General features: G+C 63.0%; 45 protein-coding genes and 2 pseudogenes (1 of these 47 only partly in view). 20 read left to right on the top strand and 27 right to left on the bottom strand.

The genetic code is table 11. The features are described from left to right. The first annotated feature begins 570 nt into the window (after positions 1–570). Genes HMPREF1224_RS42070 through HMPREF1224_RS42060 form a run of 4 tightly spaced genes read left to right on the top strand, consistent with a single transcriptional unit; the run spans position 571 to position 3,763 of the window. The gene (locus HMPREF1224_RS42070; RefSeq protein ID WP_003113715.1) at positions 571–1,782 is read left to right on the top strand and encodes a serine hydrolase domain-containing protein; all 1,212 of its coding nucleotides are present in this window, start codon (positions 571–573) and stop codon (positions 1,780–1,782) included. A gap of 8 nt (positions 1,783–1,790) precedes the next feature. Beyond that, positions 1,791–2,768 carry an HTH-type transcriptional regulator VqsM gene (gene vqsM / locus HMPREF1224_RS42065; protein WP_003113714.1) on the top strand — a complete coding sequence of 326 codons (978 nt, stop codon included), beginning with the start codon at positions 1,791–1,793 and terminating at the stop codon, positions 2,766–2,768. Positions 2,769–2,802: 34 nt separating this feature from the next. Then, positions 2,803–3,303, top strand: coding sequence for a hypothetical protein (locus HMPREF1224_RS0112535; RefSeq protein WP_003124674.1), 501 nt, complete (start codon positions 2,803–2,805; stop codon positions 3,301–3,303). A 43-nt stretch (positions 3,304–3,346) separates the two neighbouring features. Continuing rightward, entirely contained in the window at positions 3,347–3,763 is a 417-nt protein-coding gene (locus tag HMPREF1224_RS42060) for a hypothetical protein (RefSeq protein ID WP_003115932.1), read from the top strand. 824 nt (positions 3,764–4,587) lie between these two features. On the opposite strand, the pseudogene HMPREF1224_RS42055 reads toward HMPREF1224_RS42060, so the two are convergent. Next, positions 4,588–5,827 (bottom strand): annotated as a pseudogene (locus HMPREF1224_RS42055) (helix-turn-helix domain-containing protein). A gap of 681 nt (positions 5,828–6,508) precedes the next feature. Here HMPREF1224_RS42055 and HMPREF1224_RS42050 point away from each other — a divergent pair. Further along, positions 6,509–7,051, top strand: a complete 543-nt coding sequence (locus tag HMPREF1224_RS42050) for a hypothetical protein (protein WP_003122765.1) — start codon at positions 6,509–6,511, stop codon at positions 7,049–7,051. Positions 7,052–7,073: 22 nt separating this feature from the next. Here HMPREF1224_RS42050 and HMPREF1224_RS42045 read toward each other — a convergent pair whose 3' ends face one another. Then, entirely contained in the window at positions 7,074–8,273 is a 1,200-nt protein-coding gene (locus HMPREF1224_RS42045; protein WP_003160255.1) for a PucR family transcriptional regulator, read from the bottom strand. Positions 8,274–8,567: 294 nt separating this feature from the next. Between HMPREF1224_RS42045 and HMPREF1224_RS42040 the strand changes: the two genes are divergently transcribed. Then, positions 8,568–9,434, top strand: a complete 867-nt coding sequence (locus tag HMPREF1224_RS42040) for a phytanoyl-CoA dioxygenase family protein (protein WP_003089190.1) — start codon at positions 8,568–8,570, stop codon at positions 9,432–9,434. An 84-nt stretch (positions 9,435–9,518) separates the two neighbouring features. Here HMPREF1224_RS42040 and HMPREF1224_RS42035 read toward each other — a convergent pair whose 3' ends face one another. From HMPREF1224_RS42035 to HMPREF1224_RS42005, 7 genes are all read right to left on the bottom strand, one after another. Beyond that, on the bottom strand, positions 9,519–10,481 hold the full coding sequence (locus tag HMPREF1224_RS42035) for a WD40/YVTN/BNR-like repeat-containing protein (RefSeq protein WP_003144176.1): 963 nt from the start codon (positions 10,479–10,481) through the stop codon (positions 9,519–9,521). Between the two features lie 10 nt (positions 10,482–10,491). Further along, entirely contained in the window at positions 10,492–12,894 is a 2,403-nt protein-coding gene (locus HMPREF1224_RS42030) for an efflux RND transporter permease subunit (RefSeq protein ID WP_004349754.1), read from the bottom strand. An 8-nt stretch (positions 12,895–12,902) separates the two neighbouring features. After that, complete coding sequence (locus HMPREF1224_RS42025) at positions 12,903–14,549, bottom strand: DUF1302 domain-containing protein (RefSeq protein WP_003089183.1); 1,647 nt, start codon at positions 14,547–14,549, stop codon at positions 12,903–12,905. 23 nt (positions 14,550–14,572) lie between these two features. Beyond that, the gene (locus HMPREF1224_RS42020; protein ID WP_003089182.1) at positions 14,573–15,997 is read right to left on the bottom strand and encodes a DUF1329 domain-containing protein; all 1,425 of its coding nucleotides are present in this window, start codon (positions 15,995–15,997) and stop codon (positions 14,573–14,575) included. A gap of 553 nt (positions 15,998–16,550) precedes the next feature. Continuing rightward, a complete protein-coding gene (locus HMPREF1224_RS42015) occupies positions 16,551–17,198 on the bottom strand; it encodes a hypothetical protein (RefSeq protein WP_012614182.1) in 648 nt (215 codons plus the stop codon). Positions 17,199–17,308: 110 nt separating this feature from the next. Then, the gene (locus tag HMPREF1224_RS42010) at positions 17,309–18,676 is read right to left on the bottom strand and encodes an NAD(P)/FAD-dependent oxidoreductase (RefSeq protein WP_010794178.1); all 1,368 of its coding nucleotides are present in this window, start codon (positions 18,674–18,676) and stop codon (positions 17,309–17,311) included. 61 nt (positions 18,677–18,737) lie between these two features. Further along, on the bottom strand, positions 18,738–19,625 hold the full coding sequence (locus HMPREF1224_RS42005; RefSeq protein ID WP_003158799.1) for a phytanoyl-CoA dioxygenase family protein: 888 nt from the start codon (positions 19,623–19,625) through the stop codon (positions 18,738–18,740). A gap of 448 nt (positions 19,626–20,073) precedes the next feature. Here HMPREF1224_RS42005 and HMPREF1224_RS42000 point away from each other — a divergent pair, with 448 nt between their 5' ends. From HMPREF1224_RS42000 to HMPREF1224_RS41965, 8 genes are all read left to right on the top strand, one after another. Continuing rightward, complete coding sequence (locus HMPREF1224_RS42000) at positions 20,074–20,655, top strand: TetR/AcrR family transcriptional regulator (RefSeq protein WP_004349750.1); 582 nt, start codon at positions 20,074–20,076, stop codon at positions 20,653–20,655. 383 nt (positions 20,656–21,038) lie between these two features. Beyond that, on the top strand, positions 21,039–22,565 hold the full coding sequence (locus tag HMPREF1224_RS41995) for a flavin-containing monooxygenase (protein WP_010794177.1): 1,527 nt from the start codon (positions 21,039–21,041) through the stop codon (positions 22,563–22,565). Further along, complete coding sequence (locus tag HMPREF1224_RS41990) at positions 22,562–23,437, top strand: alpha/beta fold hydrolase (protein ID WP_004349746.1); 876 nt, start codon at positions 22,562–22,564, stop codon at positions 23,435–23,437. The genes HMPREF1224_RS41995 and HMPREF1224_RS41990 overlap by 4 nt, the downstream gene beginning before the upstream one ends. A gap of 230 nt (positions 23,438–23,667) precedes the next feature. Beyond that, complete coding sequence (locus HMPREF1224_RS41985; protein WP_003158800.1) at positions 23,668–24,825, top strand: iron-containing alcohol dehydrogenase; 1,158 nt, start codon at positions 23,668–23,670, stop codon at positions 24,823–24,825. A 12-nt stretch (positions 24,826–24,837) separates the two neighbouring features. After that, the gene (locus HMPREF1224_RS41980) at positions 24,838–26,169 is read left to right on the top strand and encodes an APC family permease (RefSeq protein ID WP_003122776.1); all 1,332 of its coding nucleotides are present in this window, start codon (positions 24,838–24,840) and stop codon (positions 26,167–26,169) included. 78 nt (positions 26,170–26,247) lie between these two features. After that, positions 26,248–27,672 carry a gamma-aminobutyraldehyde dehydrogenase gene (locus HMPREF1224_RS41975; protein ID WP_003144189.1) on the top strand — a complete coding sequence of 475 codons (1,425 nt, stop codon included), beginning with the start codon at positions 26,248–26,250 and terminating at the stop codon, positions 27,670–27,672. Positions 27,673–27,717: 45 nt separating this feature from the next. Continuing rightward, positions 27,718–28,971, top strand: a complete 1,254-nt coding sequence (locus HMPREF1224_RS41970; RefSeq protein ID WP_003089166.1) for an aspartate aminotransferase family protein — start codon at positions 27,718–27,720, stop codon at positions 28,969–28,971. 88 nt (positions 28,972–29,059) lie between these two features. Continuing rightward, positions 29,060–29,980 (top strand): NAD(P)-dependent oxidoreductase, encoded by a 921-nt coding sequence (locus HMPREF1224_RS41965; protein ID WP_003122778.1) that lies wholly within the window; start codon positions 29,060–29,062, stop codon positions 29,978–29,980. A gap of 146 nt (positions 29,981–30,126) precedes the next feature. Here the strand turns inward: HMPREF1224_RS41965 and HMPREF1224_RS41960 are convergent. The 7 genes and pseudogenes from HMPREF1224_RS41960 to HMPREF1224_RS41930 all read right to left on the bottom strand — a co-directional run. Continuing rightward, positions 30,127–31,032 (bottom strand): annotated as a pseudogene (locus HMPREF1224_RS41960) (cation/acetate symporter ActP); the annotation flags it as partial. Beyond that, positions 31,029–31,352 (bottom strand): DUF485 domain-containing protein, encoded by a 324-nt coding sequence (locus HMPREF1224_RS41955; protein WP_003089157.1) that lies wholly within the window; start codon positions 31,350–31,352, stop codon positions 31,029–31,031. The pseudogene HMPREF1224_RS41960 and the gene HMPREF1224_RS41955, both read right to left, overlap by 4 nt. A 56-nt stretch (positions 31,353–31,408) precedes the next feature. Next, positions 31,409–33,055 carry an acyl-CoA synthetase gene (locus HMPREF1224_RS41950; protein WP_073650786.1) on the bottom strand — a complete coding sequence of 549 codons (1,647 nt, stop codon included), beginning with the start codon at positions 33,053–33,055 and terminating at the stop codon, positions 31,409–31,411. Positions 33,056–33,141: 86 nt separating this feature from the next. Beyond that, on the bottom strand, positions 33,142–33,909 hold the full coding sequence (locus HMPREF1224_RS41945) for an SDR family NAD(P)-dependent oxidoreductase (protein WP_010794174.1): 768 nt from the start codon (positions 33,907–33,909) through the stop codon (positions 33,142–33,144). Beyond that, on the bottom strand, positions 33,909–35,081 hold the full coding sequence (locus HMPREF1224_RS41940; protein WP_010794173.1) for an acyl-CoA dehydrogenase family protein: 1,173 nt from the start codon (positions 35,079–35,081) through the stop codon (positions 33,909–33,911). Before HMPREF1224_RS41940 ends, HMPREF1224_RS41945 begins: the two co-directional genes overlap by 1 nt. Positions 35,082–35,131: 50 nt before the next feature. Next, positions 35,132–35,488: a DUF6285 domain-containing protein gene (locus HMPREF1224_RS41935; RefSeq protein WP_010794172.1), complete on the bottom strand. Its 357-nt coding sequence runs from the start codon at positions 35,486–35,488 to the stop codon at positions 35,132–35,134. Continuing rightward, on the bottom strand, positions 35,485–36,540 hold the full coding sequence (locus HMPREF1224_RS41930; RefSeq protein ID WP_010794171.1) for a phosphotransferase family protein: 1,056 nt from the start codon (positions 36,538–36,540) through the stop codon (positions 35,485–35,487). The genes HMPREF1224_RS41935 and HMPREF1224_RS41930 overlap by 4 nt, the downstream gene beginning before the upstream one ends. A 196-nt stretch (positions 36,541–36,736) precedes the next feature. On the opposite strand from HMPREF1224_RS41930, the gene HMPREF1224_RS41925 reads away from it, so the two are divergent. After that, positions 36,737–38,689 (top strand): sigma-54-dependent Fis family transcriptional regulator, encoded by a 1,953-nt coding sequence (locus HMPREF1224_RS41925; RefSeq protein WP_003144202.1) that lies wholly within the window; start codon positions 36,737–36,739, stop codon positions 38,687–38,689. Positions 38,690–38,754: 65 nt separating this feature from the next. Here the strand turns inward: HMPREF1224_RS41925 and HMPREF1224_RS41920 are convergent, their stop codons facing one another. From HMPREF1224_RS41920 to HMPREF1224_RS41870, 11 genes are all read right to left on the bottom strand, one after another. Continuing rightward, entirely contained in the window at positions 38,755–39,237 is a 483-nt protein-coding gene (locus tag HMPREF1224_RS41920) for a transcriptional regulator (RefSeq protein WP_223309047.1), read from the bottom strand. Positions 39,238–39,316: 79 nt separating this feature from the next. Continuing rightward, positions 39,317–41,620 carry a PqiB family protein gene (locus tag HMPREF1224_RS41915; RefSeq protein WP_010794170.1) on the bottom strand — a complete coding sequence of 768 codons (2,304 nt, stop codon included), beginning with the start codon at positions 41,618–41,620 and terminating at the stop codon, positions 39,317–39,319. Further along, positions 41,613–42,233: a paraquat-inducible protein A gene (locus HMPREF1224_RS41910; protein WP_003089139.1), complete on the bottom strand. Its 621-nt coding sequence runs from the start codon at positions 42,231–42,233 to the stop codon at positions 41,613–41,615. Before HMPREF1224_RS41910 ends, HMPREF1224_RS41915 begins: the two co-directional genes overlap by 8 nt. A gap of 648 nt (positions 42,234–42,881) precedes the next feature. Further along, the gene (locus tag HMPREF1224_RS41905) at positions 42,882–44,465 is read right to left on the bottom strand and encodes an aldehyde dehydrogenase (NADP(+)) (protein ID WP_010794169.1); all 1,584 of its coding nucleotides are present in this window, start codon (positions 44,463–44,465) and stop codon (positions 42,882–42,884) included. Between the two features lie 128 nt (positions 44,466–44,593). Beyond that, positions 44,594–45,589 (bottom strand): AraD1 family protein, encoded by a 996-nt coding sequence (gene araD1 / locus HMPREF1224_RS41900; protein ID WP_003111007.1) that lies wholly within the window; start codon positions 45,587–45,589, stop codon positions 44,594–44,596. A gap of 27 nt (positions 45,590–45,616) precedes the next feature. Continuing rightward, positions 45,617–46,792: an L-lyxonate dehydratase gene (locus tag HMPREF1224_RS41895; RefSeq protein WP_003113703.1), complete on the bottom strand. Its 1,176-nt coding sequence runs from the start codon at positions 46,790–46,792 to the stop codon at positions 45,617–45,619. Between the two features lie 30 nt (positions 46,793–46,822). Further along, positions 46,823–48,145: an MFS transporter gene (locus tag HMPREF1224_RS41890; protein ID WP_010794168.1), complete on the bottom strand. Its 1,323-nt coding sequence runs from the start codon at positions 48,143–48,145 to the stop codon at positions 46,823–46,825. A 185-nt stretch (positions 48,146–48,330) separates the two neighbouring features. Continuing rightward, positions 48,331–49,581: an OprD family porin gene (locus HMPREF1224_RS41885; protein ID WP_010794167.1), complete on the bottom strand. Its 1,251-nt coding sequence runs from the start codon at positions 49,579–49,581 to the stop codon at positions 48,331–48,333. Between the two features lie 172 nt (positions 49,582–49,753). After that, positions 49,754–50,767 (bottom strand): 4-hydroxythreonine-4-phosphate dehydrogenase PdxA, encoded by a 1,014-nt coding sequence (locus HMPREF1224_RS41880; RefSeq protein ID WP_010794166.1) that lies wholly within the window; start codon positions 50,765–50,767, stop codon positions 49,754–49,756. Beyond that, the gene (locus tag HMPREF1224_RS41875; protein WP_010794165.1) at positions 50,764–51,723 is read right to left on the bottom strand and encodes an amidohydrolase family protein; all 960 of its coding nucleotides are present in this window, start codon (positions 51,721–51,723) and stop codon (positions 50,764–50,766) included. Before HMPREF1224_RS41875 ends, HMPREF1224_RS41880 begins: the two co-directional genes overlap by 4 nt. Then, complete coding sequence (locus HMPREF1224_RS41870; RefSeq protein WP_010794164.1) at positions 51,716–53,041, bottom strand: MFS transporter; 1,326 nt, start codon at positions 53,039–53,041, stop codon at positions 51,716–51,718. The genes HMPREF1224_RS41875 and HMPREF1224_RS41870 overlap by 8 nt, the downstream gene beginning before the upstream one ends. Positions 53,042–53,307: 266 nt before the next feature. On the opposite strand from HMPREF1224_RS41870, the gene HMPREF1224_RS41865 reads away from it, so the two are divergent. The 5 genes from HMPREF1224_RS41865 to HMPREF1224_RS41845 form a co-directional block, all read left to right on the top strand. After that, positions 53,308–54,321, top strand: coding sequence for a Bug family tripartite tricarboxylate transporter substrate binding protein (locus HMPREF1224_RS41865; RefSeq protein ID WP_010794163.1), 1,014 nt, complete (start codon positions 53,308–53,310; stop codon positions 54,319–54,321). Positions 54,322–54,348: 27 nt separating this feature from the next. Further along, positions 54,349–54,879 (top strand): tripartite tricarboxylate transporter TctB family protein, encoded by a 531-nt coding sequence (locus tag HMPREF1224_RS41860; RefSeq protein ID WP_010794162.1) that lies wholly within the window; start codon positions 54,349–54,351, stop codon positions 54,877–54,879. Further along, positions 54,876–56,396 (top strand): tripartite tricarboxylate transporter permease, encoded by a 1,521-nt coding sequence (locus HMPREF1224_RS41855; RefSeq protein ID WP_003089051.1) that lies wholly within the window; start codon positions 54,876–54,878, stop codon positions 56,394–56,396. The genes HMPREF1224_RS41860 and HMPREF1224_RS41855 overlap by 4 nt, the downstream gene beginning before the upstream one ends. A gap of 67 nt (positions 56,397–56,463) precedes the next feature. Then, on the top strand, positions 56,464–57,411 hold the full coding sequence (locus HMPREF1224_RS41850; RefSeq protein ID WP_003089050.1) for a LysR family transcriptional regulator: 948 nt from the start codon (positions 56,464–56,466) through the stop codon (positions 57,409–57,411). 81 nt (positions 57,412–57,492) lie between these two features. Then, positions 57,493–57,671: the 5' end (the start) of a hypothetical protein gene (locus tag HMPREF1224_RS41845; protein ID WP_003089049.1), read on the top strand. 298 nt of this gene lie beyond the right edge of the window; the window shows 179 of its 477 coding nt (coding positions 1–179); it begins with the start codon at positions 57,493–57,495; the stop codon falls past the right edge of the window.

Here is a 57,671-nt window from a genome sequence, read left to right as displayed (position 1 = left end):
TTAGTACTCTCTATGGGGTGTTTAATGAAATAAAAGCGCAGATAAGACATGGTGCCGCTAAGGACCTGCCGAAGAGGGTGTCCGAAAATATCCGGCATTTGTCCGAAGATACTCTAGCAAAAAGATGCTTCATGCTGGTTTTATCAGCTTTCGGGCTAGTAGTACGCATGAGGCGGCGGATGGAAATAATGAAAAAGACTGAATCTATCCTGTTGCTGATCCTCCGGGATATGCGGTGATGTTGGGTCTTGTTTATTGCGGGCGCCTATTGATGAGTCTGCCGATTCATCCAAGGGCGATATCGATCATGCTGCAGTGTTTCGTGTTGCTAAATTGAAAGCATAGTCCAAGGGAGGCGGATACCTTCGCGACTCAGATAATAGTAGTGCATGGCATGCGTGCGGAGTAGTGTTAAGCGAGTTAAAATTAAATATCAGTAGATGGTGAAATGCCTTGATCTTCACCTTTAAGAGAAAAGTCCTTAAGGACTTAACCTTGCTCCACTACCGGATAGTCACTGGCTGTTAGCTGGGTCGAGACGAGCTAGCACAAACTGAGAGATCGACAAGAATGATAAATAAGAGAAATGCTATTTTCCTCTCAATGATTCTCATCTTTTTTAGCATCGCCTGCATTGGTAGTGCAGGTGTGAGAGTGTGGAATTTTTACACTTTGTTTGACTCGGGGAAAATTGCTGAAAATTTTCGAGCAATGCCGAGACTGTTTAACTCGGTCCCAATAAAGAAGAGCGGAGCGGCTCATTTTTTTGAAAAAAACCTCAGGGATATGCCTGGCTCATTTAGCTTTCAAGGTCACGAGATTGGCTTTAAAGACTGGTTGGCGAGCAGCAATACCACCGGCCTTATAGTTCTCAGTGACGATCGCATTGCCTTTGAGGAATACTACCTGGGCAATAGTGCGAAAAGCCTTGCTATTGGCTGGTCGCTAAGCAAATCACTAATGTCCCTCTTGATTGGAATGGCAGTTGATGAAGGATCAATACACAGTCTGCTAGATCCTGTGAACCTGTACGCCCCACAGCTTTCTGCTGGCGGATATGCGGGTGTTTCTTTGAGAGATGTGCTTGAGATGTCATCAGGAATAGCTTTCAGTGAGGACTACGGGAATTCGGACTCCGATATCAACCAGCTAGGTAGGACTATAGCGCTTGGCGGATCAGTAAATGAAAAAGTGAGTTCATTGAGAAGAGAAGATGCCCCGGGGAGAGTGCACCACTACGTTAGCGTAGATACCCAGGTGCTTGGTATGGTCTTATTGGGCGCGACTGGTATGGGCCCCTCACAGTTTATGAATCAAAGACTTTGGCCCCAACTGGGTGCCGAATGTGAAGGTGCTTGGTTAACAGACGATCGGGGCACAGAGCTAGCATTCGGTGGGGTGAACCTTTGCCTAAGAGACTTTGCACGCATTGGTCTATTATTTCTTCATGGCGGTCGCAGCCTGACTGGAAGTCAAATTGTAAGTGCTGAGTGGGTCAAGGCATCAACCAAACCTCGGAGTGCTCACTTGCGTCCTGGACGTTACATAGAGGATGGTGAGCCAAATCTTGGGTATGGTTACCAGTGGTGGATTCCAGAAGGCAAAGAAGGGGAGTTCTTGGCTATCGGAGTGTACGGGCAGTTTATTTATGTAAATCCACTTAGGCGTGTGGTGATTGCAAAGACCTCCGCGTATGTCGACTACAACGTTGACGGCATCCGTATGGAGCATGAGGCACTTGCAGCGTTCAGGGCTATATCAAGAACAGTAGGGGTGAGGTGAATATAGACATGGTGACCGAACACATATTTGATTTTGAATGGCGCCCTCTGCAGAACTATCTTCGTGATCGTGATATCGCAATACCACCCTTTGCGGCAGAACAAGAGTCAAGAAGTGACGCACTTTACAACTGGATAGTCAGCAAGGGGTATTCAGGAAAAGAAGGACTGAATCTTGGAACTTATTACCATATATCTGATTATGGCGTGATAGGATTGGCGTTGCTATGTGCCGAGAACGTAGGTGATATTTTGAAAGTCATCAGGGCCTATGTCAAGTTGTTCAATCGTGATATAGCTAATGTTGGCGTCAAGCCTAGGGAGAATTACGAAGTAGAAATCCATATTTCAGTTAACTTTAAGCCAGAGTGGAATGACGCATCCCGTCAGTTTCATGTAAATGTTATAGCCTCTGCAACCTACAAGCTCATTATGGATCTGTTAGGTAATGACTTTCCCATCTCTGCATTGACAGTGCCTGTGCACGGCGCAGATAAAACAATATATGAAGGTTTCTTTTCTTTGCCTGTGAAGCATGAAGGAAATGACATAATATTTAGCTTTCCAGCTCATCAGTTGAATAGAACACTGGCGACTGCCAATCCGGCGGTATTTCAGTCGGCCCTGACTATGGCAGGTGAGAGTTTCAATGCTCTGTTGGAAGTAGAGATGGGAGGGCTCCGTCAGCGAATCGAGTTATTCCTTGATTCCATACCAGATCAATACCCTAGCTTGGTGACTACCGCAAAGTATTTACGCATGAATGAGCGGACGGTAAGACGTCGCTTGGCGGACGAGGGCTGCACTTATCGCCAGATTGTAGATAAGGCCCGCAAAGAACGAGCAATTGCACTGCTACTGAATTCATCGATACCAGTTGATCGTATTAGCGATATTCTGGGGTACTCGGAAACAGCGAGTTTTAGACATGCATTCAGACGTTGGACCGGGCAGTCTACTACAGAATTCAGAAACAGTTTCCACTGATCTATCTAGTTTGAGATTGGGCAAGGAGCATCTTATGAATTTCAATAATCGTAATAATCAGATTCTGTCTATGATTGCCGAGACTCAGTTCGATGCTTACGTTTTGGGCTATATTGCGAAGGCGCGGACAATCTCGATTGCTGATGATTCCCTTCGCATTGAGGCCGAAGGATCAGCAATGCTTGCTGGACTAATTAGCGACTCATGCAGGAAGCGTCGAACTCAAAAGAATCCATTTCCATATTTGCTACTTCAGATCGCGCACGAAGCCTTGGATCGAATCAGGCTTAATCTCGCAAATATTCGTAATATATCTAGCGCTGATGCATTGTATAAAGAGCTGCTTAGTCAGGCTGCGTGGGACGCCTCAGTTGCTATGGATAATATATCGGAATTTGTCGAGCCAGATCAGGGTGGCGTCAGAGTAATCGAGCGACTTGTCGAGTTTGCACATAATTCGGGTATTGCAGAAGGTCAAAACCTGGCGCTGGAAGCTCTTGCAGTTCTTGGCTTAGACGTCAAGAGTCATTTTTAGATACTAAAATAAAAGACTGCCTCTTTTTCAAGGAGGAAGAACGTTGAGGATAGTTTGCCTATTGGTATTGCTGAGTCTGATCGGCGGCTGCTCCCATTCAGTCACTTTGCAGGAGCGAGCAGAGCAAGAGGCCATTTTTATCCAGGAATTCCGCCAGGAATTCGCCAAGAGGCTTCGTTACCCGCTGTTCGCACCGGGAGATGAGATCCCCGAGGCCGATGTTATGGTGTTTTTCCGCTTCGCAAGCTCGTCGGGGCGCATAAGCAGTTGCCGGGTACAGTACGGCGCGGGGAATGATAAGAGCCGCAGTACGCTCGATGAAGTCTTCGCCAAGCGCGTGATAGCCACCTGCCGCGAGCCCGATCTACCGGTTGCTCCGCCGGCGCTGCTGGATGGTGGCGGAGGTTTCAGCTTCAAGCAGAGAGTGATGTTTCGCAAGGAAGTGGAACGCCTCAGGTGAGCAGCGTTCAGCGTCTAGGGTCGTTGCCGCAACTTTTTCCAGCTCATGCTCAATGACGTCTAAACTTTAGTGATGTTGAACATGAAGTGCTGGTAAAACAGAATGACTCTTACAAGTCTGCTTGTGTTTTTTGGGCGGACTAGCCTGCTCGACGGAACTTATAGATCAGTCGATCTGACCAGCAAAAAAACCATCCTATATGGGATCACCCAGCGCCCCACCTAGCTGCTTTCATGCAGGGCATAAACATGAAGCTCAAAAGCATTAGCATTTTTGCCATACTCACCCTTTACTACAATATCACTCTTTGTGTCGCTGAAGAACCAAAGAGCTACTTCCCTCCTGGGGATTACTATAGGACTGGAAATAGTGGGCTGCTGACGATATCTCCGTTATTCGAAGGACTTCAAAAGTTTCGGATACGAAGCACTGGACACAATGCACATGCTTGCGGATTGAATGGAACTATAGAGTCAGGTCATGTGCAGGTCGACGTCCGTGGCATCGGCGATATGTCGTGCGATGTCGTTTTCAAACTGAATGATGACAGAATTACCATAGAGAAAGGAGCCGCAAGCAGGGACTGTCAGGGCTTCTGCGGGGCGGCAGCAGGTTTTACTGGTACGTATTGGAAGCCTTCCCCAATCTGCGAGCCCGCCTCTATATATGCGCACAAGTTCACGTCGAGAACGTAGCGGGTAATATTGACCGTCGGGACTGTAGCGCACTTGGAGCTGCCAACCGTGGCCGGAAGGCGCAGGAATAGCACGTAAGTCCCGCGCAGCTCCGGCAACCACTAGTATCTTCAGTGCCTCGGCGCTGACTCACGCATGGCGACTTCGCCTCGATGGTGGCGTGTTATCCAGGGCAGCGGCGATATCTTCCGGCATCAGTTCTCGCTGCGCCTTCTTCGACAGCATCTTGCCTTGCGTTGACTGCCGCGGATTTCCCGGTACCGATTGCGAGCGCCGATTGTCGCGCTGCGCTTGGACGAGCTGGGCGACTTGCAGCACATGACCCAAGCGCTTGTTCTCGACGATGGCACCCTGGTCTATCTCGCAGAGTTTGTCGTAGGTGGTAAAGGGGAGGGCGGTGCCGTCCACCCTGGGCTCGATGCGGCCATTCGGGTAGTGGTAGATCATCGACGTGATCACCCGCCAGGCGACGGGACTGCGGAGTGTCCGCTAGCAGATACAGCACCTTGTCGTACTGCACGGTCAACCGCTGCGAAACCCGCCGCGCTTCTCGCCAGGCGAAGATCAGCTCCAAATCTTCATCACTGTGCAGCGGGCGATGGCAGTCATGCTCAGAGCGCGGCGGCTTGGCAAAACGCGCGTTGTAGCTGGCCATAAAGTGGGCTGCAAAGGCATTGGCGTCGGCCATGTTGCTGATTCCGCGAAGCCGCAGCTCCTTGACCAGGCGATCCTGCAGAGTGAGGTTCGCACGCTCCACACGACCTTTGGCCTGGCTGCTGTTGGCGCAGCTCTCGATGTTCAACTCGTACATCGCTCGGCCGAACTGGGTATAGCCGTCGCCGCCCTGAGGCGCCTTGTGGTTACTGCGGAACACGCTGGCTTTGTCGCTGTAGAAGGCCAGCGGCTTTCCATCATCGATCTGGATCAGTTCGCCGCAACAGGCGCGCCGGTTGCGTGGCTGATAGACCTTGGGCGGCCGTTGCTTGCGCGGTACCCACATGCCGGCATCAACCATGATCCGTCGTACCGTTTCTTTGGCCAGCTTAAGGCCGTGGCACTCGACCAGTTTTTCCTGGGCCAGAGTTGGACCAAAGTCGCTATAGTTCCGTCGAATCAAGCTAATGGCGGGATTCTCCAGACCTGGCGACAACTGCCGGTTACTCGGCTGACCACGTCGACGAGATGTTAGGCCGGCTGGGCCGTCCTCGCGATAACGCAGAACCAGCCGGTGCACCTGACGTGTCGTCAGGCGCAGACGCTGCGCCGCAGCGGCAGGTTTCAACCGACCCTCGATGATTGCCTCGATGACCTTGAGGCGATCCAGCTCCCGCATGCTCATGGTGACCCATCCGCAAGTTGCCGCAGTCATGGCGTGCCTCCTGTGATGCAGGAGGGAAACCCTAGACGCCATTACTATTTGGCCGTAACACCATGGATTCGCATAATGTATATTATGTTAAATTATGTAAATCGTTTATTAGACCCTTGCTCTTTTGCGCTCCGTTCCCGCTTCCATGCTTGGTTTGAAGCCTTCAGTCGAGTCCCACACCTCGACGGCTTGCTGCCCAGGTTAAATCCCGGACAGATTTGGCAGCACCCGCACAAGACCTCTGCTACCTCCTTCGCACGGAGCCGATTGCAACAATGCGGTATCGCCCGACACGGACCCGACATGAGCAAATGCCCGTCCGCACGCTGAATATCGCGCAGCCATGAAGCTGCATCTGTACCGCGGCTCATTGGCCCCATTTTCACCCTGTGCCACGTACTCGCAGCCTGCCGGCTGCTCTGGCACTCCGTCTGGACAATGGATTGGCAATCAACAGTCGAATGGATAGATCGACGTTGAATGCATTGGGACGACGTCCGCTGTCTTGAGTCGAAACCGGAACATGACATGAAGATGAAATTGTAGGTATGTTCCATTGACGATGACGGCGCTGCTGCGGCAAGCGCCGTCCTGCATTGAATATTCAAAAAGTGCTCTGGCGGGACTCATCTTTCTATTCGAAGATGAAACCAGCAGGCAACCATAGCAGAAGGACGACGGATGTCACCTAGCCCCTCCCCCGACGAGCGTCGGCTTGTATTCGAAGCGCGCCGACTGACCATTGAAGCACTGGTGAAAATCTATCTTGAGCAGGTTTCTTCCTCAAGGAACCTGGTGACGGTCTACCTTCGCCTCATGTTCACGTTGTCACTCGGTGCCCTCGCCGGCGTGATAACTCTATATGGGACCATGCTTCGCTTTGGCACTTCGGCCAGTATCAGCATGATTACTCCCCTGGAGGTGGTTCTTGCTATCGCAGCGCTTGCGGCCTTGGTCACTTCGGCTCTGCTTTCCGCGCGTGCGCTCCAGAAAAGTGCATTCGATGTCGCTCCGCTCTTGCATAACCCATTTCCAAGCGCGGACTCGGTGATCGATTCAATATTCGATGCAGACGATATCGATGAGCGGCAAATACTCAGAAAGCTTTATTTCGCCCTGGACAAGACTGTCGAGCATCAGCCTCCTCTCAGGCTCAGCACTCGTCTGATCACCCTCTTCCTTATTGGCGGTCTTTTCCTGACCGGGGCATCCTTTTTACTGTGAAGAGCGCGTTCGGTCTTTATGGTTATTTATCATCATCGATCAGGGGAGTACTCCAGATCACCAGTTCAAGGGCCGCGGCGATCTGAATGCGATGATCGGCAAGCCGGACGGGCAACAGGTCCTGGGCACGCTCCAGCCGGCGCAGCAATGTGTTGCGATGCGTGCCCAGCGCTTCTGCGGTCTGGGTGACATTGCAGCCATTGGCCAGGAAGGCGTGCAGCGAGCGCTGAAGCACCGAAGGCTCCGTCGCCAGCCGCCCCAGGGTGCTCAAGACGAACTGCCTGGCCGCGCGGTCGTCCTGGGTCATCAGCGACACCATCCTCACCTGGTCGATAGTGGCAACGGCGGGTGCGCCCGCCAGGCGGCCCATCAGCCTTTGCGTCGTCAGGGCCTCCAGATGCGAGCGACGGAAGCCATTGACTCCCGTGCCCGGCGAGCCGATTGCCGCGCGAATCCCTGAAAACCGCAGTGCGATGCCTTGCAGCAGGTTCAGGTCCAGCGGTTTCGCCGCATGGCTCCAGACCCACAGGGTCGCGGGGCCGGCGAATACGATCAACGGCGCCGCCGTGCCCGTGAGTTGCGCCAGGGTACGCGCCACATCCTCCAGAAGGCGGATCTCGGCGTCCGGGCTTTCGCACCAGACCAGGCCGGCGTAGTGCTTCTGGAAAAGGCTGTAGCCCAGCCGCCTGCCGAATTGCTCCGTATCCACATCCCTGCCCTCGAGCAGCCGACTGACCAGGCTTCGTTTGTCGATCGGGTCGTCATGGGCCTGGGCGCTCTTTTCTTCCAGGATGATCTGGGTCACCACACGCATGTTGCTGTCGATGAACTCCGAGATGGACCGCGACGAGACCTCCAGGAATTCCTCAAGCACCCTGGGATCCTGCGTCAGGTTGAAGGCCATCTTCATCCATAGCTCCCAGGCGGTGTTCTGTGTCGACCTCGCGACATTCATCAGCAGCTCGGACAGCCCTCTGCGGGCGAGTTCCCTGGCCGTGTCCACCATGTCGGCCGAGACGTAGGGTTGCACCGGTTCTCCGGGGCGCTGCAGATTGGCGTTCGCCCAATGCAGCAACTCTGCGCGGTTGGCGCGCCGGCACGCCGCGAGGATGACCGGGTCCTCCAGCAGCTTGGCATCTTCCGGTGAAGAGAACAGCGCCTGATTGAGGCGCTCGACCCACTCCGGCGGCAGCGTCTGAGCGAGCTCGGCGCCTTTGCGCATGAGTTCACGAACGGCTTCCGATGGGCGTGGCCAGGAGGATGGCGTACTGGTCATGGGCGGTGCAAAACACTCAAAAATCACAGAGGAAATGGTGCAGTTCGTACCTTGGCGCAAGGTTGGGGGAAACCTAGCATGAACTCACTGCCTGAACAAAAAAATACAAGGAGGCGCCGTGACGCTCCATGTTCTTTTTTTGGGGTTTAGCGCAGTGGCAAGCGGGCTTGTTCGCCGGTGCCCGTTGCCCGGGCAGCGACCCGCCTGCGCCAACCGTTCCTTCAATCCGGAGTTCTTTCAATGTCAGCCTCTCGCGATACCTTCAGCCTGCCCGTCGTAACCCGCTCGACTCCAGCGCAAGAGATTGCACTGCTGAGCGACCAGGCAGGTGCGGTGATCATCCGCAACTTCATGACCCCCGAACAAGTCGCACGGATCAACAACGAACTGGACGCTCCCCTGGCCGCGCTCGAGGCCGGCTCCAAGCACCAGCACGAGCTGATCGCCGAGTTCCATGGCCGCCAGACCAAACGGCTCACCAACCTCGTCACCCACAGCAAGACCTTTCGCGAGGAGATCCTCGATGACGACCTCTTTCACGACCTGGGGAATGTGCTCTACGCCGCGGAGTGCGGTGACTGGTGGCTGACCACGGCCCAGTTGATCGAGATCGGCCCAGGCAACAAAGCGCAAATGCTGCACCGCGACATGGCGCAGTACCAACCGTTCGTGGCCATGAATAAACATGCGCCGCGCACCATCACCAACCTGATGCTGGCGCTGACCGATTTCACCGAGGAAAACGGTGCCACGCGCTTGATCCCCGGGAGCCAGGACTGGGATGACTTCGACGATGTAGGAACCCCAGAAATGACGATCCCTGCCCTGTTGAAAGCAGGAGATGCCGTGCTGTTCGGCGGGAAAGTCGTTCATGGCGGCGGGGCCAACGTGACCGCTGACTTCTACCGTCGCGGGCTGACCATCCCGATGCAGGCTTCGATCATCACGCCTGAAGAGGCCTACCCGTTGATCGTGCCGCTCGAACTGGTCAGAACGCTTGCTCCGCGCGTTCAGAAGATCCTCGGCTTCCGCTCCCAGTACCCCAATGGCAGCCCAGGCCTGTGGCAACATAACTACGCAGACCTGGCCGACTATCTCCAGCTCTAGAAGCCTTCCACGCTGGCCGGCCTGGCCCCGAAGGCGCCAGGCCCAACCGCGTCCCCGGACAAGCAAAGAGGCCGGTGAACACTTTCATTCCTGGCGGGGCATTACTCCGCGACGTGAAAACAGCAGCGGCGTGCCGTCGGCGTTGAACAGCGCCGCCGTCAGCGAAAGGCCGTCAGCCGACGGTGCTTCCTGGAAACTGTTTCCACCATCCCTGCTCCGTACCTTCAGTCCGTCAAGCCCGACCGCCAGTACCCGAGCGCCAGCCACTGCTATGGATGTGACCGAGCCCTTGCCTTGCGTTGGCACTCTGCGAAAAGCCTTGCCATCGGCAGAGCCCTGCAACAGGGTGCCACGCTGACCACCCAGCAGCAGACGCCCATCGGCCAGCACCGCGCCAGACCACAGGGTGCCCTCATAGCCGGTATCCAGGTAACGCCAGTTCTTCCCCTGGTCGTCGGAGCGCAGCACCTGCCCATGCTCGGCCGTGGCGTACAGGGTGCCGTGGTTGTCGGCAAACAGCCCCATCAGGTTGAGGTCGGCCCGCTTGGCTCCTGGAGGCGCTTGCAACGGCTGCTCCGTCCATGTCTTGCCGCCATCCTCGGTGGTCAGTACCAACGACCAGAGCCCTACCGCAACGCCCTGCCGGGCATCGAAAAAGTGCACGGCGAACAGCGGCCGGTCTTCTTCGCTCGACAGGCGCTGGACCTGCCAGGATTCCCCGCCGTCGGCGGTGGACAGGATCGCCCCCCAGTGACCCACCGCCCAGCCGTGCCTGGCATCCACGAAGGACACACCCGTCAATGGCGTGGATAGTGGGACCGAGCGTGCCTGGCGCCACTGCCTGCCCTGGTCGTCGGACAACAACACGACACCGTGGTCGCCCACGGCAACCACCCGCTCTCCGGCCCAGCCGGCGGCCAGCATGGTGGCCTGCGTGGCATTGCCCGCCTGCACGGCCGGCACGGCCTGCAACGGCGCGGCCTGGAGAGACATCAGCGGCAATCCTGCTGCGAGCAAGGCCGCGGTGAATGAAACCCTGAACTTCATGCTTCTCTCCTCAGTGCACCAGCGCGCCGATCATGCGCACGGGACGTTTGCGCGGGAACGCCCGCTCCAGCCATACGGCGAAGGCCGGCAGCACGGTCATGGCCATGACCATGTTGACGACGAACATGAAGGCCAGCAGCTTGCCCATGTCGGCCTGGAACTTGAGCTCCGAGAAGGCCCAGGTGGCCACGCCAACGGCCAGGGTGATGGCGGTGAAAATGGTGGCGACGCCCACCTCGAGCAGCGCGTACTCCACCGCCTTGGTGATCGTCTGGCCATGGGCCAGGTGCAGTTGCAGGCGGTTGTAGATGTAGAAGGCGTAATCGACGCCAATGCCCACTGCCAGCACCATCACCGGCAAGGTGGCGATGGTCAGGCCGATCTGCAGCTCCTTCATGAACCAGTAGCCAATGAAGGTGCCGATGGTCAGCGGCAGGCAACACACCAGGACTGCCCGCAAGTCGCGATAGACCACGAACACCAGCAAGGCGATGGCGGCATAGACGTAAAGCAGCATGGGGGTTTCGCTCTTCTCCACCTCTTCGTTGATCGCTGCCAGGACGCCGGCGTTGCCGGAGGCGAGGCGAATCGAAATGCCTGACATCGGATACTCGCTGCGGAAGGCCTTGGCGGCGTCCACCACTCGGTTGATGGTCGTGGCCTTGTGATCGGCCAGGTACAGGTGCACGGCCGACATGCTGCAATCGGTGCGCATCAGCCCGGGGGTTCGCGCAACCTCGGTGGCCAGCGCGGCGTAGTTCATCGGGTCGATGGGCACCGCCGCCATCTTCGGGTTGCCTTCGTTGTAGCCCTCGTTGAACTGACGCATGGTGGTGGAAAAGGACGCGACCGAGAGGACGCCGGGCACCCCCTGCATGGCCCACACGAAACGATCCTGGTACTGGCCCAGGGCAACATCCTCGCAGGCCACCTCGGAAGGAGCCTTGTCGACTTCGAACACCACGCTGAGCCAGTCCAGGCCAATGTCGTAGTTGCTGGCGATGGAGACCGCGTCGCGATTGAAGCGCGAGTCCTCGCGCAACTCCGGCGCACCCGCCTGCAGCGTGCCGACGACGCGGTCATGGCTTTGCCAGATCGCCGCCAGGAACACCGCCAAGGCCGCGCCGAGCACCCACTGCGCCTTGCGTGGCTCGGCGAGCCGGGCCAGGCCCCGCAGCCAACGGCTGCGACGCTGCCGGGAAACCTCCTGGGCGGCTGCGTACTTGTCGTCGACGCGCAGCAACGACGCCATCAACGGCAGCATCACCAGGTTGGTGACGATCTTGTAGGCCACGCCAAGCGAAGCCGTGATCGCCAGTTCCCGCACCATCGGGATCGGGATCAACAGCAGCGTCACGAAGGAAACCAGCGCGGTCACCAGCGCCAGCGTCCCGGGAACCAGCAACCCGGTGAAGCTCGAGCGTGCCGCCTCTTCGGCGCTCTTGCCGATGGCGATCTCGCGCACGATGAAGTTGATTTGCTGAACCCCATGGGAAACCCCGATGGCGAATACCAGGAAGGGCACCAGCACTGCCAGCGGATCGAGCCCGTAGCCCAACAGGCGCAAGCTGCCGAACTGCCAGACCAGCGAGGCCAGCGAACAGACCAACGCCAGCAAGGTGAAACGCAGCGAGTGGCAATACCAGTACACCGCCCCCGCCGTCAGCAGCAACGCCAGCAAACAGAACTCCAGCACGGCTGAAGCTCCGTCGGCGATGTCGCCGATCTGCTTGGCGAAACCGATGATCTGGATTTCGAAATCGCCGTCTTCGAAGCGCTGGCGGATCTCTTTCTCCAGCCGATGGTTGAAGGTTACGTAGTCCAGATGGGCGTCCTGGCTATCGTACTCGTTGAGTTCCACCGTGATCATCGCGCTGCTCTGGTCCCGGGAAACCAGCGTACCGATGAAGCCGCCCTGGGCAGTGGAATTGGCGATCTTCGCGATGATCCGGTCATCCAGGTGCTCGGGAGAAACCGTTCCGGGTACCAGCGGATCAGCACGAAAACCTTCCTCGGTGATTTCGTTGACGAAGGCGTTGGGCGTCCACAGGGAGCGCACGCTGCTGCGCGATACTCCCGGGAGGAAGGTCACCGCCTGGGTGACGTCATACAGCCGCTTCAGGCCCGGGGCGCTCCAGATATCGCCCTCTCGGGCCTTGACCACGATGGTCAGTCGGTTCGCCCCCAGCAGGTCATTGCGGTAGGCCTCGAATGTCTCGATGTATTCGTGGCCTACCGGCAATTGCTTTTCGAAGCCGGCATCCATGCGCAGCTGTACGGCGAACCAGCCCATGATCAGCGTGAATACCGCCAGGCTCGCCAGCACCAACCGGCGATGCCTGAACAACACACCTTCGACATATGACAACAGGCCACGTGTCGGGGCCTCAGGTAGCTTTACAGAACCGTTCACGGCAAGCCTCACAAGGTGCGGGAGATCGCGATGCCGACATAATCGCGGTCACGATAAAGCTGGTCGTAGGGCGTCTCACCGCCCATGAACTTCGCGTAGTTGAGGGAAATCTGCCAACTGGCCGGGTTCCGCACGAAGTTCAGGTACAGGTTCATGCTGCTCGCGTCCTCGGTGAAGGTTGCGCTGAGGTTCGGTGTCCGTCCTCCCAGCGACCGTGCATAGAAGACGCCCGGCGTGACCTGCCAGCCCGGCAACAAGGTGCCGTCATAGGTCAGGCTGAAGTCCAGGTTGATCCCTGAAGAGGTCTTGTCGCCACGGGACTTCGGCGCTCTGGCAGGATCCAGCTGCCAGGCATTGAGTCCCGCGGCGAGCGGTTCGCCATTGACCTCGTCATGCAGCCCCGGGTACTTGATGACCACCAGTTCGGTCAGCAAGCTGCCCGTGCTGGCCCCGCTGAAATCCAGAAGCGTCGGGGAATTGGACGGCGTGAAGCTGTACAGGCCTGTCAGGTGCCACTGGAATTTCTTCTCGTCCTTCCAGCATTTGCCGCCGTTGCCGGTACACAGGTCGATGACCGGGTTGAGCATGACCGAGTCCTTCGGCCGGTACGACAGCTCCGTACCGACGGCCCAGTCACCGATCGGCATGTTGGCACTGATGCCGTACATCATCCGGTCTTCCTGGTACTCCCAGGTCGGTGCCGCCGCGAAGGTGTTCGGGTCGAGAATGGCGACACGCAACGATGGCAACTTGTCGTGATAACGCATCACGTAGAAGCCATAGGCGACGTCGCTGTCCTCCGGCTGCCAGCGCAGCGAAAGGCCCCACTGGCCGCTGTCGCGGGCGTCCTTTTCGGAGAATCCATAGTCCCCCCTGCCCTCACCCAGCGCGTTGGTGGTGGACCAGTAGCTGCCCACCGGCGGCAATTCGCTCTTGTTCCAGCGGAATTGATAGTAGGCCTCGACGTTGACACCCGAGCCCAGGCCCGACGCGACACTGAGCATCGGCGCCGGCAGCACGGCCTCCTTGAGCTGCACGCCGGGGCGCGCCAAGGCCTGGTAATCGTAGGCGTTGGTATTGTTGATGCCGCCGGCCACGAACAGGCTTTCGCCCCAGTTGATCACCTGGTTGCCCAGGCGTGCGCGGACCCGCTGCCCGCCCACGTCGAAGCCTTTGCTCACCCACAGGTCCAGCAGGCGGGCCTTGAACGCGAGGTCGTCGCGAGCGTCGTCGCTCAGCCCGTTGCTGCCGACGCTCTCCGGGGTGTTGAACGACAGCGTGCCGGTGGTATCGGTGGCAGCGAAGTCGCGGATCCAGGTGCCGCGCGCCATGAAGGTGATGTCCTCGGGCATCTTCAGCAACAGCTCATGGGTGCCCTTGAGATAGTTGGTGAACATGTCGCCGCGGTCGTAGTTCAGGTCGCCCTGGTCGGCCACGCCGGAGCTCTGCGCCAGGCAGCCGGAGGGCGCGTTGTGCCCGGTCGGTCCCTGGTTGATCAGGTTGCAGCCCCGTGACTCGGTACGCAGACCCATGCCTGCGGTGATCGTGGAGTCGAAGGAGCCATTGAGGGTTTCGGTTTCGAACGTGAATCCCATTGCCAGTGGGGTTGTGCACGCGATGACAAGGCCTGAGGCTTTCGTAATTATTTTTTTCATGCTGGCTCTCGATCTGGCGTCGGTTAGCGCTCGCTGATGGCTCGCAGATTGTCGGAGGTGAAGAAGTCACGCTTCAGGCGGGGGGAGCCATTGTCTTCGGTGAGCCAGCGAATATCGTTCTTGCCCGCACCGATCGAGGTCATGTCGAAGAGGTAGCGGCCATCCGCCAGGTTGTACTGGACCTGGGCCTGGACGTCGCAGGCGCCTGTCTCGTACACGGGAATCGAGAACCCTTCGCGCACTTTCCAGATCTGCCCTTGCTTGTCGTAGTCCACCGCCAGCAACGGGTTCCAGCTGTCCTCGTCGATGTAGAACATGCGCTTCGGCGCCTGATGGCGCATGCCTTGACGGACATTGGCCTCGACGACCCAGACCCGATGCAGCTCATAGCGACGCGACTGCGGCGCAATCGAGTCGTTGCCGGCAAACGTCTCCACCTTGGCGCCAGTGTCGTAGGCACCGAAATCGTTGTAAGGCACCAGCAACTCCTGCTTGCCGATCAGCTTCCAGTCGAAACGGTCCATGGTGCCGAAGAAGACGTTCGCCTCGTCGACGGTGTACTGGTTATCCAGGCCGATCTGTGGCGCATCGTAGGAGTACGACGGCATTCGCCGCACGCGGCGCTGGCCGGGGAAGTAGTAGAAGGTCGTGGCCTGTTCGCCGGCCACGGCAGTCTGTACCGCGGACTGGCCGGCCAGAGCAGCCGGCTCGAGGTAGTTGAAGAAGGTCGCATTCTCCAGGCGGCCAACTGACGAGAAGAGCGCACTCCCCTTTTTCCCCCAGGGCGTGAAGAAGAAGGTATCTGTCGACTGACGTAACCATTCCCCCCCCTTGCGTGGAGAAATTCCGGAAATGGTCCGGGGAATTTCGACGCCAACGCCGCGGTAGCGCATCTTCATGTTCCACATCACCTCGGCACCGGTACTCGGCATGGGGAACGGGATGCCCGGAACGTGAGCCTCGTCCAGAGCGAGGCCGGCAGCATCGAGCTTGGCGAAACCAACGTTCTGCCGGGTGTTCTCGACCACGAAGTCCGGAGCGCTACAGGTCCGACGGGTCGGATACACATCCATGCGATAGCCGGGAATCCTCTTGAACAGCTCGACCTGTCCGGGGGACAGCTTGCTCGAGTGTTGCGCGAGATTGTTCGCGTCGATGCTGTAGAGCGGCTTGTCGCCCTTGAACTTCCAGTGCTCTCCTCGCACCTGGCCGTAGCTCCATCCCTCGTCCTGCTGTCCAGGCTGCGTCCAGGCAGGAATATCCCCGCTTGCACTCGCTGCGATCTCCCCGCCCAAGGGGGTTAGTTTCGACCCCAGCGCCTCGGGGCCCTGGGGCGCAGCCTGGACCGAACAGAGCACGGTCGATACCGCGAGGGTCATGAACAACTGCTGCTGGAAAACACGACGGGTGGGCGCTTCACCTTCCAGCCGTTCAGTTACATCTTTCATTGGATGGCTCCTCACACAGGGCATGGACCGGTTGCTCGACCTCCCAAGGGGAAGAAGTCGGCTCCTGTCGATAATGATCATTTGACCTGATCAATTGACCATGTCGGACGATCATGAGGCAAACCATATGCCAGTTCTCTTTCTTGTTTTTTTAATTGTTATAAATCAGGCGGTTATGGAAAAAGTTCTGTTCCAGGCCCAGTGCCCTGTGCACCACCTTGGGAAGTAAGGAAACATGTGTTACCTGGAGATGCTTGGTAACAGGGCGCAAGAGAGCTTGAGGGGAACTTTCGTAGATATCGGCTCGGGCATTTTTAATTGTCGTTTCGCCTCGGGTCAGAGGGAGCGATCGGATATGACCGGTCATGAATCGAGCAACTTTATCCGACAATGCAAGCTCCGCGGCGGAGCGGGACTATAGCGGATGTAGTGCCTGCAAAAAAACCGCCCCGAAGGGCGGTAAAAGGCAGGGCCAGGGCCTGCCATGGAGTTACAGCAGAACAGTTCTGCCAGGTTATCGGGTCAGAAAGAAAAACTTGTCGCGCCGTATTGTTTATCGTGGACGAGGAAACGCTTGGCCGTATACCTTGTTCGAACGCTCCAGCGCACCATAGGCATAGTACAACTGCGCCATGGAATAGGACCAAGCCAGGAAGGCCATGGTCATGAAGACCATCTTCGTGTCGTCTCCCGGAATCGGGAAGAAGTCATATCTGAGCGCTACTACCAGGCCCGCCAGCCCGCCAGCGATGGTGGCCAGAGTATGGAGGGCTTCGCCTGCACGGGCCAGTTGCAAGGTGAAGTAGCAAAGATACAAGGTATAGGCTGACCACATGAATACATAGAAATAAGGGAGGAATCCCTCGATGATTCCAGACAGGAAATAGACGCCGGTAGCGGCAAAGCCAGCTACAAAAATGAGGATGTCCTTGGCGGGCGACGGTTTGTAATCGTGGGTAACTGCCATTAGCCCGAGCGTAGCGATAACTGGCACTCCCACCCCTCGCGAAAAGGCGTCGAGAAAGATCGCGATGTTGTAGTTGGCTTGCCAGCCGGTGGCTATGAATGTAGTGAAGTTCGATGCCGAGATACCTACGATCAAGAACTCCAGACCAAGCAAATAGTTTTTCCGCCTGATGAATGCAGCGCCATAAAACAATCCGGAAATCACCAGGAGAATACATGAGAGCAGAGCGAACAAGTCTCTCGGTTCCACGTTAACTGCCCCTTCAGATAGAGTTGTATCGATGCCTTGTGTCTAATCGGTGCAAGGGAGTACGGGCATAACCCCATTAACTCCCCGCATCGTTATCAGCCGTTCAAGGCTTTGTCTTTGCGCACTTTCTTGTCGGTCCATGCATCCAGTAGCCTGGCGGCCGCAAAGGCCGTCTTTATGGCGCACCATTGAAGTGGCTCGGGTAGCATGGATGGCGTCTTGTGTTCCAGCGCCGCTAGCAGCGGAGGCTCTCCACCGCCGATTCGCTCGGCGAAAAGCGCGCCCATGAGCGATTGAGTGGCAAGGCCATGCCCTGAACATCCCGCCGTATAGAAGATGTTCTGCCTGGCCCCTGTCACCCCGACCACGGGGAGGAAGTCGTAGGCCCCGCTGATATACCCGCTCCAGCAATGCCGAATGGCAAGGCCCTGCAAGGAAGGAAAACGCTCGCGCAACACTCTCGACAACGCGGCGTAGGCGGCGTGGTCCGGAACATTGGGTGTCTTCGAGCCGTAGGCATAACCCAATTGCTTCACGGTCAGCAGCAGGGTGTCATGGGCCGTCAGGCGATGACTTTCCATGGTGTAGTGCGGCGTAATGAGGCCTTCACGCTCTTGCCAACCCAGGGACGCCAGTTGCTCCGCCGATAGCGGCTGGGTTTCGATTGCCGAAGCCCGGATCGGTGCAACCTTGTTGCGGAGCACTCCCAGCTGAGGCGTGTAGGCGTTGGTCGCCAGAACCATTACAGGGGCGGTGGCGATACCCTGGGCCGTATTGCAGGTAATCACCTGCCCTTCACAGTAGGAAAGCACCGGCGTGCGTTCGTACAATTTCACGCCAGCCTTGATTGCCGCACGACGCAGGCCGTTGACGTACTTTCCCGGATTCAAGGTGCCGCCACGCTGCTCGCTGCCAAACAGGAATGCGGGCGGTATGCCTCGCGCGCGCATCTCGGCGCTATCCACGAAGCGCGTGACAGAGCCCAGCGCGTGGCCAAGCTCCATGTTCGCTCGCAGTCGCTTTTCCTGGCTGGGATGGACGGCGGCCCGGATGATTCCCGAGGGCGTGTAATCGCAATCGATGTCCAGCGCAGCCAAACGCTCTTCCACATAGGTGACGGCCTCGTCATAGAAACCGACGAACTTACGTGCCTGCTCAAGCCCCACTCGCTTGACGAAAACCTCGCATTCTATGCCCATACTGCCGAGCAGATAGCCGGCATTGCGCCCGCTGGCCCCGAAGCCTGCGAACTGCTGTTCCAGAACGATGACGTTCGCTCCACGCGCCCTTAGTTCCAGCGCCGTTGACAGGCCGGCGAACCCGGCGCCGACCACGACTACGTCTGTGTGCTCGTGGCCTTTCAGCGCCGGCTGCAGGTCGTCTGGCTGCTCCACCCATCCGCCAAGGCTGCGGAATCTCATGGGTTCTGCATTGTTGCGTGCCGCTCCGTTGAAGGCATTCATTCACATCACTCCCGGGTTGCCGGACGTTGTTCCTCTCATGGGCCGATCCATGGCAGTGCCGCTAGAACCCCTTCCCCGCCTCGGAAAAGGAGGGCATGCCCAACAGCTCTTGCGGGTCACGCATCTGACCATCGATCTCCACCCAACCCAGTAGCGTGGAACTGGCACTCCACCCCAGCAGACGCTGCATTTGCGAGGGGAGCTGCCGAACGCGCTCGACGGGTATGGAAAGGAAGTGGTTTTCTTCCAGGCGCAGGAAGGCCAGGTCATAGGCCATGGTCAGGCCTGTGCGAGGAGCGTCGGATCTGTTGGCGCCACCGCCGTGATATACCGATCCCAGCCAGAGAAGCGCAGTGCCTGCCTTCATTTCTGCGCCGATGGTTTCTTCCTGGGTGGGCATCCGTTCGTCATCCCATTGATGACTGCCAGGAATGACCCGCGTCGCGCCGTTCTCTTCGGTGAAGTCGGTAATCGCCAGCATGAGCTGCAAGCGAGCCTCGCGACCATACTGCGGATGCCGCCAGAGCGAAGTGGCATCGTCGCGATGCAGGGGTTGAAGACCTTGTCCAGGCCCGATCTGTATCGCCTGGGTCATGCTCAGTTGGATATCGGGCGTGATCTCGACCCGATCGTTCCCTACCCAGACATGGGTGGGAGTCTGCAATACCTGCTTTGCCGTCTCGAGGAACAGGGGGTTCAGTGCCACTTCCACGGCGGAGTCGCTTTTCGCCAGGATCCGCGCGGTACGTCGAGTCTGGGTGCCGGCGAAGTAAGGGTCCATGCCGCAGGGGGTAACGCCCAGATAGCTGTCCAGGTCCTCGGTAAGAGACTTCAAGGTTTCTTCCGAGACGAAGTTGCAAATAGCGACAGCGCCATCACGCCTGATGATTTCCACTACCTGCTCGATCGGGGTGTCGCAGCTGACTGTCGTCAATCTTCGCGTACTCATCTGATGCCTACCTGTGTGGTGTTGTCATTGTTCTGCAGGGCTTCCGCAATCAACCTCAGCCCATGAGCGTTCACTCTCATGCGGTCAGACCGCCCTCTCCTTGCGCCTGGCGAGGAAAGGAGGTTTGATCATACGACATGATCATGTGATCAAGTCAAACGATTAATAATTCTGCGTGGCATCTCGGCGCTCAGGAAAGGCCTGCCGAATCAAGATCCGGCTCTACGCGGGTTCGCGCTGGCGATAGCGGATTGCCCAGGCTCGATCCTGTTCCGCTTCGGCTACGCATCGCCGGCGGTCGGAGCGAAACATCTGGAGAGACAAAGGGTCGCTGCCTCGGTCCTCAAGCGTGTCGACTCATGGATTGGGGGACGGCCATGCGTTAGCATTCGTCCCGGTCGACAGCGGACCAGTCGCCTGGCGGCAACACCGAAGAAGGAGAAGCTGAATGGCTCGAGTGGGCGCCGAAGTGCGCAGGCAAGACTTTATTGAGGCCGCCGTGAAGGTGATCGCGGAATATGGTGTGGCGAATGCCACTACCCGTCGCATCGCGGCCGCGGCGAATTCTCCATTGGCCTCCCTGCACTATGTCTTCCACACCAAGGACGAATTGTTCGACGCGGTCTATGAATCCCTGATAGACAAGCCACAGCAGTCCTTGCTGCATGTTACGGCGGGAGCCACGGCGGCAGACTCGGTAGCAGAGATATTGCGCCAGTTGGTCGGGTGGTTCACCACGCATCCGGAACTGGCGACTACGCAGTTCGAGCTGTTTTTCTGGAATCTGCGTAACAACCCCGCGATGGCGAGCAAGATCTACACCGATTCCGTCGAAGCGACGAAGCAGGCCATTGAACAGGTCGCTGGCTCGGTGCTGGACCAGGAAGCGCTGGCCATTGTCAGTCGCTTGCTCATCAACCTGTTCGATGGCTTGCTTCTCGCCTGGTCCGCCCATGGTGACCAGGAGCGGCTGAATGCCGAGACCGAAGCCGCCTGCCAGGCTGTGAAGCTGTTGGTGGCCAGCTTCTGATCTTTTCGAAGGCGCATCTCTAGAGAGGGGCATGGTGACACGGTTCGCCGTGCCCCTGCTCTTCGGGCCTCTTGCCAGTTCAGGTGCAGCGCCTCTTCTAGTTCTCCTCTCCCCGCCTCCGCTTCCAGCGGAATCCTGGGCGGCTATCTCGCCGGTCCTTCCCCCTCATAGTCCTGCAAGTTGACTGTGCGCTTCTCGTCCATGCAACAGGCCTTCCGCCATGGCCTGGCGGGAACTGGCTGCGGCACCTAGGTGCAAATAAACCCAAACCGATGGAAACCTGGTGCATTTCGCACCTTGTACCAGCAACTCGCTCGCGCCTATTCTGGTCAAACGATCAAGTCAAAAGATCAAGTCTCTATAACACAACAATAGGAGGCGACATGTCCTCTCACACTGCTCTTCCAATTGAGCCGCTCGATGTTCTGATCATAGGAGCCGGTGTGTCTGGCATCGGCGCTGCGGCTTACCTTCGACGTCACCAGCCGCACAAGGTGTTTGCGATTCTCGAGTCCCGGGAGCGAATGGGCGGCACCTGGGACCTGTTCCGCTATCCCGGCATACGCTCCGACTCGGACCTGTACACCTTCGGCTTCGACTTCAAGCCTTGGACCAAGGCGAAATCTCTGGCGGATGCCGCCGACATTCTCGAATACCTGCGAGAAGCCGTCGCTGAATACCAGTTGGACCCCTTCATCCAGTACCGGCAGAAAGTGGTCTCGGCGAATTGGCAGAGCGACAAAGGGCTGTGGGCGGTATGCGTCGAGGACGGCCACACGGCAGAAACCCGCACCATCGAATGCCGCTGGCTGTTCAGCGCAGGCGGCTACTACCGTTATGACCAAGGCTTCAGCCCACGCTTCGAGGGCGCGGAGCAGTTCAAGGGGCAAATCATCCACCCGCAACACTGGCCCGAGCGCTTGGACTATCGGGGCAAGCATGTGGTGGTCATCGGCAGCGGCGCAACGGCGGTGACCCTGATTCCCGCCATGGCCGACGAGGTCGCCAGCATCACCATGTTGCAGCGGACGCCCTCCTATATCGTCAACCAGCCCGCCAACGATTCCGTTGCCGCTTTTCTTCGCAAGATTCTGCCGGCGCAAACCGCCTACTCACTGACGCGCTACAAGAATGCCAAGATCACCCTGGTCTTCTGGCGATTCTGCCAGCGCTTCCCCGGGCTCGCCCGCAAGCTGCTCATATGGCTGACCCGTAGAGAATTACCGAAGGGCTATCCGGTCGACGTTCATTTCAACCCGCCCTACAAGCCCTGGGACCAACGCTTGTGCTCGGTTCCCGAAGGCGATCTTTTCAAGGCCATCAGTGCAGGTAAAGCCTCGGTCGTTACCGACCATATCGAGCGCTTTACCGAGTCCGGTGTCTTGCTCAAGTCCGGCACGGAACTGAAGGCCGATATCATCATCACGGCCACCGGTCTGAACGTACAGTTGTTCGGCGGTATCGCCCTGCACAAGGATGGCGAGCCGGTAGTGTTGAGCCAGACGCTGGCGTACAAGGGCACGATGCTTTCCGGCGTACCCAATTTTGCCTTTGCGGTGGGCTATACCAACTCATCCTGGACGCTGAAAGTATGCCTGCTGTGCGACCACTTCTGTCGCTTGCTGGGCTTCATGGACAGCCAGGGCCATAACGTCTGCGAGCCGAAGGCGCCGGATGGTGTCGAAACCCGTCCCCTGCTGGATTTCGGGGCCGGATATGTCCAGCGGGCATTGGATGGCATGCCGCGCCAGGGGCCTCGCGAGCCCTGGGTGATGTCGATGGATTACTTCCGTGACATCAAGCTTTTGCGCCGAGGGAAGGTCGCCGACGAATGCCTCCGGTTCAGCACGGTGCCTGACGCCTACCTGCACAGAAGCGTGGCGCTTCAGACTCAGGGCGGCGGGCGATGACTGCGGATCGGTTCTGCGAGCTACCGGGCAAGCGTAGCCTCTGCTATCGCAGCCACGGTCCGGAAACCGCGCCTGCGGTCATCCTCATCGTCGGCCTGGGGCTGCAATTGATCTACTGGCCTGAAGCGCTCATCGCCGGCCTGGTCGAGCGGGGCCTGCGCGTGATCACGCTGGACAACCGTGACTCGGGCAGGTCTTTCTTCACCGAGGTTACCCCGCCCTCGACCCTGCAACAGTTCTTCCGCAAACCGACTGCGGGGTATGACCTGGGCGACATGGCCGACGATGTGATCGGCCTCATGGATGGCCTGCGTCTGGGTGCGGCGCACGTCGTAGGGATGTCGATGGGCGGCATGATCGCCCAGACACTTGCCGCTCGTTATCCGCAGCGAGTCATGAGCCTGGCGTCCATCTTCTCGACGACAGGATCGCTGCGAGTAGGCCAGCCAGCGTTCAAGACCATCTTGCAGCTTCTCCGGCGTCCTCCCCGGAACCAGCGGGAGAGCGTTCGCGACTATGTGGAGATCATGCGTTCCGTCGGTACGACGCTGGAATGGGACGAGCAGGCCCATCGCGACTACGCCATGCAAGCCTGGGAGCGAGGCGGCGGGGAAGCGAGCAACCTCGGGATGGCGAGGCAGATCGGCGCCATCATCAACTCGGGCGACCGAACGCAGGAACTCCAGCGAATTCGCTGCAACACGCTGGTCATCCATGCTGAGAAAGACCTCATGGTCGCCACCAGCGGAGGCTTCGCCACGGCGGCGGCCATTCCCAGGGCGCGCTTGGTGCTGTTGCCGGGAATGGGGCATGACTTCCCCGCCTGCCTGACAGGAACGCTGCTTTCCCTGCTCGCAGGCCAAATGCATTAGTACGGAACATCCCTTCAGGGGCGGGTGGGTGCCGCCCCTCTTTTTACACCTCGGGACTTGCATGGGGCTTTTCGAAGTTCGTGCTTATCCAGGCCCACATAAGACAAAAAGGTTCCCGGTTGATTCTCGACCGCAGAGCCATGCATCACACGCCGGAGCCGTTGGTTCGCCCTGCGCGTGAATTCCTCCACTGCCGTTCAACAACGACAAAAATCGAGCAAGAGGTACGTATGGAATTCAAGTTCTTACTCCCCGCCAAAGTCGTGATGGGACCCGACCTGCGTGAGCGCACCGGCGAATACCTGCGGGAACTCGGCATGGCGCATGTGCTGATCGTGACGGACGCCGGGGTAAAGGCCGCAGGCCTGTTGAATGGCGTGTATGCCAGCCTGAATGAGTGGGAGATCGCGTTCGACGAGATATCGGACGTCAAGGCAAACCCTCGCAGCGAAGACATCAACCAGGCGGCGCAGCTGTATCGCGGCAAAGGTATCCAAGGCCTGCTGGCCATCGGCGGCGGCAGCGCGATGGACGCGGCCAAGGCGATCAGCCTGCTGCTGACCCACGAGGGTCGGATCGAAGACTACGAGGGCTCTTTCACCCTCAGGCACGCCATCCCGCCTATCGTCGCCATCCCGACCACCGCCGGAACCGGCAGCGAAGTGACCTGTTTCTCGGTGATCACCGATACCGCCCGGCATTTCAAGATGAGCGTCCAGGACTACCGGGTGGGCCCCGTTCTGGCATTGCTCGACTCCCGCATTCTCGACACGCTGCCTGCATCGATTGCCGCCGCAACCGGCATGGATGCCCTCACCCACGCCATCGAAGCCTACACCTGCCGTGTGTCGAATCCGATCAGCGACGGGCTGGCGCTGCATGCCATCCGCCTGATCAGCCAATACCTCAGGCCCGCCGTACTGGAGCCGGGCAACCTGCATGCACGCGAGCAAATGCTGGTGGCCAGCCTGATCGCCGGCATGGCCTTCGGTAACGCGGACGTCGGCAGCGTGCACTGCATTTCCGAAGCCATCGGTGGCATGTACGACACGCCACACGGCGTGGGCAACGCGATCTTCCTGCCCTTCGTGTTCGGCCATAACCGCGACGCCGACATCACCCGCCACGCGCAGGTCGCCTACGCATTGGGTATCGACCCCAACCTCTCGCCGGCCGAGGCCGCCGAGGCCGCCGTTGGCTACCTGTTCCAGATGAGCAAGGACCTGGGCATCCCCCGCTTCGCCGAGGTGAAAGGCGTGCGCGAGGAAGACTTCCTGAGCATCGCCGAAAAGTCGAAGAAGAATTTCTCCGACGGCAGCAATGCCAAGCAAATGACGGTGGAAACCTACCGTGAAATCGTCGCCGCCGCTTACCACTACGTAGCGTGAAGGAGGCCAGTCATGAGCGAATCAATCGCCGGCGCTTCATTGAAGCGCACGCTGGGTCCGTTTTCCGTTCTGCTGTTCGGTCTGGCGTTCCTCGCTCCGTTGATCGTGTTCGGCACCTATGGCGTGATCACGCAGGCCAGCGGCAACACCACTGCGATGGCCTACCTGATCGCGGCAATCGGCGTGGTGTTCACGGCCTTGAGCTATGGCCGGCTGGTCAGGGTGTTCCCGGTCGCCGGTTCGGCCTACACCTATACTCGCAAGATGCTGAGCGCGAACCTCGGCTTCATGGTGGGCTGGGCCGCCCTGCTCGATTACTTCTTCATCCCGATGCTGATCTGGCTGCTCGGCGCCAGCTACCTCAACATGGCCTTTCCAGAGGTGCCGCAATGGGTGTGGATCATCGGCTTCATCGTCTCCACCTCGCTGCTTAATATCCTGGGCATCCAGGTCGCCAACCGCTTCAACGTGCTGTTGATGGTCGCGCAACTGGCCATCATCGTCGTGTTCATCGGCCTGTGCGTGCACTACATCGTCGCGGCCAACGGCCCTGGCGGGCTGCTGTCGGCCAAGCCGTTCTTCAACCCGGACGTGTCCTTCGCCACCAGCATGGCCGGCGCTGCCATTGCCGCGTACTCGTTCCTGGGCTTCGACGCGCTGTCCACGCTCAGCGAGGAGACCCGCGACCCGGGCCGGACACTGCCGCGCGCGATCCTGCTGGTCGCATTGATCGGCGGTTCGGTCTACGTCGGCTCGTCGTACTTCATGTACCTGGCGCACCCCTCCCCCGCCTTCGAGCATGTGGACGGCGCCGCCTTCGAGATCGCCCGCATGATCGGCGGCGACCTGTTCTTCGCCGTGGTCCTGGCGGGGATCATCATCGCCCACTTCGCCGCAGGCATGTCGTTCCAGGCCAGCGTGGGCCGGCTGCTGTACGCCCTGGGGCGGGACAACCAACTGCCGCGCAAGCTGTTCGGTGTCCTGCATCCTCGCTACAAGACCCCGGCCTTCAACATTCTGCTCTGCGGCATTTTCGGCTGCGCGGGTTTTGCCCTGACGATCGCCACCGCGACGTCCCTGGTCAATTTCGGCGCGTTTCTCGCCTTCAGCGCAGTCAACCTTTGCGCGTTGCGGCTCTCCTTCGATACCCGCCTCGGAGACGGGGCGGGCTTGTTGCGCGGGGTGCTCTGCCCGCTCGTTGGCCTGGTCACGGCCGGGTGGATGCTGGTCAGCCTGGATAAAGACGCGCTGATCATGGGCTGTAGCTGGCTGGGCCTGGGGGCGGTCTATCTCGCTTGCCGGACCAGCTTCTTCCGCAACCCGGTGCCCGACGCGCTGGCGTAGTGACCACCCTTCTATCGAACGCTCTGACAACAACCACAAGGCCGGCTTCGAGCCTGCCCTTCAATGGCGAGAATCGATATGCAAACCAAACTTCTGATCAATGGTGCCCTGGTGGCCGGCGAAGGCGAGAGCCACGCGGTGTACAACCCGTCCCAGGGCAACGTCCTGGTGCGAATTACCGAGGCCCGCGGCGCCCAGGTCCATGCCGCGGTGCAGAGCGCGGATGCGGCCTTCGACGCCTGGTCGCAAACGCCGCCCAAGGATCGCGCGACCCTGCTGCTCAAGCTTGCCGAGCGCATCGATGCCCAGGCGCACGTGTTCGCTCGCCTGGAGGCGGACAACTGCGGCAAGCCTTTCAACGCCGTGCTGCTGGACGAACTGCCCGCCGTATCGGACGTGTTCCGTTTCTTCGCCGGCGCCGTGCGCTGCCTGCAGGGCTCGGCGGCGGGAGAGTACGTCGCGGGGCATACCTCGATGATCCGCCGCGACGCGGTGGGCGTGGTCGCCTCCATCGCGCCGTGGAACTATCCGTTGTTGATGGCAGCGTGGAAACTCGGCCCGGCATTGGCCGGCGGCAACACCGTGGTGCTGAAACCGTCGGAGCACACGCCGCTGAGTACCTTGAAACTGGGCGAGCTGCTTGCCGAGATCTTCCCCGCCGGCGTGGTCAACATCGTCCACGGTCGAGGTGCCTCGGTGGGTGAGCCGCTGACCAGCCATGCCCAGGTGCGCATGGTGTCGCTGACCGGCTCCGTGCGCACCGGCAGCCGGATCATCGAAGGTACGGCCGAGAGCGTGAAACGCATGCACATGGAGTTGGGGGGCAAGGCTCCTGTACTGATCTTCGACGATGCCGACATCGACGCCGCCGTCGAAGGCATCCGCGCCTTCGGCTTCTACAACGCCGGCCAGGACTGTACCGCCGCGTGCCGCCTCTATGTGCAGAAAGGGGTCTACCAGGAGTTCGTTCGCAAGCTCGGCGAGGCCGTATCCAGCATCCGGTGCGGGCTGCCGGACGATCCGGCGACCGAGATGGGACCGCTGATCACCAAGGAGCATCTGGAGCGTGTCGAGGGGTTCGTGAACCGGGCCAGGGAGTTGCCGCACATCGAAGTGGTCACCGGCGGCAAGCGCGCCGAGGGTGCCGGCTTCTTCTTCGAGCCGACGGTCCTGGCCGGCGCTACGCAGGAGGATGAGGTGGTGCGCCGCGAGATCTTCGGCCCGGTGGTGACCGTCTCGTCGTTCGAGGATGAAGCCCAGGCGCTGGCTTGGGCGAACGACTCCGACTACGGCCTGGCGTCTTCGGTATGGACCGCCGATGTGGGGCGCGCTCATCGCCTGGCCGCCCGCCTGCAATACGGCTGCACCTGGGTCAACACCCACTTCATGCTGGTCAGCGAAATGCCCCACGGCGGGGTCAAGCTGTCCGGCTACGGCAAGGACCTGTCGATGTACGGCCTGGAAGACTACACCGTGGTGCGCCACGTGATGTTCAAGCACTGACCGCCCACACCCCGGACTACCCAGATCATTTTTCAAGAGGTTTGCATGAACAACATCGAGACGTTCGAAAGGCTCGAGTCCAACGTGCGGATGTACTGCCGCGACTTGCCCCTGGTGTTCGATACCGCCCAAGGCAGCAGGATCCGCGGCGAAGATGGCCGCGAATACCTGGACTTCTTCGCCGGCGCCGGCGCCCTGAACTATGGCCACAACGACCCGCGCATGCGCGATGCGCTGATCGCGTATCTGTCGGCCAACGGCGTGACCCACGCCCTCGACCTGCACACCACCACCAAGCGCCAGTTCCTGGAAGCGATCGAGCGCGACCTGTTCAAGCCACGCGGCTGGGACTACAAGGTCCAGTTCACCGGCCCGACCGGTGCCGACGCCGTCGAGGCGGCGTTGAAGCTGGCGCGCAAGGCGACCGGGCGTACCAAGGTCGTATCGTTCTACGGGGCTTACCACGGCATGACCGCCGGCGCCCTGGCCGTCACCGGCAACCGCACTCGCCGTGGCCCCGGGCTTTCCACCGACGTGGTGTTCGTGCCCTACGAAGACAGCCCCTATGGCGAATTCGACAGCATTGGCTTCCTCGAGCGCCTGGCCAACGACCAGGGCAGCGGCTCGGAGCTGCCGGCGGCGGTGATCGTCGAGTCGGTGCAGATCCAGGCCGGCGTCTACCCGGCTTCCAACCAATGGCTGCAACGCTTGCGCAAGTGGACCACCGACCACGGCGTGCTGCTTATCTGCGACGAGATCCAGGCCGGTTGCGGCCGCACCGGCGACTTCTTCGGCTTCGAGCGCTCCGGGGTGGTGCCGGACCTGATCACCTGCGCCAAATCGATCGGCGGCTTCGGCCTGCCGATGGCGATCGTGTTGCTTCGTGCCGGGCTGGATGTATGGCAACCGGGCGATCACATCGGCACCTTCCGCGGCAACCAGTTGGCGTTCCTGACCGCCCGCATCGCGCTCAGCTATTGGCACGATGAGCAGTTCCTGAAATTGCTGGCCGACAACTGCGCGGCCATGGAGCGCGCAGTTGCCGGCTTTGCGGAAATTCCAGGCGTCGCGTCCGCGCGTTGTCGCGGCATGATCGCCGGCATCGATTTCGGCCGCGGCAACGTCGAGGTCGCCAAGGACGCCCAGCAGCGCGTGCTGCAAGCGGGCGTGCTGGTCGACCGCTGCGGCCCGAATGGCGAAATCATCAAGCTGATGCCACCGCTGAACACTCCGACCGACCAACTCGAAGACGGCCTCAGGGCCTTCGGCGAATCGGTCGCGGCAGCGCTGGGAGAATAGCTGCCAGGGTCACCCTTCGGCCTGTGTTGAAGCGCAGGCCGGAGACCTGTTGGACATCAGCCAGAACAATAATCAGGAGACCTCGAGCGTGCGTGAACACAATGATGAAAGCTTCGAGTTCGAAGTGTCCGTGATCGGGCTCGGAGCCATGGGAACCATCATGGCCCAAGCGTTGCTCAGGCAAGGCAGGCGCGTGGCGATCTGGAACCGCTCGCCCGGCAAGGCCGCGGCGCTCGTCGCCGCTGGCGCTCACCTGTGCGAGAGCGCCGAAGCCGCGCTGGCTGCAAGCCCGGCCACGATCTTCGTGCTCCTGGACAACCAGGCGACCCACGAGGTGCTCGGGATGCCAGGTGTGATGCAGGCGCTGGCCAACCGTACGATCGTCGATTACACGACCAACGCCCGGGACGAGGGCCTGGCGCTTCAGAGTCTCGTCAACCGCGCGGGCGGCCATTACGTCAAAGGGATGATCGTGGCCTACCCGCGCAACGTTGGTCGTCGCGAAAGCCACAGCATTCATACCGGTGATCCTGAGGCCTTCGAACGGCATCGGGCGCTGCTTGAGGGGCTTGCCGGTCATACGACGTTCCTCCCCTGGGACGAAGCATTGGCCTTCGCCACCGTGCTCCACGCGCATGCGTTTGCCGCGATGGTGGCTTTCTTCGAGGCCGTGGGGGCTGGTGTCCACTTCGGCCTGCCGCCTTCGAAGACCGCTCGGCTCATGCTCGACACGTCGCGCTTTTTCGTCGCCGATGCACTCGAGGAAGCGGTCCGTCGGCTGGAAGCGCAGGATTTCGCAGGCGATCAGGCGAGGCTCGATGTGCATGCCCAGGCCTTCGCCCATATCGCCGGAGCCCTGCACGCACAAGGGGCCTGGACGCCGGTCTTCGACGCGCTGTGCCAGGCCGTGCAACGCGCGGCAGCCATGGGCTATGGCGACCAGGACATCGTAGCCGTCACCCGCCTGTTCGCCCGCGAATGCGACACCGCAAGCGCGGCGGGACAGTGACTGCGCTGCGCTTCTAAGGTCCTCGTGGATAGCGCCCGAAGACAACAACTATAAAAAATCGCTGGAGAATCATATGCGCCGATTCGGTTTTCTACTGGCTGTCCTTGTACTGGTCATCTTCCTGAGTGCACTGTTTTCGAAGCCTACCCGGTGGCGTAGAGCACCGACTTGCGCGCCTCCCGGGCATCGCCGACGGTGAAGAAACGCATCAGGATGTGCGGCAGCCCGGCGGTGCCGAACACCAGCCCCAGGCTCAGCGATAGCGCGGTCAACGGGTCGGCCAGCAAGCCACCAGGGGCCAGCAGGCGTTCGCCCAGGGCATGGCTATCCATCGCCTGGCTGACCAGCCTGTCATAGCTGAAGTCGAATTCACGCATCGCCAGGAACAGCACCAGCGAGCCGCCGACCAGCAGCAGGAATGCCTTGACGATCTGCACCCAGGTGGTTGCCACCATACCGCCGAAGGTCACATACAGCATCATCAGCGCACCGACGATCACCAGGGCGATCTGGTAGTCCAGGCCGAACAGCAGCCTGATCAACTGCCCGGCCCCGACCATCTGCGCCACCAGGTAGAAACACACCACGGTCAGCGATCCGATGGCGGCCATGGTGCGCACCTTGCCCTGGTCGAGACGGTACGAGGTGATGTCGGCGAAGGTGAAGCGGCCCAGGTTGCGCAGCCGCTCGGTCATCAATAGCAGCAGTACCGGCCAGCCCGCGAAGAAGGCGATGAGATAGATGTAGCCATCCATCCCGGAGCTGTAGATGAGCGCGGTGATTCCCAGCAGCGTGGAGGCGGACATGTAGTCGCCGGCCAGCGCCAGGCCGTTCTGCCAGCCCCGGATACCGCCACCGGCGCTATAGAAATCCGCCGTCGAATGGGTCCGTCGCGCCGCCCACCAGGTGATGCACAGGGTGAACAGCACGAACACCATGAACATGCCGATGGCATGCAGGTTGAGCGGCTGGCGCTGGCCAGCGTCCAACGCGGGCGAGGCCAACAGCAGGCCGGAGTGCAGCGACAACGCCAGGGGAAGGAGCTTCTTCATGCGCCCTGCTCCTCTTCCAGCCCAGCGACCAGAGCCTGGGTCAGGCGATCGAATTCGCCGTTGGCGCGGTACACATAGAGCGCCGACAAGGCACAGAAGAACACGAACAGGAACACGCCGGCCGCGACGCCGAAGGTCATGTTCGAGCCCTGCGCCAGACGCCTGGCAATCAGCTCGGGGCAGAACGATACCAGCGCGATGTAGCCGTGGAACGTGGCCAGGATCAGCAGGAGCAGGCTCAGGGTGAAACGGTTTCGGCGCGCCACCAGTTGCTGGAACCGGGCACTGGCGCGGATACGCGCGTATAGCAGGCTGGACATGGGACACCTCGGGCAACCTAGTTATTGTTATGGAATATGCGGGTGCGGCAGCGCCATCAGCGGCCGGCGTCGCCGGCCTCCTCCTCCTGCCGGGCCCACTCGCGCAGGACGAACTTCTGGATCTTGCCGGTGGCGGTCTTGGGCAGTTCGGTAAGCGTCACATGCCGCGGTGCCTTGAAGTGCGCCAGGCGCTCGCGGCACCAGCGGACCAGATCGTCACCCGTGGTTCTGGGTAAGGCATCCGCCCGCAAGGCGACGAACGCGTGGGGTGTCTCGCCCCAGCGCGAATCCGGGCGCGCCACCACCGCGGCCTCGACCACCTCGGGGTGCTGGTAGAGCACTTCCTCGATCTCCAGCGAGCTGATGTTCTCGCCGCCGGAAATGATGATGTCCTTGGCCCGGTCCTTGATTTCCACGTAGCCGTCCGGGTGCAGCACGGCCAGGTCGCCGGTGTGCAACCAGCCGTCGGCCAACGCGGCACGGGTGGCCTCGGGGTTGTGCAGGTAGCCTTTCATCACGGTGTTGCCCCGCACTACCAGTTCGCCAAGGGTGCGGCCGTCGGCCGGGACCGGACGGCCGGTGTCGGTATCCAGCACCGTGGCCTCCTCGAGCATCGGGTGGGCGACGCCCTGGCGGCTCATGAACTGGGCCCGGGCCTCCAGCGGCAATTCGTCGACCCCCGGCTGCCACAGGCACAGGGTGCTGGGGCCGTAGCTTTCGGTCATGCCGTAGGCGTGGGTGATGCTGAAGCCGCGTGCTTCCATGGCGGCGATGACCGCGCTGGGCGGCGCGGCGCCGCCGGTGATCACCGATACCGGCACGGCAGGGACGCTGGCATGCTCGGCATGGATCAGCATCGACATCACCACCGGCGCGGCGCTCAGGTGGGTCACCGCATGCTCGGCAATCGCAGCGTGGATCGCATCTGGCTGGACCTTGCGCAGGCACACGTGCGTGCCACCGGACAGCGTCACCGCCCAGGTATGGCTCCAGCCGTTGCAGTGGAACATCGGCAAGGTCCACAGGTAGACGCTGCGCGGCCCCAACTGGAAGATCAGCGCGCCGGCGCAGGCGTTGAGGTAGGCGCCGCGGTGATGCAGGACCACGCCCTTGGGATCCCCCGTGGTGCCGGAGGTGTAGTTGATGGCGATCGACTGCCATTCGTTCTGCGGCGCACTCAGCGGCCGCCCCGGGTCGCCCTGGGCCAGAAACGCCTCATAGTCCAGGTCGTGGGCGAGGTCGGCGCGCTCGGCCTGATCATCGTCGATGCCCACCAGCAAGGGCGGCGCATCGAGCATGGCCAGCGCCTGCTGGGCCACGGCACCGAACTCACGGTCGCAGATCAGCACCCTGGCCGCACAGTGGCGCAGGATGAAGGCGATGCTGCGTGCCTCCAGGCGGATGTTGATGCATACCAGCACCGCCCCGGCACCGGGTACGCCATAGTGGGCCTCGAGCATTTCCGGGATATTCGGCGCCAGTATCGCCACCCGCTCGCCCGCTTGTACGCCGACCCGCTCCAGGGCGCTGGCCAGGGCGCAACTGCGCTCGTGCAACTGGCGGTAGCTGTAGCGCCTTGCGCCATAGACCACCGCATCGCGCTGCGGGTACACCTGCGCGGCACGCTTGAGGAACGACAGCGGCGACAGCGGGACATGGTTGGCTTCGTTGGGAGCAAGCTCCTGCTCGAGGGTCGGAACCATCATGGCAGCCACCTCATCGACACATTGCTCGGGTCTTGCACGCACATACATACCTCCTGTTCTTGTTGTTATTGCGCCAGGGCGCGTTACAGGCTGCTGCACAGGTGGCCGCCATCGACCACGATCTCGGCGCCGCTCATGGCCCGCCCGGCATCGCTGGCGAGCAGCAGCAAGGCGCCGTCCAGGTCCGCCGGCACGCTGAAGCGGCGGCTGGGGATACGCGAGCGCAACTTGTCGCCGGCCTCGCTGGCCAGGAAGGCCTCGTTCAGGTCGGTCATCACGTAGCCGGGCGCCAAGGCGTTCACCCGGATGCCATGGCGCGCCAACTCCAGCGCCATGGCGCGGGTCAGGTGGGCCAGGCCGGCCTTGGCCGCCAGGTAGGGGCCGACGGCGCCGGCCACACGGCTGGCGAGGATCGAAGTGACATTGATCAGGCTGCCGCCCTTCCCCGCCGCGACCATGCGCCTGGCGCTTTCCTGGGCCACCGCCCAGGCGCCCTTGAGGTTGGTGTCGAGCACGCGGTCCCAGCTTTGATCGTCGCAGGCCAGCAAGGGCTGGCTGTCGCTCACCCCCGCATTGTTGACCAGCACATCCAGCGGGCCGGCGGCATCGAGCACCCGGCAGATATCCTCACGGCAGGTCACATCGAGGGCAAAGGCCTGCGCCTGCCCTCCCGCCACCTCGATGGCCTCCACCAGTGCCTGCAGCGGCGCCTGGCGCCTGGCAGTCACCACCACCTCGGCGCCTGCGGCGGCCAGGGTCATGGCGAAGTGGCGGCCCAGGCCGCTGGAGGCTCCGGTCACCAGGGCGCGGCGCCCGTCGAGGGCGAACAGTCGGGTCAGGTTCGGCTGCATCAGCGGGCCTCCAGGCGCTGGTCGAGCAGTTTCTTCGCCAGGCTCATGCGGTGCACCTCGCTCGGGCCGTCATAGATGCGGAACGGGCGAATGTCGCGGAAGATCCGCTCCACCACGGTGTCTCCGGTCACCCCGCGCCCGCCCAGTACCTGGACGCAACGATCGACCACCCGCCACAACGCCTCGGCGCTGATCACCTTGGCCATGCTGGAGTCGACATTGGCCCGCCGGCCCTGGTCGAGCACCCAGGCACAGTGCCACACCGCCAGGCGCACCACGTGCAGGTCCATCATGTTGTCGGCCAGCATGAAGCCCACACCCTGGTGCTCGCCCAGCGGCTTGCCGAAGGCGTCGCGGGTGCGCGCATAGTCGCAGGCGATGTCGTGGGCGCGACGCGCGGCGCCCAGCCAGCGCATGCAGTGGGTGAGCCGCGCCGGCGCCAGGCGCACCTGGGCATACCGGAACCCCTTGCCGATCTCGCCGAGCACATCGCTCGCCGGAATACGCAGGTTGTCGAAACGCAGCTGCCCGTGGCCACCGGTGAAGCAGCTGTCCAGCGAGTCCAGCTGACGCTCATGGATGATGCCGTCGCGTTTCATGTCGGTCAGGAACATGGTCGCCGTACCATCCTCCATGCGCGCCATGATGATGCCGAAGTCGGCGCCTTCTGCGCCGGTGATCAGCCACTTGCGGCCATTGATCAGGTAGTCGTCGCCATCGCGGGTGGCGGTGGTGCGCAGCATCGAGGGGTCCGAGCCGGAGCCTGGCGCAGGCTCGGTCATGGCGAAGCAGGAACGGGCATGGCCCTGGACCAGCGGGCGCAACCAGCGGTCTTTCTGCGCCTCGGTGGCGACCACGTCCATCAGGTGGATGTTGCCTTCGTCCGGGGCATGGATGTTCAGCGCCACCGGGCCCAGCGGCGAGTAGCCGGCCTCTTCGAAGACGATCGCCTTGGCCACGTGGCTCAGCGCCAGGCCACCCATTTCGCGACTGGCGTGGGGCGTCAGCAAGCCGGCCGCGCGGGCGCGGGCCACCAGGTCCTGGCGCAGGGCGTCGCTGGGGCCGTGGCTGTCCTGGCGGGGGTCGTTCTCGAGCGGGATGACCTGTTCGGCGATGAAGTCTCGGGTCTTGGCCTGCAAGGCGAGCAGTTCGTCCGGGAGGGTGAAGTTCATGGTTGTCCTTCTGGGTGCTTGTCTGTCGGGAATGAGATGGCTGATGCCGTTCAGGGCAAGGCCTTGGGGTTGCTGATCGCCAAGCGGGCGAGCGTGACCTGGCGCAATGTCTCGACCAGGGTGCGACGGGTTTGCGGGGCGTCATGGCTGCCCTGGCGAATGGCCCGTGCCAGTTGGCGGCGCAGGTCGGGCAAGGCTGCGGGCGCCTCGTCGACCAAGGCGGCCAGACGTGTCCGCTCCTGGTCCTCGGCCAGCGTCCCCAGGCGGCTTTCGCGGGCTGCGATGGCCATGGCATTGGCGATCATCAGGGCCGGGTAACGCAGCTCGCCGGGCAGCGCTGGCAGCAGTTGCTCCAGAAGCGTCGAGCGAGCGATGTCGAGCAGTTCATGGGCATCGGGCTGGGTCATGGCGCTTCGGCTCCGGTCATGTGCAGGATGTCGAGCTCAAGCTCCGGCAGCAGTCGTGCGGTCAGTGCCAGCTCAATGGACGGCTCTTCGCCGGACAGGTGGCGCTGGCCTTGCTGCAGGGCGATCACCGCCCAGCGCAGGGTGGCCATGACCTGCCAGTAGTGCAGTTGGCTGCGCTCGATACGCAGCGGAGACACCTCGTGGTAGCCCCCCAGGAAGTCCTCCAGTTGGCCGATACCGCCGGCCTCGAGGTCTGGGCGGGTGAAGCGCCAGCAGCGGGCGGTGAACCAGCCGAGGTCCTCGCACGGGTCGCCCCAGCCGGTGAACTCCCAGTCGAGTACGGCTTCGAGTCCCTGTTCGCTGGCCAGGTAGTTGCCGGTGCGGTAGTCACGGTGCAACAGACACAGGATGCTGTTGCGCGGTGCGTGCAGCTCGCACCAGCGCAGGCCCCACTCCAGCACCGGATAGGCATCGGCGAGGGTGTCGAGGTAGTGGCGATAGGCGGCGATGGTCGCCAAGGCCGGTGAGCGGGTTGGCATCGGCAGGAAATCCAGCGCGGCGCACGGCGGGCGAACCTGATGCAGGCGCGCCAGGTTGGCGCCAAGCTGCGCCGCCAGCTGCGCCCGGCCCTGGGTGCCGGCGCCAGCGCTGAGCAAGCGACCGGCGGCGACACCCGGCACGTACTCCATCAGGAAGAACACCCGCCCATGCACGCGCATATCGCGGCACAGCCACAGCGGGCGCGGTACTTTCACACCGGCTTGATGAACCACTTGCAGCACCGCGAACTCCTGTTCGCGGTCAAGGCTGGCGGGTAGCGCGGAAAGCGCGTCGCTGCGCAGCACCCAACGCCGGGCGCCAGCCCAGGGGCCGCCTTCGATCAGCAGGTCCAGCAGCCAGTTTTCCTGGATGGCGCCGCCGCTCAGGCGCTGGCGTGCCTGGATGACCACCCGCTTCGCTGCGGCGTGCTCGCGGATGAACTCGACCAGTGGCTGGTCGTCCGGGGCCACGAATGTCTCGCCGTCCCGTACGGTCGTAGGAGGAGTGCTCATGGGGTTGTAGGGCCTGCCTGTAGTCATGTTGTCAGACAGCTTTAGCAACGCCTGGGCCAATTTTCGGGATATGCCTGTAACCCGCGCGCTCTCTGGCGCCAGGCTTTTCCATGGCGCTCGACGAAGCAATCCGGGTTTCACTTTTGCAACGAACTGATTCAGTATCGAAACAATTCAATCCTGAACAGGTCTCGACATGCGTCCTCCCCTTTCCCAGGTCGTCGTGCTGGTCAGTCACCTTCAACGACCTCGGCAGCGCAGTCGCCTCGCCAGCCTGGTGGCCGGCCTGGCGGCGGGCTACCCGGACGTCCATATCGAGGTGCTCGACACCTCGGTATCCGAAGCCCTGCAAACCGCCCGCGATCTCGAACAGCGCGGCAAGGCCGACGTGTTCGTCTGTGCTGGCGCCACTGCCGCCTACCTGCGTAGACACCTGGCACGTCCGGTTCTGACGATGCGCGTTGGCGGCGGAGACCTGTTGCGTGCGCTGGAGCAAGCCCGCGAACACTCCTCCCATGTCGCCCTGCTCAGCTACAACCGCATCGACCGGGACCTGCAAGCCATGCGAACGCTGTTCACGGTGCAGGTTCACCAGGTCGCCTATACCACCCTGGAAGAGGCTCGCCAGGCTGTCCTGGAGGTAGCCCGGCTGGGTTGCCGCAGCATCATCGGTTCGTCGACGGTGGTGGAGCTGGCGGAACAGGCAGGCCTGCACGGCGTGCTGTCGCTGAGCGAAGACACTGCGCGCAAGGCGCTCGAGGAAGCCATGGGAGTCCTCGACAGCCAGCGCCTGGAGATCGCCAAGCGGCGGCATCTGGACGCGGTGCTGCAACACATTCCAAGCGGTGTGGCAGCGGTCGACAACCAGGGTGTGGTGCAATCGCTCAACCCTGCCCTTGCCCAGTTGCTGGAGTTGCCGGTCAGCTCGGCTCTGGGTCGACCGTTACAGCAGCTATGCCCGGAGCTTGACCTGCAACAGGCGCTAGAGGATGGCGGTGGCGAGGAAAACCGGGTGATCCGGCTGGGCTCGCACGCCGTGGTCAGCAATCTCCTGCCGATCCTGGAGAATGGCGAGCGTACCGGCCTGGTGCTCACCTGCCAGGACATCACCGCCGTGCAGCGCGCGGATCAACGCATCCGCTCCACTCGCCGTCCAGGTGCCTTCACCGCGCGTTACCGGCTCGAACAACTCAACGGCGCGAGCAAGGCCAACCGTGAGATGTTGCAGCTGGCCAAGCGCTTTGCCGCCAGCCATTCGACCATCCTGATCACTGGCGAAAGCGGCACCGGCAAGGAACTGCTCGCCCAAGGGATCCATAACGAGAGCCCTCGCCGGCACGGGCCTTTCGTCGCCATCAACTGCGCGGCGTTTCCCGAGTCGCTACTGGAAAGCGAACTGTTCGGCTACGAGGAAGGCGCCTTCAGCGGTTCGCGCAAAGGCGGCAAGCCCGGCCTGTTCGAGGCGGCGCACCGTGGCACGCTGTTCCTCGACGAGATCGGCGACATGCCTGTGTCGCTGCAGACTCGCCTCCTTCGTGTATTGCAGGAGCGAGAGGTCTTGCGCCTGGGCGGCACCGAGCCGATCTCCATCGACGTGCGCATCGTCGCCGCCACCCACAAGGACCTGGGGGCCGCCATGAAGGATCGCGAGTTTCGCACCGACCTGTATTACCGGCTGAATATCCTGCGCTTGCAGACCACTCCCCTGCGCGAGCGGCCCGAGGACATTCCTCTGATTTGCCAGGGAATCAGCCAGCGCCTGCTGGTCCAGGGCCAGCCACCGGGTGCCGCAGGCATAACGACGCTCCTGCTACCCTACCTCGTCCGCCATTCCTGGCCCGGAAACGTCAGGGAACTGGAGAATGTCATCGAACGGGCGATGCTCTCCGCCAGCGAAATCTTCCATGAGCACGGCGTGGATGAGCATTACCTGGCTCGCGTGCTGCCCGAGCTATTCGAAGGCCAGCCTCAGCCCAGGTCCCGGAAAGAGCCATCGCGCACAAAGGATTTGCACGCCATCGGCAAAACCGCGCAGTTGCGCTACATACAGGAGACGCTGGACAGCTGCCAGGGCAGCCTTGACGAGGCTGCGCGTCGGCTCGGGATCAGCCGGACCACGCTGTGGCGGCGGCTTCGCTCGGCACGCTGAGCAAAACGATGCGCCTGGGCGATGCGGAACTCGCCCAGGCATGGACGCGGCCGGTGCCGTGAAACTCAATTGATCAGCGGAACCTGCTTGCCGATCTGCAACGCCTCCAGCGCGTCCAGCTGCGCTTCGATCTGCAGGAAGCGCATGGCCCGCCGAGGTGACATCTTCTCGGCCACTTCCTGCACGTACCGGTGCAGCACGGCCAGCTGTTTCTCCTGCAATCCCCGATAGAGGTCGACCATCCTCGAAGCTTCCGCGTCGGTAATGCTGCCGGAACCATAGGCGCGGGCATATTCGAGCAGGAGCTGGAATGTCTCCTTGTGCAGGCTGTCCGTCTCGCCTCGGTAGCGTGAATAGATCGGCCAGAACGTCTCGGCTTCGGTGCCGTCCAGCGCCATGTTTGCCTCGACCATCCGTTTGCGCTTGTAGTTGATGGTTTCCAGCTGGTTCCTGATCTTTTCCTTGTGCTCGTTCATCACCTGCTCGACCGATGGCAGGGGTTCGTCGGCATGAGCGGCAAGGGAAAGGGTCGCGACCAGGGTGGCCACGAAAAGCAAGCGCCTGGACATCGGCGTTCTCCTTCTGGGTTGATCGAATGGATTCATGCTGCCGCGGTGCGATGCGACATCAACGGGCCCCGCTCCTCAGGGCGATCCTGGGCGCCCACTCCAGCCATTCGTCATTGGCCGAATCGAACAGGGCGAAGGTCTGCCCCGGCTTGGCGGGCTCGCCCATCTGCGCATTGTTCGGGGTGGCGAAGGCAATGCCGCCCTCCATCAGCGCCTCCATCGACTCGGTGCGTAGCGACAGACCCTTGAACAGGCTGGCGTCGACGCCGAAGCCGCTGGCATTCCAGAAACGGCTGCCGGTACGCACCAGCGGTACGTAGCGCGGTTCGATGAGGATGCTGATCAGCACCCGGTCGGCCTGTTCGCCCAAGGCCAGGTCGACGACCTTGCCCACCGGGATCTGCCGGTAGGTCACCAGGTTGCCCGGCTTGATCGAGCCCTTGCGCGGCGCGCTGAGGGTCAGCCGCAGGCCGTTTTCCCGACCCAGCAGGTTGGGCGCTTCGGCGAGAGTCTGGAAGCGTGCCTGGCGCTCGCCCGGCGTGCTCGACGGCAGCGCCTCGATATAGGGGCCGCTGACCAGGGTTCCGAGGTTCTCGGTACGCAGCAGGCCGAGCGCCGGACGCACCACCCAGAAGCGGGTTCCGCTGCGGGCGACGCGCTCGCCGGCGGAAGTCAGGCGGGCCTTCATCAGTACCCCGGAGAGGTCCGGGTTCAGCTCGACGCTTTCGATCTTGCCGATGTCCAGGCCCTTGAAGCGGATCGGCGTGCCTTCGCGCAGGCCGTCGGCATTGTCGATGCTCAGCTGGATTTCCACGCCACGGGCCATCGCCGCCTCCTCGCTGTCGAAGAGGGTGAAGCGACGCACCTTGGTCACGGTCGGCGCCTTCGGATCGAGGGTGTCGAAGGAGATCCCGCCGGTGATCAGGGTCTGTAGCGACTCGCTCTTCACCTGCACGCCGCTGAGGTTGCCGGTCAGGGTGATCCCGCTGGAGTTCCAGAAGCGCGTCGAGGTATTCACCAGGTGCGCGTACTCCGGCTCGATGTGCACACCCACCACCACTCGCTGGCGGTCGCGCGACAGCTGGTAGCTCTGCACGCTGCCGACGCGGACCTGGCGGTAGAGGATCGGCGCGCCGATATCGATCGAGCCGAGCTTGTCGCTGGTCAGCACCAGGTGCAGGCCGGGCGCGTCGGTGTTCAGCGGCGGCGCTTTCGGGCGGATGGTGAACTCGCGACTCGGCGCGCCGCTCTTGGCGAAGCGCACGTCGATATAGTTACCTTTCACCAGGGCCTCGAGGCCGGTGATGCCGGCCAGGGAGATGCTTGGCTTGACGGTCCAGAATTCGGTGCCTTCCAGCAGCATGTCCTCGACCCGCGGATCCATCGCCAGGTCGGCAGTGGCGCTGCTGTAGTCCTTGTCCATGTCGATCGACTTGACCAGGCCGACCTGCACGCCGTTGAACATCACCGGAGTGCGGCCCGGATCGATGCCGCTGACGTCGTTCATCTTCAGCTTCACGCGCAGACCGGCCTGGGCCGCGTCGTAGTCGTCGTACAGACGGAACGGCTTGCTCGGATCGGTCGGCGGGCTGTCGCCTTGACTATCGGAAGTAGCGAAAGCGATGCCGCCGGCCGCCAGGGTCAGCAACGATTCGCTACGCACCTTGAAGCCGGACAGGCCGCCGGAAATGGAGATGCCGCTGGCGTTCCAGAATCGCGTGTGCTTGCGCACCAGGTCGGCGTAGGCCGGCTCGATGTGCACCTTGATCTCGATGGTCCTCTGGTCATCGCCCAACTGGAAGCTCTTCACCTGGCCGACCTGGATCTGCCGGTAGAACACCGGGCTGCCCTGCTCCAGGGAGCCCAGGCGATCGGCCTTGAGGGTCAGGTGCAGGCCGGGCAGCCTGTCGGAAAGGGGGGGCGGCTGCTTCAGCGCGGTGAAGTTGCGTTCTTCCTTCTCGCCCTTCACCGGATCGACCGCGATGTAGACGCCGGATACCAGGGTTTCCAGGCCGGTGACGCCAGCCAGGGAAACCCGCGGCTTGACCAGCCAGAAGCGGGTACCCTTGCTCAGGTACTGGCGCGCCTCCTTGTCCATTTCGATGGTGGCCACCACGCCCTTGATATCTTCGCTGACATCCAGCGCGACGACCTTGCCGACCGCGATGCCCTTGTACAGCACCTCGGTCTTCTTCGCCTGGATGCCATCGCTGCTCTCGAAGCGCACCTGGATCAGCACCCCTGCCTGGTCGTAGGCGCGCCAGCCCAGCCAGGCCCCGATAGCCAGGGCCACCAGCGGCAGCACCCAGATCGCCGACCAGTTCGAGGTCTTGTGTTTCTTCGGGCTTGGCAAATCACTCATTCTCGTCGTCCAGATTGGTGTTGTCCCAGATAAGCCGGGGGTCGAACGTCACGGCGGCGAGCATGGTGAGCACCACCACGCTGGCGAAGGCGGCGGCGCCGAGATTGGCCTCGATGCTCGCCAGGTTGCCGAAATTGACCAGCGCCACGAGGATGGCGATGACGAAGATATCGAGCATCGACCAGCGCCCGACCCATTCGATGAAGCGGTACATCATGATTCGCTGGCGGGCCGACATCGGCTGGTGCCGCTGCACCGAATAGAGCAGCAGGGCGATGCCGACCAGCTTGAAGGTGGGGACGACGATACTGGCGACGAACACCACCAGGGCGATGGGAAACATGTCGGCCTGGATCAGGGTCACGACCCCGCCCATGATGGTCGCCGGGGAGCCCTTGCCGAGCATGTTGACGGTCATGATCGGCAACAGGTTGGCGGGAACGTAGAGAATCATCGCCGAGATCAGCAACGCCCAGGTACGGGCAATGCTGTTCGGCCGCCGAGGATGCAGCTTCGCGCCGCAGCGACTGCAACGCGGATGCTCGTTCCCGTCGGCGCGATTCAACTGGTGGCACTCGCCGCAGACCAGAATGCCGGCATCGATCGCACGCATTGTCGTTCTCCAGGATCTCTGCCGGGACGGTGATGGTTTGTCGTCGTCCAGCGCGGCGGCCAACCTGTGCCTTGCCCGGCAGGGAATGGGCACGGGGAAACCACCTGTCGGGGGAGGCTGCCGTCGGAAGACGATTCTGTCCGGGGCGTTACAGCGATGGCATGGGTTCGGCCACTCACGCGCATCAGTTGTCCGCTCGGCTCGATCTGGCCAGGCTGGGCCGGACTCGCTATTCATGCCGCTTGGACGATGATCGAGCGCTGGGATCGCATGATGCTTATATAGTTCACATGAGTCAATATTGTCTCATGTGTTTTTCTCCATCGCGCTATACGGAGCCAAGCGGCGATCCTGCCAGGAAGGCATCATGGCATTCGCCACGGAAGGAAGGACCCCCGGAGAGATTGTGGCGCGCCTCCTGTCTCATGCCGATGCAAGTGGCGGTATCGGCCGAGAATCCCTCGACACCGAGAAGCGGCTTTTCCGCGTCCAGGCATGGGACGATAGGAGCACTCGGGTAGCCCTGGATCGATACTCGCTTTACAGGCAGGCACACTGGCGGGCCTCTTCCGGGGCTCCTCCAGTGTCCTGCTGCACACCTCTGAGGCTCCGATATCCTCCGAACCTCGTCTTTGCCCGGTTCCTCTTTCAGTCAATCGCCGCCCGCGTCCCAACCCCGTCCACCAACCGCGCAATCCCCAATGGGTTGCCATCCTTCAGCGCTTCCGGCAGCCACGCGTCCGGGTAGTTCTGGTAGCACACCGGGCGCAGGAAACGGTCGATGGCCAGGGTGCCCACCGAGGTGCCGCGGGCGTCCGAAGTGGCCGGGTACGGGCCGCCGTGGACCATCGCGTCGCAGACTTCCACGCCGGTCGGGTAGCCGTTGAGCAGCAGGCGTCCTGCCTTCTGTTCCAGGAGCGGTACCAGGTCGGCGAAGGACGCCAGGTCTTCCGCTTCGGCGATCAGGGTCGCGGTGAGCTGCCCGTGCAGCCCATGCAGCGCGCGCTTCAGTTCGGCGTGGTCGGCGACCTCGACGACCACGCTGGCCGGGCCGAAGACTTCTTCCTGCAGCAACTCGTCGCCCTCCAGCAGCAGGCTGACGTCCGCCTGGAACAGTTGCGGCCGGGCCTGGCGGCCCTCCTGCGGTTGCCCGGCGAGATGGCGGACGTGCGGGTGGGCGTGCAGCGCCGCCAGGCCTTTTTCATAGCTGGCCAGCGTGCCGGCGTTGAGCATGGTCTGCGCCGGCTGGTCGTCCATGCGGGCGGCGAAGCGTTCGAGGAACGCCGAGAATTGCGCAGAGCGGATGCCGATGACCAGCCCGGGATTGGTACAGAACTGGCCGCAGCCGAGCACCACCGAGGCACTCAGTTCGTCGGCCACGGCCTCGCCGCGCTTCTTCAGCGCCGCCGGCAGCAGCACCACCGGGTTGATGCTGCTCATCTCGGCGAACACCGGGATCGGCTGCGCCCGGGCGGCCGCCATGTCGCAGAGGGCGCGGCCGCCCTTCAGCGAACCGGTGAAGCCGACCGCCTGGATCGCGGGGTGGCGTACCAGCCGCTCCCCTACTCCGCCGCCGTAGATCATGTTGAACACGCCCGCCGGCATGCCGGTGCGCTCGGCCGCGCGGAGGATCGCCGCAGCGACCCGTTCGGCGGTGGCCATGTGTCCGCTGTGCGCCTTGAACACCACCGGGCAGCCGGCGGCCAGGGCCGCGGCGGTATCGCCGCCGGCGGTGGAGAACGCCAGGGGGAAGTTGCTCGCGCCGAACACCGCCACCGGGCCGAGGCCGATCCGGCACTGGCGCAGGTCGACGCGTGGCAGCGGCTTGCGTTCGGGCCGGGCGCGGTCGATGCGCGCGCCATGGAAGTCGCCGCGCCGCAGGACTTCGGCGAACAGGCGCAGCTGGCCGCTGGTGCGGCTGCGTTCGCCCTGGATGCGCGTGGCCGGTAGCGCGGTTTCACGGCAGACGATGGCGACGAAATCATCGTCCAGCGCGTCGAGTTCGGCGGCGATGGTATCGAGGAATTCCGCGCGGCGGCTGGCCGGCAGTTGCCGGTAGTGCGGGTAGGCGCTGGCGGCGGCTTCGGCGGCGGCGTCCACTTCTTCCGGGGTGGCTTGCACGAAGCGGTACGGCAGCGCCTCACCGCTGGCGGCGTCGAGGCTTTGCAGGAAGAGCGTGCCGGCCGCGCTGCGGGCGCCGCCGATGAAGTTGTGTCCGAGGATGGCTGTCATGTCGACCTCATACAGGGGAAGCCCCGCCGGGGATGGCCGGCGGGGTTGGAGCCAAGGCTCCGCAGGAATGAAGGAAACCGTGCCGCGGGTCTCTCGTGGAGCTCCGGCCTATGCACGGCGGTGGGGCTTCAGAGCGCTACCACCCGCCCCGGCGTCAGTGCGGTCTCGACGGCGGCGATGCCATTGCGCAGCGGCGCGCCGAACTCGGCCATGGCGATCTCGAAGACATCCCCCGGAGCAGCCTTGATCCCGTCGGCGAAGGACAGCGTGGCGGTACCGAAGTAATGCACGTGGACGTCGCCCGGACGGAGGAACTGCGCGTACTTGAAATGGTGGTACTCGAGGTTCTCCAGGCTGTGGCACATGTTGTCCTCGCCGGAAAGGAACGCCTGCTGCCAGAGCACTTCGCCGTCGCGCAGGATCCGGCTCTCGCCCTGCAGGTGGCGCGGCAGTTCGCCGACTCGCAGCTCCGGCCCGTAGCAGCAGGCGCGTAGCTTGGAATGCGCCAGGTACAGGTAGTTGCGGCGCTCCATCAGGTGGTCGGAGAACTCGTTGCCCAGGGCGTAGCCGAGCCGGTAAGGCCGGCGGTCATCGCCGATCAGGTAGAGCCCGACCAGCTCCGGTTCCTCGCCGGCGTCCTCGGCGAAGGCCGGTAGCGGGAAGTCCGCGCCGGGGCGCACGACGATGCCGCCGTCGCCCTTGTAGAACCATTCGGGCTGCGCGCCGACCTGGCCCGCCGGTGGCTTACCGCCCTCCAGGCCCCACCTGAAGATGCGCATGGTGTCGGTCAGCGCGGTCTCGTCGCCCTGGTTCTGCTGGTGCATGCGGTCGCGCGTCGCGGCGCTGCCCAGGTGGGTCAGGCCGGTGCCGCTGACCAGGCAATGGGCCGGGTCGTCATGATCCAGCGGCGGCAGCACCCTTCCCTCCTCCAGCAACCCGGCATAGTCCGGGCCTGGCTCGCTGCCTCGGCGCAGCACCTCGTCGTGCAGGCCGCTGCCCGCGCGAATCGCCGCCAGCCCCAGTTCGCGCGTGCTGCGCACGCCGCGCAGCACCTGTATCCCGGCGCCTTCGACGACGCCGACCCGGCGCTGCCCTGCCCGGTCCTCGAATTGAATCAGCCGCATCTCGGCTCCTCCTGTGGGCTCCGACTATCACTCGATGATGATGAAATCCTTGAGGTGCTCTTCGGATATCTCCAGGCCCAGGCCGGGCTTGTGGTCGTCCAGCTGGATATAGCCGTCGACCGGCTGCGGCTCGCCCTTGAACACGTAGTAGAACAGCTCGTTGCCGACCTCGACGTCGAACACCGGGAAGAACTCGGCCATCGGCGAGGCGGTGCTGGCCATGGTCAGGTGATAGTTGTGCAACTGTCCGGCGTGCGGGATCACCGGCACCGACCAGGCCTCGGCCATGGCATTGATCTTGCGCGCGGCGGTGATCCCGCCTACGCGGTTGGTGTCGTACTGGATGACGTCCACCGCGCGGCGCTCCAGCAGGTCCTTGAAGCCGTGGCCGGTGAATTCGTGCTCGCCGCCGGAGATCGGCATGATCCCCATCTTCTTCAGCTCGACGTAGCCCTCGATGTCATCGGCGATCACCGGCTCCTCCAGCCAGCGCGGTTCGAACTCGGCGAGCTTCGGCAGCATCCGCCGGGCGTATTCCAGGGTCCAGCCCATGTAGCATTCGAGCATGATGTCGATGTCCGGCCCGGCCAGTTCGCGTAGCGCGCGGACCTGCTCGATGTTCCTGCGCATGCCCGTCGGGCCGTCCTTGGGGCCATAGCCGAAGCGCATCTTCAGCGCGGTGAAGCCCTGGTTCAGGTAGCCCTGGGCCTCTTCGAGGAAGGCGTCGAGGTTGTCGTTGGCGTAGAGCTTCGAGGCGTAGGTCCAGATCTTCTCCTTGGTGCGGCCGCCGAGCAGCTTGAACACCGGCTTGTTCACCGCCTTGCCCATGATGTCCCAGATCGCCAGGTCCACCGCCGAGATGGCTGCCATGCCGATGCCCTTGCGGCCCCAGGCGTGGGTGCGGCGATACATCTTCTGCCAGATGTACTCGTTGTCGAACGGGTCTTCGCCGATGCAGATCGGCGCCAGGTAGAGGTCGACGATTTCCTTCGCCACGCGCGGCGCCAGGGCGCAGTTGCCGATGCCGACGAGGCCGTCGTCGGTCTCGATCTCCACCACCAGCCAGCCGTGGAAGCGGAACGAGCCCATGGCGTCTCCCTTCTCGAACAGGATGTCGCTGGCATTGGTGCAGAAGTGCGCCTGCGGCGGGACGACCTTGCCCTTCCATTCGAAGACGCGGGTACGGACGGATTTGATTTTCATGTCGCAGCTCCTATCGGTGCGTAGTGTGGGTCAGCCGGCCTGCCGCGCTCGCAGCGGGACGGACGACGATCCGGAGGTCTTCAGCCGGGTCAGCAGGCAGGCGCCGAGCAGGCCGACGGCGGCCAGGGCGAACATGCCGGCGCGCGGGTCGGCGAACTGGCTTTCCATGAGGGTCTTGAGGTTCGGCGCGACGAAGCCGCCGAGGTTGCCCAGGGAGTTGATCAGGGCGATGCCGCTGGCCGCGGCCGCACCGCTCAGGTAGCCGGTGGGAAGGGTCCAGAACAGCGGCTGCACCGAGACGAAGCCGGACGCGGCGAAGCAGAAGGCGATCACCGCCAGGCCCAGGTTGCCGGCCAGCGCCGAGGCGGCGATACCGGCTGCGGCCATGCCCAGCATGGCCACCGCGAGCTGGCGATGCTGGCCGCTGCGGTCGGCCTGGCGGGTCACCAGGCGCGTTACCACCAGGGCGCAGACCCAGGGAATCGCGGTGATCAGGCCGACGTTCAGGCCGACCTGGCCGTCGAGGAAGCTGGCGATGCGGGTCGGCAGGTAGAACACCACGCCGTACACGCTCATCTGGATGGTGAAGTAGACCAGGCAGAACTTCAGCACCTGGCCGCTGCGCAGGGCGCTGAGGAAGCCGTGCGGGCCGCGTGCCTGTTTGCGGGTGTCTTCTTCGGCCAGCTCGCCTTCCAGCGCCCGCTTCTGCTCGTCGCTCAGCCAGCCGGCATCGCGCGGGCGGTCGACCAGGTAGAAGTAGGCGGCAATGCCGACCAGCGAGGCCAGCAGGCCCTCGGTGACGAACAGCCACTGCCAGTTGGCCAGGCCGAAGATGCCGTGGAACTCCAGCAGCCAGCCGGACAGCGGACCGCCCAGCACCAGCGCCAGCGGCAGGCCGAAATAGAACAGGCCGAGCGCCTGGGCACGGCTGCGCTGCGGGAACCAGTAGGTGAGGTAGAGGATGATGCCGGGGAAGAAGCCCGCCTCGGCGACGCCCAGCAGGAAGCGCAGGACATAGAAAGTCATGGCGTCGTCGGCGAACATCATCGCCGCCGAGACCAGGCCCCAGGTGACCATGATCCTGCACAGCCAGACCCTGGCGCCGAGGCGGTGCAGCATCAGGTTGCTGGGCACCTCGAAGCAGGCGTAGCCGATGAAGAAGATGCTCGCGCCGAACGCGAAGGCGGCATCGCCGAGGCCGGTGTCGGCTTGCAGGAAGGCCCGCGCGTAGCCGACGTTGGCCCGGTCGATGAAAGCCAGTACATACATCAGGACCAGGAAAGGCAGGAGCCGCAGGCGGCTGGTGGCGATCGCCGAGGACAGCAGCCTGGCGTGGTCGTTCATGGCGCTCATGGAGGGCTTCCTTCTTGTTGTTGTTCGACGCGGAGGCGGCATGGCCGCTTGCGTTGGGCCGACTGTAGCCAGGCTGCTCCCGCGCGGATAATCACTTCTGCGCATTCATCGATAACCCCAGGCAATACCTTTTCACCAATCAGACAATCGCCGGTTATCGGGCAGCAGCGAGAACGGCCCTGCGCTCAGAGCAGCGGCAGGGAATACGAGAGGATCAGGCGGTTCTCGTCGACATCGGCGGCATGGTTGGACCGCAGCATGGCGTTGCGCCAACGCAGGCCGAGGTTCTTCAGCGGGCCGCTCTGGATCACGTAGGCGACGTCCACGTCGCGTTCCCAGGCGCGGCCGTCGTCCATCGCCTTCGTCCGGGCATGGGCGCCGCTGGCGTAGCGGGCCATGGCGGTCAGCCCGGGAATGCCCAGGGCGACGAAGTCGTAGTCGTAGCGCAGTTGCCAGGAGCGCTCGCCGGCGCTGGTGAAGTTGCGCACCTGGATGTCGTTGACCAACGGCGTGCTGGTGCCGGCGATGTAGAGCATCCCGTCGTCGCCGTACATGCGCTGGTAGCCGGCGCCGAGGCTGTGGCCGCCGCGGGTCGCGCTGAAGAAACCGGTCAGCGCGCGATTCTCCAGATCACCGAGCTTCGCGGCACCTTCGTCGCGCGTGTCGAAGAGCCCGACGCTGGCGCCCAGGCGCCAGCCGCCGAAGCTCTGCTTGTGGCTCAAGCTGTAGTAGTCCTGCCGGTAGATGTCTTGCAGTCGCGCCTGCCACAGCCCGACCTGGCTGCGCTCGGCATTGAAGCGGTACTCCGCGCCCAGGTAGTCGAAACGGTCGGAGAACGCCCCGCCGCGCCCATCCACCGAGAGGTCCTGGTGGTCGCTGGAGTTGCGCTGGCTGAGCGAACGCATCTGCCCGCCGTGCAGGGTCAGGCCGGCGATTTCCCTGGAGGTCAGCATGCCGCCCTGGAAGGTCTGTGGCAGCAGGCGGCCGTCGTTGCGCAGGAGGATTGGCAGTTCCGGCAGCAGTTCGCCGAGCTTCAGCTCGGTATTCGACAGCTTCAGCTTCGGCGCCACGCCCAGTCGCGCGTAGTCGTCCGCTGCGCGTCCGTCGGCGTGGCGTGGCAGCAGCCCGGAGCCGGCACGATCAGGGCTGCTGTCGAGCTTCAGGCCGAGCTGGCCGATCAGCTCGACGCCGAGGCCCAGGGTGCCCTGGGTATAGCCGGACTTCGCCTGTAGGAGAAAGCCTTGGGCCCACTCCTCCTGTTTCGACTGCGCCGCGCCGGGCTGGCGGAAGTCGCGATTGAAATAGAGATTGCGCAGGCCGAGGCTGACGCTGGCGTCTTCGATAAAGCTCTCGGCGCCGGCGAGCGACGGCAGGCCGGCCAGCAGGACCGGAGCGAGCGAGGCGGATTTCAGCAGGTTCGGAGCGGAACGGGTCATTGTTGTTTTTCCTTTTCCCAGGCCGAAGCGAGCCGTGGAGCGCTGCGGCTCCAGGCGATGTGTCTCTCGTCGAAGGTGCGACGCCTCCTGCCCCGCCGCGACGGTACAGGGAGGCGCCAGGGAGCGCGTTACGAAGGGGCGGCGCTCTGGTTGTCGCGTCGCATGCAGGCGATCAGGCTTTGCGCCTGCCCATCCGGCAGGCGATCTCGAACGCCTGGCGGGTGGCGCCGACGTCGGCCCTTCCCTGCCCGGCGATATCGAAGGCGGTACCGTGGGCCGGCGTAGCGATGGGGATCGGCAGGCCGCCCTGGACGGTCACGCCGCGGGAGAAGCCCATCAGCTTGATCGCGATCTGCCCCTGGTCGTGGTACATGGTCACCACCGCGTCGAAGGCACGGGCGTCGCCCTGCACCTTGAGGAAAATGGTGTCGGCGGGATACGGGCCGTCGGCGGCGATCCCCTGTTCGCGCGCCTTCTGCACCGCCGGAGCGATGATGTCCAGCTCCTCGCGGCCGAAGCTGCCGTTGTCGCCGTTGTGCGGGTTCAGTCCGCAGACGCCGATGCGCGGCCGCGCCAGGCCGCTGCGGCGCAGCGCGTCGTCGATCAGGCGGATCGCCTCCCCTACCCGCTCCTGGCTGAGCAGGCCCGGCACCTCGGCCAGGGCTACGTGGGAGGTCACCCGCGAGGTCCAGAGGTCGTCGAGGACGTTGAACTCGCAGAACGGGCCGCCGAACCCCAGGCGCTCGGCGAACCAGTGCAACTCGTCGCTGTGGTCCATGCCGGCCATGTGCAGCGAGGTCTTGTTCAGCGGGCCGAAGAGGATCGCGTCGGTCCTGCCGCTGCGGGTCAGTTCGAGGGCCAGCGCGAGGGTTTCCAGGCTGTAGCGGCCACCGACGGCGCTCGCTTCGCTGCGTGGGAACTCGTCCCCGCCCTGGCTGAGCCAGGGATGCAGCAGTGGCGTGGCGTCGGCGAAATCCAGGGTTTCCAGCGCGTCGATGCGCCGGTAGGGGAATTCGCAGCCGGTGATGCGCATGCCGCGGCGCATTTCCGCTTCGTCGGCGATCAGCACGATGTGCGCCTTCTCGCGCACCTCGGTGTCGGCCAGCAGGCGGGCGATCAGTTCCGGGCCGATGCCGGCCGGATCGCCCAGGACCATGGCCAGTCGCGGTAGGGATGGAGCGTTCATGGGGAAGTCCTCGGGTCGGGCGACGCCTGCTGCAGGCGCACGGTGTCGGGTACGGTGCGGTAGATGCGCCGCGCGTTGCTATGGAAAAGCCGTTCCTGGTCGGCGTACGGCAGGTCGGCGACGATGCGTTTGAAACCGCCATAGATGTCGTCGAACGAGCCGCACAGGCTGTCCACCGGGAAGTTGCTGGCGAACATCGCCCGCTCGACGCCGAACAGGGCGATGCTTTCGCGGACGATCCAGGCGTTGTCCTCGACGCTCCAGCGCCGGCCGGCCTGGCCGATGCCGGAGATCTTCAACGCCACGTTGGGGCATTCGGCGAAGCGCGCCATGGCCCGTTGCCAGGCGGCCAGCCCCTCCTCGCTGCGATCGGACGGCAGGCCGGTGTGGTTGAGCACGATCAGCGTATCGGGGAAGTCGCGCGCCAGGCATGCGGCCTCGGCGAGGTTCCACCAGGGTGTCTGCAGGTCGAAGTGCAGGCCGTGCCGGGCCAGCTCGGCATAGCCGCGACGCCAGCGCTCGTCGCTCATCAGGCTGCGCAGCTCGCCGACCTGTTGCGGGCGTTGCGGACCGCCGGGCTTGTGGCGGACGCTGCGGACCCGTGCGAAGCCCGCCTGCGCCGCCAGCACCTCGGCGGCGTCCGGCGCGTCCAGCCAGGCCTGCGCCACCACCGCGTGGGGCGCGCCATGGCGTTCGGCGAGGTGATGCACGAAGCGGGTTTCGCCGAGCGGATCGCGCGGGTCCCACTCGGTTTCCACGTAGACCGTCTCGACCACCCGGTGTGCGCCGACGTCGCCGAAGTAGTCCGCCGGCAGGTAGCGGCGCTTGATCGCGCTGTAGTCGCCGTAGCGGAACGGAATCTTGGCGTCCTCCGCGAGCCAGGGGTGGTAGTTCGCCTGCGGGTCCCAGAAATGATGATGGGCGTCGACGATCGGCCCGTCGTACAGCTCAGCCATGCTTTGCCTCGGTCTTGTCCAGGGAAATCAGCAGGGTGCCGGCGATGAAGGCTGCCGAGCAGAGGGCGAAGAAGCCCAGCACCGCGGCATATCCGCCCAGGTGTTGCAGCAGCAGCCCGACCAGGATCGGCACGGCGATGCCGCCGAGGCTGCCGGCCATGTTCATCACCCCGCCGACCAGGCCGACCCGGGCCGGAGTGGCGAGCAAGGCCGGAAAGCTCCAGTACAGGCTGCCCCACATCAGGAAGAAGGCGGTCAGCGCCAGCAGGGTCACGGCGGCATAGGCATCTTCCAGGCTCGGCAACAGCAGGAAGGCGACCAGCGCCGCGAGGCCCGAGACCGTCAGCAGGCCCTTGGCCGCCAGGCCGCGGCGCACGCCCTTGCGGATCAGCAGGTCGCAGAGGAAGCCGCCGACCAGGGAACCGACGGCGCCGCAGAGGAAGATGACGAAGGTCGCGGCGCCGATACCCTTGATATCGAAGCCGCGCGCCTGCGCCAGGTAGCTAGGACCCCAGGTCAGCAGGCCGAAGAACACCATGGCCCAACTGGCGCGGCCGAGGACGATACCGACCAGGGAGCGGCCGGCGATGCCCAGTCTTCCGCCGGCCTGGCAGTCCGCTTCGGCGAGCGGGGTGGTGCGGTCGGCGTTGATCCGGCCCAGCTCGGCGGCGTTGACCCCGGGATGCTCGGCCGGGTCGTCGCGCAGGTAGTGCCAGGCCAGCCAGGCCATGGCCAGGGTGGCGATGCCGGCGATGAAGAAGGCGCTGCGCCAGGAGCCGAGCACGGCGATCAGGTAGGCGATGACCAGTCCGCCGAGAGCGACGCCCAGCGGCCCTCCGCAGTCCATCAGCACGGCGCCGCGGCTGCGTTCGCTGGAGCCCAGCCACAGCGAGTTGAGCTTGCCGCCGGAGGGGAACAGCGGCGCTTCCGCCGCGCCCAGGGCGACCCGGGCGAACATCAGCGACAGGCCGCCGCTGGCGAAGGCCGCGAGGGTCTGGAAGGCTCCCCAGAGGCCGGTGGACCAGCCGATCACCCGGCGCGGGCCGTAGCGGTCGATCAGCCAGCCGCCGGGAATCTGCAACAGCGCGTAGGCCCAGAAGAAGCTGCTGAGGATCAGCCCCTGCATGCTCGGCGTGAGCTGGAATTCACCGGCGATGGTGGGCATGGCGATGGACAGCGAGACCCGGTCGACCAGGTTGATCACCGTCAGGGCGAAGACGATGGCGAAGATGCGCCAGCGGACGTTGCTGGGTTTTGCGGCAGTGGCCTTGTCCTGGGCAGGATCAGCCTGGAGCACGGCGGTCTGTGCCTGAGCCATGGGTCGTACCTCTTTTATTGTTGTTCTTGTGCTGCGGAACTGGGTTGGCAGGTCCGGCAGGCCCACTATCCGGCTTTCCATCGATAACCGTCTAATCAAAGCTGCTCATACGGCCATTTCCTACGGTTATCGCTCCAGGTATCCGACATCCGCTTCCACTCATAACCCCAGGCTATCGGTGTATGCCTTATTTTGAGTGGACGCTTATCGGTGCGCTTCGCACACTCCGCTCTACCCATAACAACAATGACAACCAGAGGTCCTCCATGCGTACCGCATATGCGCGCTCCGTCCCCTCCTTCCTGGCCGCTTGCGCCCTGCTCTGCTGCACCACCCTGCCCGCCCTGGCGGCTGCCTGGAAACCCGAAGAGAACCTGGAGATCGTCGTCGCCGGCGGTCCCGGTGGCGGCACCGACCAACTCGCCCGCCTGGTCCAGTCGGCGATCAGCCAGAACAAGCTGCTCGACGTCAACACCGTGGTGCTGAACAAGGGCGGCGGCAACGGCGCCGAAGCCTTCCTCGACCTGAAGCTGGCCCAGGGCAACGCGCACAAGCTGGTGATCGGCACCAACAATGTCTACCTGCTGCCGCTGGTGGCCCGGCTGGGCTACCAATGGACCGACCTGACGCCGGTGGCGGCGGTGGCCGAGGACGACTTCATCCTCTGGACCTACCAGGCGGCGCCGTGGGCGGACGCCGCGGCGTTCCTCGCCGATCTGAAGAAGGACGCGACAGGCATGCGCTTCGGCGGCAGCCAGTCGAAGGACGTCGACCAGACTCTAAGCCTGCTGCTCGGCAAGCAGGTCGGCGGCAAGCTGACCTACATCCCCTTCAAGAGCGGCAGCGAGGCGTCCATCCAGTTGGCCGGCAGGCACATCGCCGCCAACCTCAACAACCCGGCGGAAAGCCTCAGCCAGTGGCGCGGCGGCCAGGTCCGGCCGCTCTGCGTGTTCAGCCACGAGCGCATGATCTACACCGCCAAGGTCGCTGCCGAGCAGTCCTGGGCGGACATCCCCACCTGCCACGAACAGGGCCTGGGCATCGACCAGTACCGCTTCCCGCGCACCGTGTTCCTGCCCGGCGGAGTCAGCGACGAGCAGCGCGCCTTCTACGTCGAGTTGATGCGCAAGGTCAGCCAGACCGCCGAGTTCAGGGACTATGTCGAACGCTCGGCGCTGGCGCCGACCTTCCTCGCAGGCGAGGACCTGGTGAGCTACATCGAGAAGGACCGCCAGCGCGTCATCCCGCTGTTCCAGGAAGCCGGCTGGCTTCGCCAGTAACCCGCGTAGCGCGACCAGGAGACGAACATGTCCAGCTCATCCGATGCGCCGCTGGTCGCCACCCGCTGGGTGGAGATCGGCCTGGCGCTGTTCACCGCCGCGCTCGGCGCGATCGTCATGTACGGCAGCCAGGATATCGGCATCGGCTGGGGCGACAGCGGCCCCGAGGCCGGCTATTTCCCCTTCTACATCGGCCTGCTGCTGAGCGCCGCCAGCCTCGGCAACCTGCTCATGGCCCTGTGCCGCTGGCGGGCGCTGGGTACCTCGTTCGTCGCCCGCACGGCCTTTCGCCGGGTGCTTGCGGTGTTCCTGCCGATCGCCGCCTACGTGGCGGCCATGCCGTTCGCCGGGATCTACCTCGCCTCCGCGTTGTTCATCGCCTGGTTCATGTGGCGCGACCGTAGCCGCGACAAACCCTACGGCGTGCCGCTGATCGTCACGCTGTCCTGCGGTGCGGCGCTGGCCAGCTACCTGGTCTTCGCCGTCTGGTTCAAGGTCCCGCTGGATGCCGGAATACTGGTCGACCTTGCGGCCTTCGTCGGGAGCGCCAGGCCATGAGCGAATTCGATTCCCTGATGCAGGGCATGAGCCTGGTCCTCAGCGCCCATCACCTCGGCCTGATGGTGATCGGCGTGCTGCTCGGCATCCTGGTCGGCGTGCTGCCGGGCCTCGGTGCGCCGAACGGGGTGGCGCTGCTGCTGCCGCTGACCTTCAGCATGTCGCCGGTGTCGGCGATCATCCTGCTTTCCTGCATGTACTGGGGCGCGTTGTTCGGCGGCTCGATCACCTCGATCCTGTTCAACATTCCCGGCGAGCCGTCGTCGGTGGCCACCACCTTCGACGGCTACCCGATGGCGCGCAACGGCCAGGCCGGCGAAGCGCTGACCGCCGCCTTCACCTCGGCGCTCCTCGGGGCGCTGGTCGGCGTGCTGCTGCTGACCTTCCTGTCCACCCATATCGCTCGCTTCGCCCTGGCGTTCAGCTCGCCCGAGTTCTTCGCCGTCTACCTGCTGGCGTTCTGCACCTTCATCGGCATGAGCCGCAACCCGCCATTGAAGACCCTGGTGGCGATGACCATCGGTTTCGCCATGGCCGCCGTGGGCATGGATACCGTGTCCGGCGACCTGCGCCTGACCTTCGACCAGCCCTGGCTGCTTTCCGGGCTGAGTTTCGAGGTGGCGGTGATCGGCCTGTTCGGCATCGGCGAGATCCTCTGCACGGTGGAGGAAGGACTGGTGTTTCGCGGCGAGCGCGCACGCATCACGCCGATGGTGATCCTGCGTACCTGGGCCAGGCTGCCGCGCTACTGGCTGACCTGGCTGCGCAGCGCGCTGGTCGGCTGCTGGATGGGCGTCACTCCGGGCGGCCCCACCGCCGCCTCGTTCATGAGCTACAGCCTGGCGCGGCGCTTCTCGAAGAACCGCGAGAACTTCGGCAAGGGCGAGGTGGAAGGCGTGATCGCTCCGGAGACAGCCGACCATAGCGCCGGCACCAGCGCCCTGCTGCCGATGCTGACGCTCGGCATCCCCGGCTCGGCGACCGCCGCGGTGATGCTCGGTGGCCTGATGATCTGGGGGCTGCATCCCGGGCCGACGCTGTTCGTCGAACAGCACGACTTCGTCTGGGGCCTGATCGCCAGCATGTACCTGGGCAACGTGGTCAGCCTGATCGTGGTACTGGCGACCGTGCCGCTGTTCGCCTCGATCCTGCGGATTCCGTTCGCCATCGTCGCACCGATCATCGTCATGGTCTGCGCCATCGGCGCCTACTCGGTGCACAACGCCATGCTCGACGTGGTCCTGATGCTGCTGTTCGGCGCGCTCGGCTACCTGTTCAAGAAACTCGGCTACCCCATCGCCCCGCTGGTGCTCGCCGCGGTGCTCGGCGACAAGGCCGAGGACGCGTTCCGCCAGTCGATGCTGTTCTCCGACGGGCAACTCTCGGTGTTCTGGTCCAACCCGCTGGTGGCCAGCCTGACCGGCGCGGCGCTGGCGATGCTGCTCTGGCCGTTGCTGGCGCGGTGCGCCGGGGCGCTGTTCCGGCGTGGCCGGCGGAGTCTCCGGCATGCCGCCTGAGCCTGCGTCTGGCGGCGGGGTGGATTTCTTGTCACCCTGGGTCTCCCCGCCGTCAGCGAGATACGCCATGTCCCGGATTCCCGACGCCAGCATCATCCACAGCCGCCTGCGCCTGCGCCAGTTGCGCCTGATGCTGGCCCTGGAGGAACTCGGCTCGCTGCGCCGCGCCGCCGACGAGATCGGCATGACCCAGCCGGCGGCGACCAAGATGCTCCACGAGGCCGAAGACCTGCTCGGCGTCGAGTTGTTCGAGCGTTTGCCGCGCGGCATGCGCGCGACGCCTTTCGGCGAGACGCTGATCTATTACTCGCGGATGATCTTCGCCGAGCTGTCCGGGATGCGCGAGGAACTGGTCGCGCTGGAATCCGGCAACCTCGGCCGGGTCACCGTCGGAGCGATCCCGGCGCTGGCCTCGAGCCTGCTGACGCGCACCATCGCCACCCTGAAGCAGAGTCATCCACGGCTGTCGATGAGCATCCAGGTGGACACCAGCGACGTGCTGGTCCAGGCCCTGCAACAGGACCAGCTGGACGTGGTGCTCGGACGCATCCCCAGCGGCGCGCGCACCGACGACCTGGTGTTCGACAGCCTCGGCGAGGAAGAACTCTGCGTGGTGGTCGGCGCGCAGAACCCGTTGTCGCAGGCACGCAAGCTGGACTGGGGCGAGTTGCAGGAGCTGACCTGGGTGTTGCAGCAGCACCCCAGCCCGATGCGCGGGATCGTCAACCAGGCCTTCCACAATGCGCGCATCGACCTGCCGAGCAGTATCGTCGAGACCACCTCGATCATGACCCTGCTCTCCCTGCTGCAACAGACCGACATGATCGGCATCACTCCACGCTCGGTGATCGAGGACTACCCGGGCAAGCACCTGCTGGCGATCCTGCCGATCCAGCTGGAGCCGCGCCTGCCGCCCTACGGCCTGATCACCCGACGCAACCGGGTCCACTCCTCGGCCATGCAGACCTTCATGGCCAGCGTACATGCCGAACAGGCGCGGCACCTGGCGAAGTGAGCGGCACTAGCACAAATGAGCTAATAGCCGCGAGCCGGCTGGACCTCTAACATCCTGCGGCATTTCAACGGAGTGAATGCCATGCCCTCGATCAAGCCCTTCGGTCTCGCCCTGCTCGTCCTCGGTCTCAGCGCCTGCGCCTCCCTCGGTCAGTCGGGGAATCGCGACAACGAGGTCAAGGTCGCCGCGCAGAAGCTCATCGGCCAGCCCGCCGGCAAGGCCTTCGAACTGTTCGGCAAGCCCGACCAGGGCCTCGGCCC

Source organism: Pseudomonas sp. P179, assembly GCF_000478485.2.
Taxonomy (GTDB): domain Bacteria; phylum Pseudomonadota; class Gammaproteobacteria; order Pseudomonadales; family Pseudomonadaceae; genus Pseudomonas; species Pseudomonas aeruginosa.
Note: the sequence above shows the minus strand (reverse complement) of the source record. Positions and strands in the feature narration are given on the sequence as shown.

What these genes read in the sequence shown, in the direction of transcription:
- HMPREF1224_RS42070 (WP_003113715.1), top strand. Translation starts at nt 571, where the DNA reads ATGATAAATAAGAGAAATGCTATTTTCCTCTCAATGATTCTCATCTTT.
- vqsM (WP_003113714.1), top strand. Translation starts at nt 1,791, where the DNA reads ATGGTGACCGAACACATATTTGATTTTGAATGGCGCCCTCTGCAGAAC.
- HMPREF1224_RS0112535 (WP_003124674.1), top strand. Translation starts at nt 2,803, where the DNA reads ATGAATTTCAATAATCGTAATAATCAGATTCTGTCTATGATTGCCGAG.
- HMPREF1224_RS42050 (WP_003122765.1), top strand. Translation starts at nt 6,509, where the DNA reads ATGTCACCTAGCCCCTCCCCCGACGAGCGTCGGCTTGTATTCGAAGCG.
- HMPREF1224_RS42045 (WP_003160255.1), bottom strand. Translation starts at nt 8,273, where the DNA reads ATGCGCAAAGGCGCCGAGCTCGCTCAGACGCTGCCGCCGGAGTGGGTC.
- HMPREF1224_RS42040 (WP_003089190.1), top strand. Translation starts at nt 8,568, where the DNA reads ATGTCAGCCTCTCGCGATACCTTCAGCCTGCCCGTCGTAACCCGCTCG.
- HMPREF1224_RS42035 (WP_003144176.1), bottom strand. Translation starts at nt 10,481, where the DNA reads ATGAAGTTCAGGGTTTCATTCACCGCGGCCTTGCTCGCAGCAGGATTG.
- HMPREF1224_RS42025 (WP_003089183.1), bottom strand. Translation starts at nt 14,549, where the DNA reads ATGAAAAAAATAATTACGAAAGCCTCAGGCCTTGTCATCGCGTGCACA.
- HMPREF1224_RS42020 (WP_003089182.1), bottom strand. Translation starts at nt 15,997, where the DNA reads ATGAAAGATGTAACTGAACGGCTGGAAGGTGAAGCGCCCACCCGTCGT.
- HMPREF1224_RS42010 (WP_010794178.1), bottom strand. Translation starts at nt 18,676, where the DNA reads ATGAATGCCTTCAACGGAGCGGCACGCAACAATGCAGAACCCATGAGA.
- HMPREF1224_RS42005 (WP_003158799.1), bottom strand. Translation starts at nt 19,625, where the DNA reads ATGAGTACGCGAAGATTGACGACAGTCAGCTGCGACACCCCGATCGAG.
- HMPREF1224_RS42000 (WP_004349750.1), top strand. Translation starts at nt 20,074, where the DNA reads ATGGCTCGAGTGGGCGCCGAAGTGCGCAGGCAAGACTTTATTGAGGCC.
- HMPREF1224_RS41995 (WP_010794177.1), top strand. Translation starts at nt 21,039, where the DNA reads ATGTCCTCTCACACTGCTCTTCCAATTGAGCCGCTCGATGTTCTGATC.
- HMPREF1224_RS41990 (WP_004349746.1), top strand. Translation starts at nt 22,562, where the DNA reads ATGACTGCGGATCGGTTCTGCGAGCTACCGGGCAAGCGTAGCCTCTGC.
- HMPREF1224_RS41985 (WP_003158800.1), top strand. Translation starts at nt 23,668, where the DNA reads ATGGAATTCAAGTTCTTACTCCCCGCCAAAGTCGTGATGGGACCCGAC.
- HMPREF1224_RS41980 (WP_003122776.1), top strand. Translation starts at nt 24,838, where the DNA reads ATGAGCGAATCAATCGCCGGCGCTTCATTGAAGCGCACGCTGGGTCCG.
- HMPREF1224_RS41975 (WP_003144189.1), top strand. Translation starts at nt 26,248, where the DNA reads ATGCAAACCAAACTTCTGATCAATGGTGCCCTGGTGGCCGGCGAAGGC.
- HMPREF1224_RS41970 (WP_003089166.1), top strand. Translation starts at nt 27,718, where the DNA reads ATGAACAACATCGAGACGTTCGAAAGGCTCGAGTCCAACGTGCGGATG.
- HMPREF1224_RS41955 (WP_003089157.1), bottom strand. Translation starts at nt 31,352, where the DNA reads ATGTCCAGCCTGCTATACGCGCGTATCCGCGCCAGTGCCCGGTTCCAG.
- HMPREF1224_RS41950 (WP_073650786.1), bottom strand. Translation starts at nt 33,055, where the DNA reads ATGGTTCCGACCCTCGAGCAGGAGCTTGCTCCCAACGAAGCCAACCAT.
- HMPREF1224_RS41945 (WP_010794174.1), bottom strand. Translation starts at nt 33,909, where the DNA reads ATGCAGCCGAACCTGACCCGACTGTTCGCCCTCGACGGGCGCCGCGCC.
- HMPREF1224_RS41940 (WP_010794173.1), bottom strand. Translation starts at nt 35,081, where the DNA reads ATGAACTTCACCCTCCCGGACGAACTGCTCGCCTTGCAGGCCAAGACC.
- HMPREF1224_RS41935 (WP_010794172.1), bottom strand. Translation starts at nt 35,488, where the DNA reads ATGACCCAGCCCGATGCCCATGAACTGCTCGACATCGCTCGCTCGACG.
- HMPREF1224_RS41930 (WP_010794171.1), bottom strand. Translation starts at nt 36,540, where the DNA reads ATGAGCACTCCTCCTACGACCGTACGGGACGGCGAGACATTCGTGGCC.
- HMPREF1224_RS41925 (WP_003144202.1), top strand. Translation starts at nt 36,737, where the DNA reads ATGCGTCCTCCCCTTTCCCAGGTCGTCGTGCTGGTCAGTCACCTTCAA.
- HMPREF1224_RS41915 (WP_010794170.1), bottom strand. Translation starts at nt 41,620, where the DNA reads ATGAGTGATTTGCCAAGCCCGAAGAAACACAAGACCTCGAACTGGTCG.
- HMPREF1224_RS41910 (WP_003089139.1), bottom strand. Translation starts at nt 42,233, where the DNA reads ATGCGTGCGATCGATGCCGGCATTCTGGTCTGCGGCGAGTGCCACCAG.
- HMPREF1224_RS41905 (WP_010794169.1), bottom strand. Translation starts at nt 44,465, where the DNA reads ATGACAGCCATCCTCGGACACAACTTCATCGGCGGCGCCCGCAGCGCG.
- araD1 (WP_003111007.1), bottom strand. Translation starts at nt 45,589, where the DNA reads ATGCGGCTGATTCAATTCGAGGACCGGGCAGGGCAGCGCCGGGTCGGC.
- HMPREF1224_RS41895 (WP_003113703.1), bottom strand. Translation starts at nt 46,792, where the DNA reads ATGAAAATCAAATCCGTCCGTACCCGCGTCTTCGAATGGAAGGGCAAG.
- HMPREF1224_RS41890 (WP_010794168.1), bottom strand. Translation starts at nt 48,145, where the DNA reads ATGAGCGCCATGAACGACCACGCCAGGCTGCTGTCCTCGGCGATCGCC.
- HMPREF1224_RS41885 (WP_010794167.1), bottom strand. Translation starts at nt 49,581, where the DNA reads ATGACCCGTTCCGCTCCGAACCTGCTGAAATCCGCCTCGCTCGCTCCG.
- HMPREF1224_RS41880 (WP_010794166.1), bottom strand. Translation starts at nt 50,767, where the DNA reads ATGAACGCTCCATCCCTACCGCGACTGGCCATGGTCCTGGGCGATCCG.
- HMPREF1224_RS41875 (WP_010794165.1), bottom strand. Translation starts at nt 51,723, where the DNA reads ATGGCTGAGCTGTACGACGGGCCGATCGTCGACGCCCATCATCATTTC.
- HMPREF1224_RS41870 (WP_010794164.1), bottom strand. Translation starts at nt 53,041, where the DNA reads ATGGCTCAGGCACAGACCGCCGTGCTCCAGGCTGATCCTGCCCAGGAC.
- HMPREF1224_RS41865 (WP_010794163.1), top strand. Translation starts at nt 53,308, where the DNA reads ATGCGTACCGCATATGCGCGCTCCGTCCCCTCCTTCCTGGCCGCTTGC.
- HMPREF1224_RS41860 (WP_010794162.1), top strand. Translation starts at nt 54,349, where the DNA reads ATGTCCAGCTCATCCGATGCGCCGCTGGTCGCCACCCGCTGGGTGGAG.
- HMPREF1224_RS41855 (WP_003089051.1), top strand. Translation starts at nt 54,876, where the DNA reads ATGAGCGAATTCGATTCCCTGATGCAGGGCATGAGCCTGGTCCTCAGC.
- HMPREF1224_RS41850 (WP_003089050.1), top strand. Translation starts at nt 56,464, where the DNA reads ATGTCCCGGATTCCCGACGCCAGCATCATCCACAGCCGCCTGCGCCTG.